At 72.6% G+C, this 55,546-nt stretch carries 51 protein-coding genes (1 of these 51 cut by a window edge); 18 read left to right on the top strand and 33 right to left on the bottom strand.

All coding sequences use genetic code 11. From position 1 onward, the window contains the following. Nucleotides 1-113 carry the 3' end of a LysR family transcriptional regulator gene (locus tag AB0I72_RS24175; protein ID WP_358572484.1) on the top strand. The gene continues 757 nt to the left of window position 1, outside the view, so 113 of the gene's 870 nt are visible here — the last part of the coding sequence; the start codon falls outside the window, past its left edge; its stop codon occupies nucleotides 111-113. Between the two features lie 15 nt (nucleotides 114-128). Here AB0I72_RS24175 and AB0I72_RS24170 read toward each other — a convergent pair whose 3' ends face one another. After that, on the bottom strand, nucleotides 129-1,475 hold the full coding sequence (locus AB0I72_RS24170; RefSeq protein ID WP_358572482.1) for a TIGR01777 family oxidoreductase: 1,347 nt from the start codon (nucleotides 1,473-1,475) through the stop codon (nucleotides 129-131). A gap of 68 nt (nucleotides 1,476-1,543) precedes the next feature. After that, nucleotides 1,544-1,999, bottom strand: coding sequence for a type II 3-dehydroquinate dehydratase (aroQ, locus tag AB0I72_RS24165; protein ID WP_358572480.1), 456 nt, complete (start codon nucleotides 1,997-1,999; stop codon nucleotides 1,544-1,546). A 146-nt stretch (nucleotides 2,000-2,145) separates the two neighbouring features. Between aroQ and AB0I72_RS24160 the strand changes: the two genes are divergently transcribed. Together AB0I72_RS24160 and AB0I72_RS24155 are read left to right on the top strand one after the other, a co-directional pair. After that, complete coding sequence (locus AB0I72_RS24160; protein ID WP_358572478.1) at nucleotides 2,146-3,942, top strand: acyl-CoA dehydrogenase; 1,797 nt, start codon at nucleotides 2,146-2,148, stop codon at nucleotides 3,940-3,942. A 124-nt stretch (nucleotides 3,943-4,066) separates the two neighbouring features. Beyond that, nucleotides 4,067-4,840, top strand: a complete 774-nt coding sequence (locus AB0I72_RS24155; protein ID WP_358572477.1) for a hypothetical protein — start codon at nucleotides 4,067-4,069, stop codon at nucleotides 4,838-4,840. A gap of 16 nt (nucleotides 4,841-4,856) precedes the next feature. On the opposite strand, the gene AB0I72_RS24150 is transcribed toward AB0I72_RS24155, so the two are convergent. From AB0I72_RS24150 to rpmG, 4 genes are all read right to left on the bottom strand, one after another. After that, a complete protein-coding gene (locus AB0I72_RS24150) occupies nucleotides 4,857-7,247 on the bottom strand; it encodes a lysylphosphatidylglycerol synthase transmembrane domain-containing protein (protein ID WP_358572475.1) in 2,391 nt (796 codons plus the stop codon). A gap of 170 nt (nucleotides 7,248-7,417) precedes the next feature. Further along, entirely contained in the window at nucleotides 7,418-7,588 is a 171-nt protein-coding gene (rpmF, locus tag AB0I72_RS24145; protein ID WP_358572472.1) for a 50S ribosomal protein L32, read from the bottom strand. Nucleotides 7,589-7,642: 54 nt separating this feature from the next. After that, the gene (locus AB0I72_RS24140; RefSeq protein WP_358572470.1) at nucleotides 7,643-7,885 is read right to left on the bottom strand and encodes a type B 50S ribosomal protein L31; all 243 of its coding nucleotides are present in this window, start codon (nucleotides 7,883-7,885) and stop codon (nucleotides 7,643-7,645) included. Nucleotides 7,886-7,905: 20 nt separating this feature from the next. After that, entirely contained in the window at nucleotides 7,906-8,070 is a 165-nt protein-coding gene (gene rpmG, locus AB0I72_RS24135) for a 50S ribosomal protein L33 (RefSeq protein WP_358572468.1), read from the bottom strand. A gap of 177 nt (nucleotides 8,071-8,247) precedes the next feature. Here rpmG and AB0I72_RS24130 point away from each other — a divergent pair, with 177 nt between their 5' ends. Then, nucleotides 8,248-10,017 (top strand): alkaline phosphatase PhoX, encoded by a 1,770-nt coding sequence (locus AB0I72_RS24130; RefSeq protein WP_358572467.1) that lies wholly within the window; start codon nucleotides 8,248-8,250, stop codon nucleotides 10,015-10,017. Nucleotides 10,018-10,070: 53 nt separating this feature from the next. Here AB0I72_RS24130 and AB0I72_RS24125 read toward each other — a convergent pair whose 3' ends face one another. Together AB0I72_RS24125 and AB0I72_RS24120 are read right to left on the bottom strand one after the other, a co-directional pair. After that, nucleotides 10,071-10,817 carry a hypothetical protein gene (locus AB0I72_RS24125; RefSeq protein ID WP_358572465.1) on the bottom strand — a complete coding sequence of 249 codons (747 nt, stop codon included), beginning with the start codon at nucleotides 10,815-10,817 and terminating at the stop codon, nucleotides 10,071-10,073. Between the two features lie 126 nt (nucleotides 10,818-10,943). Continuing rightward, the gene (locus tag AB0I72_RS24120) at nucleotides 10,944-11,618 is read right to left on the bottom strand and encodes a haloacid dehalogenase type II (RefSeq protein WP_358572463.1); all 675 of its coding nucleotides are present in this window, start codon (nucleotides 11,616-11,618) and stop codon (nucleotides 10,944-10,946) included. A gap of 399 nt (nucleotides 11,619-12,017) precedes the next feature. On the opposite strand from AB0I72_RS24120, the gene AB0I72_RS24115 reads away from it, so the two are divergent. Then, entirely contained in the window at nucleotides 12,018-14,258 is a 2,241-nt protein-coding gene (locus AB0I72_RS24115; protein WP_358572461.1) for a thiamine pyrophosphate-dependent enzyme, read from the top strand. 105 nt (nucleotides 14,259-14,363) lie between these two features. On the opposite strand, the gene AB0I72_RS24110 is transcribed toward AB0I72_RS24115, so the two are convergent. From AB0I72_RS24110 to AB0I72_RS24095, 4 genes are all read right to left on the bottom strand, one after another. After that, nucleotides 14,364-16,148, bottom strand: coding sequence for an ABC transporter ATP-binding protein (locus tag AB0I72_RS24110; RefSeq protein ID WP_358572459.1), 1,785 nt, complete (start codon nucleotides 16,146-16,148; stop codon nucleotides 14,364-14,366). 43 nt (nucleotides 16,149-16,191) lie between these two features. Further along, nucleotides 16,192-17,205: an ABC transporter permease gene (locus AB0I72_RS24105; protein WP_358572457.1), complete on the bottom strand. Its 1,014-nt coding sequence runs from the start codon at nucleotides 17,203-17,205 to the stop codon at nucleotides 16,192-16,194. Between the two features lie 91 nt (nucleotides 17,206-17,296). Further along, complete coding sequence (locus tag AB0I72_RS24100) at nucleotides 17,297-19,045, bottom strand: ABC transporter substrate-binding protein (RefSeq protein WP_358572455.1); 1,749 nt, start codon at nucleotides 19,043-19,045, stop codon at nucleotides 17,297-17,299. A gap of 102 nt (nucleotides 19,046-19,147) precedes the next feature. After that, nucleotides 19,148-20,200 (bottom strand): ABC transporter permease, encoded by a 1,053-nt coding sequence (locus tag AB0I72_RS24095; RefSeq protein ID WP_358572453.1) that lies wholly within the window; start codon nucleotides 20,198-20,200, stop codon nucleotides 19,148-19,150. Between the two features lie 848 nt (nucleotides 20,201-21,048). Between AB0I72_RS24095 and AB0I72_RS24090 the strand changes: the two genes are divergently transcribed. Beyond that, nucleotides 21,049-21,813: an antibiotic biosynthesis monooxygenase gene (locus AB0I72_RS24090; protein ID WP_358572451.1), complete on the top strand. Its 765-nt coding sequence runs from the start codon at nucleotides 21,049-21,051 to the stop codon at nucleotides 21,811-21,813. Between the two features lie 60 nt (nucleotides 21,814-21,873). Here AB0I72_RS24090 and AB0I72_RS24085 read toward each other — a convergent pair whose 3' ends face one another. The 3 genes from AB0I72_RS24085 to metH all read right to left on the bottom strand — a co-directional run bounded on the left by AB0I72_RS24085 (nucleotide 21,874) and on the right by metH (nucleotide 27,017). Continuing rightward, the gene (locus AB0I72_RS24085; RefSeq protein ID WP_358572449.1) at nucleotides 21,874-22,383 is read right to left on the bottom strand and encodes a cellulose synthase; all 510 of its coding nucleotides are present in this window, start codon (nucleotides 22,381-22,383) and stop codon (nucleotides 21,874-21,876) included. A gap of 177 nt (nucleotides 22,384-22,560) precedes the next feature. Further along, a complete protein-coding gene (locus tag AB0I72_RS24080) occupies nucleotides 22,561-23,256 on the bottom strand; it encodes an HAD family phosphatase (RefSeq protein WP_358572447.1) in 696 nt (231 codons plus the stop codon). 287 nt (nucleotides 23,257-23,543) lie between these two features. Beyond that, nucleotides 23,544-27,017: a methionine synthase gene (gene metH, locus AB0I72_RS24075; protein ID WP_358572542.1), complete on the bottom strand. Its 3,474-nt coding sequence runs from the start codon at nucleotides 27,015-27,017 to the stop codon at nucleotides 23,544-23,546. Nucleotides 27,018-27,388: 371 nt separating this feature from the next. Between metH and AB0I72_RS24070 the strand changes: the two genes are divergently transcribed. Further along, complete coding sequence (locus AB0I72_RS24070; protein ID WP_358572445.1) at nucleotides 27,389-28,228, top strand: PAC2 family protein; 840 nt, start codon at nucleotides 27,389-27,391, stop codon at nucleotides 28,226-28,228. 82 nt (nucleotides 28,229-28,310) lie between these two features. Here AB0I72_RS24070 and AB0I72_RS24065 read toward each other — a convergent pair whose 3' ends face one another. Beyond that, nucleotides 28,311-28,907 (bottom strand): TetR/AcrR family transcriptional regulator, encoded by a 597-nt coding sequence (locus AB0I72_RS24065; protein WP_358572443.1) that lies wholly within the window; start codon nucleotides 28,905-28,907, stop codon nucleotides 28,311-28,313. Nucleotides 28,908-29,088: 181 nt separating this feature from the next. Between AB0I72_RS24065 and AB0I72_RS24060 the strand changes: the two genes are divergently transcribed. Both AB0I72_RS24060 and AB0I72_RS24055 read left to right on the top strand, forming a co-directional pair. Further along, on the top strand, nucleotides 29,089-30,069 hold the full coding sequence (locus AB0I72_RS24060) for a chlorophyllase (protein WP_358572441.1): 981 nt from the start codon (nucleotides 29,089-29,091) through the stop codon (nucleotides 30,067-30,069). A gap of 30 nt (nucleotides 30,070-30,099) precedes the next feature. Further along, nucleotides 30,100-30,651: a hypothetical protein gene (locus AB0I72_RS24055; RefSeq protein WP_358572439.1), complete on the top strand. Its 552-nt coding sequence runs from the start codon at nucleotides 30,100-30,102 to the stop codon at nucleotides 30,649-30,651. Between the two features lie 149 nt (nucleotides 30,652-30,800). On the opposite strand, the gene AB0I72_RS24050 is transcribed toward AB0I72_RS24055, so the two are convergent. Together AB0I72_RS24050 and AB0I72_RS24045 are read right to left on the bottom strand one after the other, a co-directional pair. After that, nucleotides 30,801-31,448, bottom strand: a complete 648-nt coding sequence (locus AB0I72_RS24050) for a DNA alkylation repair protein (protein WP_358572438.1) — start codon at nucleotides 31,446-31,448, stop codon at nucleotides 30,801-30,803. A gap of 3 nt (nucleotides 31,449-31,451) precedes the next feature. Then, on the bottom strand, nucleotides 31,452-31,934 hold the full coding sequence (locus tag AB0I72_RS24045) for a GyrI-like domain-containing protein (protein ID WP_358572436.1): 483 nt from the start codon (nucleotides 31,932-31,934) through the stop codon (nucleotides 31,452-31,454). 84 nt (nucleotides 31,935-32,018) lie between these two features. On the opposite strand from AB0I72_RS24045, the gene AB0I72_RS24040 reads away from it, so the two are divergent. Next, entirely contained in the window at nucleotides 32,019-32,429 is a 411-nt protein-coding gene (locus AB0I72_RS24040) for a helix-turn-helix domain-containing protein (protein WP_358572434.1), read from the top strand. Nucleotides 32,430-32,478: 49 nt separating this feature from the next. Beyond that, nucleotides 32,479-32,880, top strand: coding sequence for a DCC1-like thiol-disulfide oxidoreductase family protein (locus tag AB0I72_RS24035; RefSeq protein WP_358572432.1), 402 nt, complete (start codon nucleotides 32,479-32,481; stop codon nucleotides 32,878-32,880). Between the two features lie 41 nt (nucleotides 32,881-32,921). On the opposite strand, the gene AB0I72_RS24030 is transcribed toward AB0I72_RS24035, so the two are convergent. Next, complete coding sequence (locus AB0I72_RS24030) at nucleotides 32,922-33,338, bottom strand: ABATE domain-containing protein (protein WP_358572430.1); 417 nt, start codon at nucleotides 33,336-33,338, stop codon at nucleotides 32,922-32,924. A gap of 107 nt (nucleotides 33,339-33,445) precedes the next feature. After that, nucleotides 33,446-34,387, bottom strand: coding sequence for a hypothetical protein (locus tag AB0I72_RS24025; protein WP_358572428.1), 942 nt, complete (start codon nucleotides 34,385-34,387; stop codon nucleotides 33,446-33,448). A gap of 119 nt (nucleotides 34,388-34,506) precedes the next feature. On the opposite strand from AB0I72_RS24025, the gene AB0I72_RS24020 reads away from it, so the two are divergent. Further along, nucleotides 34,507-35,028 carry a nitroreductase family deazaflavin-dependent oxidoreductase gene (locus tag AB0I72_RS24020; RefSeq protein WP_358572426.1) on the top strand — a complete coding sequence of 174 codons (522 nt, stop codon included), beginning with the start codon at nucleotides 34,507-34,509 and terminating at the stop codon, nucleotides 35,026-35,028. 86 nt (nucleotides 35,029-35,114) lie between these two features. On the opposite strand, the gene AB0I72_RS24015 is transcribed toward AB0I72_RS24020, so the two are convergent. The 5 genes from AB0I72_RS24015 to AB0I72_RS23995 all read right to left on the bottom strand — a co-directional run bounded on the left by AB0I72_RS24015 (nucleotide 35,115) and on the right by AB0I72_RS23995 (nucleotide 38,252). Further along, nucleotides 35,115-35,705 (bottom strand): hypothetical protein, encoded by a 591-nt coding sequence (locus AB0I72_RS24015; protein WP_358572424.1) that lies wholly within the window; start codon nucleotides 35,703-35,705, stop codon nucleotides 35,115-35,117. Nucleotides 35,706-35,749: 44 nt separating this feature from the next. Then, a complete protein-coding gene (gene mshC, locus AB0I72_RS24010; RefSeq protein ID WP_358572422.1) occupies nucleotides 35,750-36,973 on the bottom strand; it encodes a cysteine--1-D-myo-inosityl 2-amino-2-deoxy-alpha-D-glucopyranoside ligase in 1,224 nt (407 codons plus the stop codon). A 150-nt stretch (nucleotides 36,974-37,123) separates the two neighbouring features. Next, nucleotides 37,124-37,291, bottom strand: a complete 168-nt coding sequence (locus AB0I72_RS24005; RefSeq protein WP_358572420.1) for a DUF397 domain-containing protein — start codon at nucleotides 37,289-37,291, stop codon at nucleotides 37,124-37,126. Further along, complete coding sequence (locus AB0I72_RS24000) at nucleotides 37,288-37,467, bottom strand: DUF397 domain-containing protein (RefSeq protein WP_358572418.1); 180 nt, start codon at nucleotides 37,465-37,467, stop codon at nucleotides 37,288-37,290. Before AB0I72_RS24000 ends, AB0I72_RS24005 begins: the two co-directional genes overlap by 4 nt. Beyond that, nucleotides 37,467-38,252, bottom strand: a complete 786-nt coding sequence (locus AB0I72_RS23995; RefSeq protein WP_358572416.1) for a Scr1 family TA system antitoxin-like transcriptional regulator — start codon at nucleotides 38,250-38,252, stop codon at nucleotides 37,467-37,469. Before AB0I72_RS23995 ends, AB0I72_RS24000 begins: the two co-directional genes overlap by 1 nt. A gap of 98 nt (nucleotides 38,253-38,350) precedes the next feature. Between AB0I72_RS23995 and AB0I72_RS23990 the strand changes: the two genes are divergently transcribed. After that, nucleotides 38,351-38,737 carry a hypothetical protein gene (locus AB0I72_RS23990; protein ID WP_358572414.1) on the top strand — a complete coding sequence of 129 codons (387 nt, stop codon included), beginning with the start codon at nucleotides 38,351-38,353 and terminating at the stop codon, nucleotides 38,735-38,737. Nucleotides 38,738-38,749: 12 nt separating this feature from the next. Here AB0I72_RS23990 and AB0I72_RS23985 read toward each other — a convergent pair whose 3' ends face one another. From AB0I72_RS23985 to AB0I72_RS23975, 3 genes are all read right to left on the bottom strand, one after another. Then, nucleotides 38,750-38,941, bottom strand: coding sequence for a hypothetical protein (locus AB0I72_RS23985; protein ID WP_358572412.1), 192 nt, complete (start codon nucleotides 38,939-38,941; stop codon nucleotides 38,750-38,752). 188 nt (nucleotides 38,942-39,129) lie between these two features. Further along, the gene (locus AB0I72_RS23980; RefSeq protein WP_358572410.1) at nucleotides 39,130-39,513 is read right to left on the bottom strand and encodes a hypothetical protein; all 384 of its coding nucleotides are present in this window, start codon (nucleotides 39,511-39,513) and stop codon (nucleotides 39,130-39,132) included. A 227-nt stretch (nucleotides 39,514-39,740) separates the two neighbouring features. Then, nucleotides 39,741-40,526 (bottom strand): NRDE family protein, encoded by a 786-nt coding sequence (locus tag AB0I72_RS23975; RefSeq protein WP_358572408.1) that lies wholly within the window; start codon nucleotides 40,524-40,526, stop codon nucleotides 39,741-39,743. Between the two features lie 317 nt (nucleotides 40,527-40,843). Between AB0I72_RS23975 and AB0I72_RS23970 the strand changes: the two genes are divergently transcribed. Continuing rightward, entirely contained in the window at nucleotides 40,844-43,321 is a 2,478-nt protein-coding gene (locus AB0I72_RS23970) for an HAD-IC family P-type ATPase (RefSeq protein ID WP_358572540.1), read from the top strand. A 147-nt stretch (nucleotides 43,322-43,468) separates the two neighbouring features. Here the strand turns inward: AB0I72_RS23970 and AB0I72_RS23965 are convergent, their stop codons facing one another. Together AB0I72_RS23965 and AB0I72_RS23960 are read right to left on the bottom strand one after the other, a co-directional pair. Beyond that, on the bottom strand, nucleotides 43,469-44,113 hold the full coding sequence (locus AB0I72_RS23965) for a methyltransferase domain-containing protein (RefSeq protein ID WP_358572406.1): 645 nt from the start codon (nucleotides 44,111-44,113) through the stop codon (nucleotides 43,469-43,471). Nucleotides 44,114-44,172: 59 nt separating this feature from the next. Then, nucleotides 44,173-45,153, bottom strand: coding sequence for a helix-turn-helix domain-containing protein (locus tag AB0I72_RS23960; protein WP_358572404.1), 981 nt, complete (start codon nucleotides 45,151-45,153; stop codon nucleotides 44,173-44,175). 132 nt (nucleotides 45,154-45,285) lie between these two features. Between AB0I72_RS23960 and AB0I72_RS23955 the strand changes: the two genes are divergently transcribed. Continuing rightward, the gene (locus tag AB0I72_RS23955) at nucleotides 45,286-46,698 is read left to right on the top strand and encodes an amidase (RefSeq protein WP_358572402.1); all 1,413 of its coding nucleotides are present in this window, start codon (nucleotides 45,286-45,288) and stop codon (nucleotides 46,696-46,698) included. Between the two features lie 28 nt (nucleotides 46,699-46,726). Here AB0I72_RS23955 and AB0I72_RS23950 read toward each other — a convergent pair whose 3' ends face one another. Both AB0I72_RS23950 and lnt read right to left on the bottom strand, forming a co-directional pair. Next, nucleotides 46,727-47,299, bottom strand: coding sequence for an FxsA family protein (locus AB0I72_RS23950; protein WP_358572400.1), 573 nt, complete (start codon nucleotides 47,297-47,299; stop codon nucleotides 46,727-46,729). An 88-nt stretch (nucleotides 47,300-47,387) separates the two neighbouring features. Further along, the gene (lnt, locus tag AB0I72_RS23945; RefSeq protein WP_358572398.1) at nucleotides 47,388-49,109 is read right to left on the bottom strand and encodes an apolipoprotein N-acyltransferase; all 1,722 of its coding nucleotides are present in this window, start codon (nucleotides 49,107-49,109) and stop codon (nucleotides 47,388-47,390) included. A gap of 548 nt (nucleotides 49,110-49,657) precedes the next feature. On the opposite strand from lnt, the gene ugpC reads away from it, so the two are divergent. From ugpC to AB0I72_RS23930, 3 genes are all read left to right on the top strand, one after another. Continuing rightward, on the top strand, nucleotides 49,658-50,875 hold the full coding sequence (ugpC, locus tag AB0I72_RS23940; RefSeq protein ID WP_358572396.1) for a sn-glycerol-3-phosphate ABC transporter ATP-binding protein UgpC: 1,218 nt from the start codon (nucleotides 49,658-49,660) through the stop codon (nucleotides 50,873-50,875). 256 nt (nucleotides 50,876-51,131) lie between these two features. Next, nucleotides 51,132-53,237, top strand: coding sequence for a prolyl oligopeptidase family serine peptidase (locus AB0I72_RS23935; RefSeq protein WP_358572538.1), 2,106 nt, complete (start codon nucleotides 51,132-51,134; stop codon nucleotides 53,235-53,237). A 233-nt stretch (nucleotides 53,238-53,470) separates the two neighbouring features. Further along, nucleotides 53,471-54,673 (top strand): cupin domain-containing protein, encoded by a 1,203-nt coding sequence (locus tag AB0I72_RS23930; RefSeq protein WP_358572394.1) that lies wholly within the window; start codon nucleotides 53,471-53,473, stop codon nucleotides 54,671-54,673. Here AB0I72_RS23930 and AB0I72_RS23925 read toward each other — a convergent pair. Continuing rightward, on the bottom strand, nucleotides 54,670-55,443 hold the full coding sequence (locus AB0I72_RS23925) for a TetR/AcrR family transcriptional regulator C-terminal domain-containing protein (RefSeq protein ID WP_358572393.1): 774 nt from the start codon (nucleotides 55,441-55,443) through the stop codon (nucleotides 54,670-54,672). The genes AB0I72_RS23930 and AB0I72_RS23925 overlap by 4 nt on opposite strands. Nucleotides 55,444-55,546: the final 103 nt, after the last annotated feature.

Raw genomic sequence — 55,546 nt, 5'->3', positions numbered from 1 at the left:
TGCGCGACGCCGACCCGGTGGCGGTGCGCCTGATCTGGCGCCGCCACGACCCGCACCCCGCCACCCACGCGGCGGTCGCCCTCCTGGCCGACCTGTACCGCGAACGGCGGTGAGCGCGGGAGGGCTCCTCAGCCGCGTCGGTGGCGGCCGAACAGGTGGGCCAGCGCGCCCTCCAGGTCGGGGTACCGGAACTCGTGCCCGGCGGAGCGCAGCCGGTAGGGGACCACGCGTTGGTCGGCCAGGGCCACCTCGTGGGCGCCCTCGCGTCCCAGGAGCAGCGCGGGTCCCCAGCCGGGGACGGGCAGCACGGCCGGTCGGCGCAGCGTGGCCGCCAGAGCGCGCGCGTGGTCGGCGCCGCGCACCGGGTTCGGGGCCACCCCGTTGACCGGTCCGGCCAGGTTCGCGTCCAGGACGGCGCGGACGTAGACGTCGGCGAGGTCGTCCACCCCGATCCAGGACAGCCACTGGCGGCCGTCCCCGACCCGTCCGCCCAGCCCGGCGGCGAACAGGGGGTACTGCAGCCCCAGCACGCCGCCCGCCGGGGTCTGCACGATGCCGGTGCGCACCTGGACGCACCGCAGGCCCGCCTCGGCGGCCGGGCGGGCGGCCTCCTCCCAGTCCGCGACCAGCTCGGCGAGGAAGCCGTCGCCGCGCGGACTGTCCTCGGTGAGGACCTCGTCGCCGCGCGCGGGCCCGTAGTAGCCGATCGCCGAGGCGCTGACGAACACACGGGGACCGTCGGCGGCCTCGGCGGCGACCTCGGCCAGGGCGCGGGTCGGACCGACGCGGCTGTCGCGCAGGGCCGCCCGGTGGGCCTCGGTGAACCGCCCGAACAGCGGCTCCCCCGCCAGGTGCACGACCGCGTCCACGCCGTCGAGCACGTCGGCGGCAGGGGACTCGGGGTTCCAGCGGCGCTCGTCCGGGGACTCCGGGGCGCGTCGGACCAGGCGGACCACCCGGTGCCCGCCGGTGGTGAGCAGCGCGCACAGGGTGCGTCCCACGAGCCCGCTCGCCCCGGTGACGGCCACGGTGACCGGGGCGTCGTGCCAGGCGCGGGCGCGCGCGTGGGCGGCGAGGTCGTCGGCGAGTTGGGCGTGCCGGTAGACGAACACCGGCCGCAGCAGCGTGTCCGGCAGGGTGGTGGCGACCCGGTCGGTGACCAGGGTGCTGTGGTCGGTCTCGGCGGTGAACGAGTGGACGTGCGTCCAGCGCAGCAGCGGCGCCAGGGGGCGGGAGACCAGGCGGTCGGCGAACCGGCGCGGGGGGTCGTAGCGTTCGGGCAGGTGGGCGGCGACCCAGCGCACCCCGCCGGGGAGGGCGAGGACGGTGGTGCCGTCGCTCAGGGAGTCGGCCTCGGAGACCGGGCGCAGCGGCTGCCAGGGCGGCGCGAGCCGGGTGAACGCCCCCGGACGGGTGTGCCAGTCGAAGACCTCGTCCCGTGGCGCGGGCACCACGCTCGAATACCGGAAGACCATGACCCTCCTCGCTCTCGCCCTGGGGCCACGCTAACCCGCCGGGGCCTCGGGCGGTGGGACCCCCGCCCCTACCGCGACCGGCGTTCGGCGTCGCGCCGCAGGACCGCGCGCAGCCCCAGTTCGTAGCCGAACACCCCGCATCCGGCGACGTAGCCCGCGGCCACCGGGGCGGTCACGGAGGTGTGCCGGAACTCCTCGCGGGCGTAGACGTTGGAGATGTGCACCTCCACCACGGGCGCCTCGACGGCGTCGATCGCGTCGCGCAGCGCGATGCCGTAGTGCGCGTAGGCGCCCGGGTTGAGGACCACCCCCGCCCAGTGGCGCGCGGAGTGGAGGTGGTCGACCATCGCGCCCTCGCTGTTGCTCTGCGCGCACACGACCCGCACGCCCAGCTCCTCGCCCAGCTCGACCACGCGCCGCTCGACCTCCTCCAGGGTGGTGGTGCCGTACTGCCCGGGGTCGCGGGTGCCCAGAAGGTTGAGGTTGGGTCCGTTGAGCAGCAGGACGGTGCGCGCGTCGGTCATGGGCGGGTTCTCCTCCAGGGTCGTCGGATGCCCTCAGCCTAGGGTGCCTCGGGGCCGCCCCGGCGTCCGGCGACCCCGGTCGGGGCAGCGTTCCCCGGAGCGGATACCATACCGACCAGTCGGTTGACATCGTTGAGGAGGCGGCCGTGGCATCCACCCTGTTGTCCGCGCGCGACGTGCGGTTCCTGCTGTACGAGTGGCTGGACGCGGAGTCGCTCATCGAGCGACCCCGGTACGCCGAGCACTCCCGCGAGACCTTCGACGCCGCGCTCGACCTCGCCGAACGGGTGGCCACCGATCACTTCGCCCCGCACAACAAGGCCGGCGACGCCGACGAACCCCGGTTCGACGGAGAGCGCGTCCACGTGATCCCCGAGGTCCGCAAGGCGCTTCAGGTGTACGCGGAGACCGGCCTGATGTCGATGTCCATGGACGCCTCCGTCGGCGGCGCGCAGATCCCCCAGGTGGTCGCCAGCGCCTGCAACGCCTACTTCCAGGCCGCCAACCTGGCCACCTCCGCCTACCCGTTCCTGACCGCGGGCAACGCCCGCCTGCTGCTGGCGCACGGCACCCCGGAGCAGGTCGACACGTGGGTCCGGCCCATGGTCGAGGGTCGCTTCACCGGCACCATGTGCCTGTCGGAACCGCACGCGGGCAGCTCCCTCGCCGACATCACCACCCGCGCCGAGGACGCCGGGGACGGCACCCACCGGATCTTCGGCAACAAGATGTGGATCTCGGCGGGCGACCACGAGCTCGCGGAGAACATCGTCCACCTGGTGCTGGCCAAACTGCCCGGCGGCCCGCCCGGGGTCAAGGGCATCTCACTGTTCGTCGTGCCCAAGTACCTGGTCGGGGCGGACGGGTCGATCGGCGAGCGCAACGACGTCGTCCCGGCCGGGCTCAACCACAAGATGGGCTACCGGGGCACGGTCAACGCGCTGCTCAACTTCGGCGAGGGAGCGCACACCCCGGGCGGGTCCCCGGGCGCCGTGGGCTACCTGGTCGGCAGGCCGCACGAGGGCCTGAAGTGCATGTTCCACATGATGAACGGGGCCCGGATCGGCGTGGGCGCGGGCGCGACCGCCGTCGGCTACACCGGCTACCTCAAGTCCCTGGCCTACGCCCGCGAACGCCTCCAGGGGCGCCCGCTCGGCGAGAAGGACCCGACCCGACCGCAGGCGCCGATCATCGAGCACACCGACGTGCGCCGCATGCTGTTGGCCCAGAAGAGCTACGTGGAGGGCGCGCTCGCCCTGGTGCTGTACTGCGCGCGGCTGGTCGACGAGACCGCCAGCGCCGGGAGCGACGCCGAGCGCGACCGCGCCCGCCTGCTGCTCGACGTGCTGACCCCGATCGTCAAGAGCTGGCCGTCCCAGTGGTGCCTGGAGGCCAACAGCCTGGCCGTCCAGGTGCACGGCGGGTACGGGTACACGCGCGAGTACGACGTGGAGCAGCACTACCGCGACAACCGGCTCAACGCGATCCACGAGGGCACGCACGGCATCCAGGCGCTGGACCTGCTGGGCCGCAAGGCGGTCCAGGACGGCGGCGCGCGGCTCCGGGTGCTCCTGGAGACCGCCGGGGAGACCGTCGCCCGGGCGCGCGAGCTCGGCGGCGCCGAGGCCGCGTTCGCGGAGCGCCTGGCCGGGGCCCTGGACCGGGTCGCGGAGGCCGCCGCCAGCGCGTGGGCGGACGGCGACCCCGCCGTGGCCCTGGCCAACGCGACCCCCTACATGGAGGCCGTGGGGCACGTGGTGGTCGCGTGGCTGTGGTTGGAGCAGCTCGTCGCGGCGCACGGCCGCGAGGGCGCGTTCTACGAGGGCAAGCGCGCGGCGGCGGCCTACTTCCTCCGGCACGAGCTCCCGCGCACCGGGCCGTGGTTCGACCTGGTCGCCTCGCGGGACCGCACGGTGCTGGACGTGTCGCCGGACGTGCTCTGAGGGGTCAGGGCCGCCTCGGCAACCGGATTTCTCCTCCGATTCCCGACATGGCGAAACCTCGCGTGTCCACTCCGCGTCGGACCGTGACGAGCACTCCTCGTCACCTCCCCGCAGAGAGGCCGCCATGCCTTGCCGACACCGCGTGTTCCTCCCCCTGCTGCCCCTGACCGCCCTCGTCGCGGCGGTCGGCTGCGCGCCCCGGCCGGACCTGGACGCCAGCGACCGCCTCGACGCCCTGCTGCTCGACGCCGACGCCTACCCCATCGGGTACACCGTCCAGACCCTCGACATCGACGACCTCGACGGGACGGCGGCGTCCGCGACGCCCTTCGACCGGGTGGAGCCCGCGGGGTGCGCCGACGTGCTGGACGGTGGCGCCGTGGAGCTGCCGGAGGAGGCCGTCGAGGGCGCCGGGCAGGTCGCCACCACCTCCGCGCCCTCCGCCCTGTACACCTACGTCCTCGTCTCGGGTGACTTCCCGGAGGACGCCTCCGCGGCCTCGGCGTGGTCCGACCTGCTCGACCGGTGTGCGGAGATGACGGTGGTCGCGGACGGGGTGGAGGCGCGCGGCGGCCTGACCGCGGAGGAGTCGCCGTTGCTGCCCGACGGCGGTGGGATGTTCTCGATGAGCCTGACCGGGGACGGGGTGGAGATGTCCTCCCGGGCCGCCTGGGGACGGGTCGGCGACGTGCACTTCGCCCTGACGTCCCTGGACCTGGACCCCGCCCCGGAGGTCTCGACGCCGGAGCTGGTCGACGCCTGCGTCGAGGACCCGGCCGACACCGACTGCGTCGAGGAACAGCGCGAGGAGCTCGCCGACCGGGCCCGCGCGGAGGCGGCGCGGGAGTTCGCGTCGGTGCTCTCCCGGGCGGTCGAGACCCTGGAGGAGGGGGTCTGAGCCGTCCGCCGGGACCTCAGACGGCCTCGCGGCGCTGGAGGTAGGAGAAGGCGCCCCAGCCGGGCAGGACCGGGAACCAGAACGTGAGCACCCGGAACAGCAGCACCGCGGGCAGGGAGACCGCCGCGGGAACCCCGGCCACGGTGGTCAGGCCGCCGATCAACGCCGCCTCCACCGCGCCCAGACCGCCGGGGGTGGGCGCCGCCGACCCGATCGCGTTGCCCGCCAGGAAGACCACCGCGACCGCGACCAGGCTGACCCCCGTCTCCGGTCCCGCGAAGGCGAGCACCGAGAAGTACAGGCACAGCACGAACCCCACGGTCAGCAGGACCGTCCCGCCCAGGCCGAGCGCCAGGCTGACCGGGCGCTGGAGGGTGTCCAACAGCCGGGGCAGCACGCCGCGCAGGTAGGGCCCGACCCGATCGACCACCCCGCGCCGCAGTCCGGGCAGCAGCAGGACCGCGCCGACGGCGGCCGTGCCCGCGATGCTGACGCCGATGACGGTCGGCGAGGGGGTGAAGCCCGTCCAGTACGAGGTGCCGGTCAGGTAGGCGCACACCAGCAGGAGCGGCACGTGCACGAGGAACCCCACCAGCTGGCTCAGGCCGACCGCCGACAGCGCCAGCGACGTCGGCGCGCCCGCCCTGACCACGAACCGGCTGTTGACCGCGATCGACCCCAGTCCGGCGGGCGCGGCGATCCGCACGAACGAGCCCGCGTACTGCACCAGCACCGTGCGCCACCACGGCAGCCGGATCGGGACGAAGCCGATGAGGACCATCGCGCCGGCGACCATGCACAGGGTCGCCGTGGCGAACGCCGCGGCGGTCCACCCCGGGTCGGCGTCGCCGATGCCCCGCAGGTCGACCCCGGCGAGCTGGTAGGCCAGGACCAGCCCGACGACGGTCGCCACGATGACGCTGACGATCGTGCGCGGGCGCATCCGCTCCAGCCGCGCGGGGGCGGCGGGCGCCTCGGGGGCGATCGCGACGATGCGCACCCGTAGATCGCTGAGCAGGTCCGACCGCCCGCGCACGCGCTCACGCAGGGGGTAGGGCAGCCCGGCGGCCTGGAGCAGCGGCAGGACGGCGGCGGTCGCGGGGACGCCCAGGGAGCGCACGGCCGAGGCGACGGCGCGCTCGGGCCCGACCCGCAGCGCGAGCAGCGTCACCATGGCGGCCGTGTCCAGGGAGGTCTTGAGCTGGTGCGCGGCGACGGCGCCCCGGTCGACCCCGGTCAGGGCCACGGTCCCGTGCTCGTCGTCGAGGACCCCGACGGCGGCCGGGCTGAGGTTGCCGTGCGCGATGCGGCGGCGGTGCAGCGCGTCCAGCGCCGACCAGCAGCGGTCGAGCAGGTCGTCGGTGAGGTCGGCCTCGTCCAGGGTGTCGAGGGTGCGGACGGGGAGGAGTTCGCGGGCCAGCATGACCGTGCCGGGGCCCAGTTCGCCGACGGCGAGGACGCGGGGGACGGTGACGCCCGCCGCGCGGGCCGAGAAGCTCATGAGCGCGGCGTGCTCGGCGCGGCGCCGCACCCCGTAGAGCATCTGGGGGGCGACGGGGCCGCGCAGGAGCAGCAGGTCGCGCAGCCTCCGCCAGAACCCCGCGGTGTTCTCCGAGCTCATGAGGGCCAGTTCGACGCGGGTGCCGTCGGCCAGGTCGGCGACGTGGCGCGGGTTGCCCTCGTCGTCGGTGCCCGCCTGGCGGATGTCGGTGGTGGTCATGCCGAACCGGTGCATCTCGGCGTGGATGCGGCCCTCCGCGCGCGGTGCGGGGCCCGCGCCGACGGCGTAGCGGGCCAGTGCGGCGCACACGAGTCCGACCAGGACCGTCAGCACGAGCGCGAGGACGCTGGTGACCAGGGCGAGCAGGGCGCACCCGGCCACGAGGACGACGCCGGTCCACAGCAGGGCCCGGACCCGGGGCTGGCCGGTGGGCATCGTGCGGGTGAAGGCGATGGCGGCGGCGACGTAGCCGAGGGTGGCGTTGGTGAAGACGTCGTCGGGGGTGCCGGTGAGGGTGTCCAGCACCTCCCGGGAGCCCAGGAGCGCGGCGAGCGCGGCGTTGATCAGCGACGCCAGGGCGTAGGCGCTGACCGCCGCCGTCACCGCGCGGGCCAGGTCGCGCATGCGGCCGTGCAGCAGGGTGCGCAGGACGACGAAGCACACCAGGACGATGAGCAGGAGGTTGGCGCCCACGGCGACGAGGAGGAGCAGCCCCAGGGGCAGCAGCGCGCGCAGTTCGGCCGGTCCGGTGACCGGCTCACCGTCGGAGAGGACGCGCACGGCGAGCAGGATCGCGGCGACGGCGAGCAGCCCGGCCGTGCCGACGAGCAGGTCGACGGGGCGGCGCGGGGCGCGCGCCGTGTGGGGGCCCGGGCTGGGGGCCTGCGCTTGGGTCGGGATGGTCACGCCCCCAGGGTGCCCGACCGGTGGTGGTCCGCCGACCACGTGAGGGGGCGTTTCGCGGTCGGCGTGCCGTTTCGGGCACCCTGGGGGCGCCGGGCGGACCGGATTCCGGCGGCGGGGCCCGGTCCGCCCCGGGACGGACCGGCCGCCCCCGCCGGGGAGGCCGGACTCCCCTAGCCCGGAGCGGGCAGCAGGCCGCGGCGGTAGGCCCGCACGAGGTGGCGGGGGACGAGGTGGTCACGGCCGCCGATGGTCACGGGGACCAGCTCGGGCCTGGCGGCCTTCCACTGCGCGCGGCGCGTGCGGGTGTTGGAACGGGACGTCTTCCGCTTGGGTACGGCCATCGGACGGTCCTTCCTGTGGGGTGCGGTGCGGGGGCCGTGCCCCCGCCCGTGCGGTCAGCGCTGGTAGCGGCGGTTGAAGCGCTCCACGCGTCCGGCGGTGTCCACCACCCGGGCGGTGCCGGTGTAGAACGGGTGGCTCGCGCTGGAGATCTCGACGTCGATGAGCGGGTAGGTCCGCCCGTCGGTCCACTCGATCGTCTTCTCGCTGACGGCGGTCGACCGGGTGAGGAACGCGAAGTCGGCCGCGCGGTCGCGGAAGACCACGGGGTGGTAGTCGGGGTGGATTCCGGGTTTCATGTCGCCTCCTGGCGGTGGGGTCAGCGTTCCTCGCGGAACTCGACGTGTCGGCGGACGCGCGGGTCGAACTTGCGCAGGACCAGGCGGTCCGGGGTGTTGCGGCGGTTCTTGCGGGTGACGTAGGTGTAGCCGGTCCCGGCGGTCGACCGGAGCTTGACGATGGGTCGGACGTCGTTGCGTGCCATGGATGCCTCCTTCGGGGCCCGTCGTTGGAACACAATGATAACCGTTTTCATTCCTGCTTCGTACGACACGCAGATCGGACACGACGTGCGCGTGATTCGACGCCGAATGTGCTTGTCTCATCACGGAAAGTAGGGTTCGGGGTCGCAGTGATGGCGCTCCGGGACGAGGAGAGGGCCATGGCTCACCACACGAACGACCACGCGCACCCCAGCCGCAGGACCGCCCTGCGCGCCGGTGCCGGGCTGGGCGCATTCGCCGCCGCCACACTGGCCGGGATCCCGTTCTCCCCGGCCCACGCGGCGCCGGAGGGCGGCGCCCGCGTGACCTTCACCCCCGTGCCCATCGCCCGCACCGACCGGGTCACCGTCCCGCGCGGCTACACCGCGCAGGTCATCGCCCCCTGGGGCGCGCCGCTGCACTCGTTCGGCCCGAAGTGGCGATCGGACGCCTCCAACTCCTCCGCCGAGGCGAGGCTCCAGGTCGGAACCGGGCACTCCGGGCTGCACTACTTCCCCGTCAACCCCAGCGGCGACGGCGCCCGCAGCGGGCTGCTCGTGATCAACCACGCCGCCGCCGACCCGGTGCTGCTGCACGCCGACGGCGGTCGCGCCACCACCCCCGAGCGCACCGCCAAGGAGATGGTCTCCCTGGGCGCGACGGTGCTGCGCGTCCGGTTCTCCAACGGCCGCTGGCGGGTCGTGGGAGCGGACGTCAACCGGCGCGTCACCCCGTCCTCGCACGTCACCTACTCCGGTCCCCTGCACGGGCACGACACCCTGGAGGGCGGCGCCGGGGCCCGCGGGATCCTCGGCGGGGCCGCGCACGCGGTCACCCCCTGGGGGACCTACCTGACCGGTGAGAGCACCCTCGCCGACGCCTTCGGCACCGAGGACCGGGGCTGGCGCCCCTCCCGCATCCACCGCTGCTACGGACTGGCCGCCGACGGGTCCCCCTACGGCTGGCACCGGCACGAGCCCCGGTTCGACCTGGCCGCGTCGCCGGACGAGCACTACCGCTTCGGGTGGACGGTGGAGATCTCCCCCTGGGACCCGGTCACGCCCCCGGTCAAGCGCACCGCCCTGGGACGGCTCGCGCTCAACGGCGCCGCGGTCACCGAGTCACGCGGCCGCGCGGTGGTCTACATGACCGATGACGCGCGCGTGTACAAGTTCGTGGGCGAGCGCCCGTGGCGGGAGGTGCGCACCGCGACCACCAGCCCGCTGGACGAGGGGACGCTCTACGTCGCCCGCTTCGACAGGGACGGCACCGGCCGGTGGCTCCGGCTCGAACACGGCCGTGACGGGCTCACCGAGGGATTCCACGACCAGGCCGACGTGCTCCTGAGGGCGCGCGAGGCGGCTCTCGCCGTGGGCGCGGGTCAGCTCCGTTCGCCCGGGCGGCCGACCGTGCACCCGGAGACGGGTGACGTGTACGTGCCGGAGGCCCGCGCGGACGGCGGCGGTCGGATCCTGACCTGGGCCGAGGGGGCGGGCGACGCCGGGGCCACCGTGATGAGCTGGCGCGAGTTCGCCCGACCGACCGCCGACGACGCCGACCGGGCCGCGTTCGCCGCGCCCTCCGGCGTGCACACCGGCGGCGACGGGCGGCTGTGGATCACGACCGACGTCGCGCGCCTGGGCACCGACGACCAGCGCGCCGCCCTGGGCAACAGCGCCCTGCTCTGCGCGGACCCCGAGTCCGGGCGGATCCGCAGGTTCCTCACCGGGCCGCGCGGCAGCGGGATCTCCGGGGTCAGCACCGCGCCCGACCAGCGGAGCCTGTTCGTGACCGTGATGGGGCCGGGGTGGTCGGGGTCGCCGCTGGGCGACCCGACGGCGGCCGACCCCGCGGCGGTGAGCAACTGGCCGGGCCGCGACCGCGACGGTCGGCCCCGCTCGGCCGTCGTGGTGGTGCGGCGCGAGGACGGCGGAATCATCGGGACCTGACTCCCCCTCGACGCCCGCGAGTGCGAATCCCGGAGGGGCCCGTCTGGCGCTGGTCAATCGAACCAGGGTTCGGGCTGGTTCCATTCGACCACTCCCCGGGCGATCTCCGTCAGGTCCTCCGGCTCGGCGGCCCGCACCCCCAGGGCGTTCACCTGCTCGACGAGTTCCTCCGGTTCGGGAACGATGTCGCTATCCCGCGCCAAGGCGACCTCCACGAACAGGTCGGGCGTCACCTCCGTTCGAACCCGGTCCATCGGGAATGAACCCCGGGCGTGGGTCGCCGCCCCCGTCAGCGGAACCACGTACTCGCCGTCCGCCACCTCCGCGCAGAGCCCGTCGAGGTCGTTGCACCCCCACCTCAGGGGGTCGGGCCCACCGCCGAGGAAGGACGTCCTCGGCGCACTCGTCAGGACCAGGTGCAGTCCGCGCGGTCCGTAGTAGACGACGGTGAACTCGGCCTCGATTCGGGTCTCCTCCGCCTCGATCGGCCGCCAGGTCTCGGTGTCGTCGATCACGGCGATGTCGTGGGGGTAGCCCGCGTAGCCTGCCTCGTTCATACTCACGGCCCATGACTGGTCGCGCGGATTCACCGAGCGCACGGCGCCCGTCAGCGCCAGTACCACCGCGAGGGCCAGCGCCACCGCGTGCCACGGACGGCGTCCCCGTGTCGTGGCCAACACGACCGCCGCGCACCCCGAGACGAGCAGCGCTGACGGCAGAGCGCCGTTCAGCCAGTACGTGTGGGGAGTCGTGTCCGTCGACAGCGTCGCCAAGGGCAGGAACCGGACCATCACCCCCACCAGGGTGAGAATCGCGAGCGAGCCTCCGGGCCGGGGCGCGTTCCACCGGGTCAGCGCCCGAATCAGGAGGGTTACCGAAACACCAAGAACTCCGTCACGCCCGGAGCGGAACACGTTGAGTAGGACTCAGTTGGAGGACAGCTGCAGCAGGCGTTCGGCGACCTGGACAAGATCGGTGCCGCTCACGTCAGGTGCCGTGAAGACGTCGCCGTAACGGCCTTCCAATCGCTCACACCAACCGGCGAGGCAGCCGGCTCGTTTGGCTCCATGGCAGTCCCAGGCGTGCACGGCGACCAGCGCCATGTGGCCCGGTGAGGTTCCAAGTTCGCTGGCTGCCACGCGGTAGATGGACGGCGCGGGTTTCCAGGTACCGGCCCTCTCCGCGGTGGTCACCTGGTCCACGTGGCGTGCCAGGCCCGCTCGTTCCAGACAGAGCGCCGTATTCTCCGCGCCGCCGACGGTCAGGCAGCCGACCCGCAGTCCGGCTTCGGACAGCCGACGCAGTGCCGGTTCGGCATCGGGGTGTGCGGGCAGTTGTCGGAACCCCTCCAGAACGTAGTCGATGTCGTCCTCGGTGGCGGTGTGTCCGGTGTCGGTGCGCAACGCCTGCCGTGCCACCGACTCGAACGACCCGAAATCCCCGGCGAGGGTCAGCGCCATCGAGTCGCGCTGCACACGCATGAACCACGGCTCCAACAGCTGAGCCGGCTGGCCGATCTCCTCCAGCCGCGCGCGGAGCGGAGCCAGATTCACCAGGGTTTCGAGCACGTCGAAAGCAACGGCGCGTGGGCGAGTGGTCATGTGACCTCCCTCGGATCGCGATTCCCCTTGCACCCGACACCCTCGACTGCTTCGACCGCCCGGCGGAATCCTGATCAGTATGCGATCGACCAGCGTGTCCGCCTAAACACCCGCCCCGGTGTCGCGCGCCGATTTCGATGAGGCTGTGGTGCGTCGGGATCGCCTCCCGGTACCCCCGTGAGCCGGACGGTCGTCGCTCTCGACCATGGGGGCACATCTCGAACGTGCCGCGGGGTCGATCCGCGCTGTGCCGTCGGAGGTGGTACAGAACAGTTCACGGAGCCGAACCACGATCACGCCGGGGGGTCTTGGCACACGGGGCGGTGGGAACCATCGTGGACGAACACACACGCCGACCGCTGCGGCGTGACCCTCGATCGACACGGAGGACTCCACCCGATGAGCGACACAGGCGGCCCCGCCGCCGTCGACCGGCACTTCCGGGACACCGTCACCGCCCTGCCCCCGGCCGAGCCGCGCCCGACGGCGGCGCCGATCACACCCGACAGCCCGGTCACCGGCGACGACCTCCTGCGGATCTTCACCGCCCAGGCGGGCAGTCGGCAGCTCGACTTCGCCGCCCGCGAACTGGGAGCCAGGAAGCAGGGTTTCTACAGCATCGGATCCTCGGGACACGAGGGCAACGCCGCGGTCGCCGCCGCGCTGCGCCCCAGCGACCCCGCGCTCCTGCACTACCGCTCCGGCGCCTTCTTCCTGTACCGCGGCGGCCAACTCCCCGGCCAGCAGCCGCTGTGGGACGTCCTGCTCGGCGTCGTCGCCGCCGCGGAGGAACCGATCAGCGGCGGTCGGCACAAGGTGTTCGGCAGCAAACCCGCCGCCGTGATCCCCCAGACGTCGACCATCGCCTCACACCTGCCGCGGGCGGTGGGCCTGGCGTTCGCCATCGAACGCGCGGCGCGACTCGAAGTGGCGACCGACTGGCCGACCGACGCCGTGGTGGTGTGCAGCTTCGGCGACGCCTCGGCCAACCACTCCACGGCGGTGGGCGCGATCAACGCCGCCCTGCACTCGGCCCACCAGGGCATCCCCATGCCCATCCTGTTCGTCTGCGAGGACAACGGCATCGGGATCAGCGTGCGCACCCCCACGGAGTGGATCGACAGCGCCTACGGCCACCGGCCGGGCCTGCGGTACTTCTCCGCGGACGGAGGCGACCCGCTGGACGCGCTGTCGGCGGCCACGCACGCCGCGCGGTGGGTGCGCCAGAACCGGGCGCCCGCGTTCCTGCGTCTGCGGACCGTCCGGCTGATGGGGCACGCCGGGTCCGACGTGGAGACCGCCTACCGGAGCCGGACCGAGATCGCGGCGGGCCTGGAGCGCGACCCGCTCGTGGGCACCGCGCGCCGCCTCGTCTCCTCCGGCGTGCTCACCCCGCGGCAGGTCATCGACCGCTACGACCGCATCCGCGACGAGGTCGCCGAGCTCGCCGAGAAGGCGTGTTCCCGGCCCAGGCTCCGGTCGGCGGCCGAGGTCGCCGCGCCGCTCGCGCCGCACCGCCCCCGGGAGGTGCGCGCCGACGCCGCGCGCACCGCGCCCGAGGCGGACCGGCGGCGGGCGTTCAGGGGAGCGCCGCCCGAGGACGAGGGGCCGATGACCCTCGCCCAGGCCGTCAACGGCACCCTCGCCGACCTGCTGTGCCGCGACCGCGACGTCCTGGTGTTCGGCGAGGACGTGAGCCGCAAGGGCGGCGTGTACGGCGTGACCAAGGGGCTGCGCAAACGTTTCGGGGCGCGCCGCGTCTTCGACACGCTGCTCGACGAGCAGAGCGTCCTCGGCGCCGCCCTGGGGGCGGGGCTCGCGGGCTTCGTGCCGATCCCCGAGATCCAGTACCTCGCCTACGTGCACAACGCCGAGGACCAGATCCGCGGCGAGGCCGCCACGCTGTCCTTCTTCTCCCGGGGCCAGTACCGCAACCCGATGGTCGTGCGCATCGCGGGCTACGCGTACCAGAAGGGCTTCGGCGGGCACTTCCACAACGACAACTCGGTGGCCGCGCTGCGGGACATCCCGGGCGTCGTGATCGCCTCGCCCGCGCGGGCCGACGACGCCGCCCACATGCTCCGCACCTGTGTGGCGGCGGCGCGCGAGGACGGCCGGGTCTGTGTCTTCCTCGAACCGATCGCGCTGTACCACACGCGCGACCTGCACGAGCCCGGCGACGGCGGATGGCTGGCGCCCTATCCTCCGCCGGACGCCTGGGACGCGCGGCACGTCGGACTCGGCCGGGCCCGCACCCACGGCGACGGGGCCGACCTGACCCTGGTCACCTTCGCGAACGGGGTGCCCATGTGCCTGCGCGCGGCACGCCGCCTGGCCGGGCGCGGAATCCACGCCCGGGTGCTGGACCTGCGCTGGCTGGCCCCGCTGCCCGCCGCCGACCTGCGCAGGGAGGCCGAGGCCACGGGCCGTGTGCTGGTCGTCGACGAGACCCGCCGCACCGGGGGCGTGGCCGAGGCGGTGCTCGCCGAACTCGTCGACGCCGGTTTCGACGGCGCGTTGGGGAGGGTGAACAGCGGGGACAGTTTCGTCCCCCTGGGCCCGGCCGCCCACCAGGTGCTGTTGAGCGAGGAGATGATCGAGGAGGCCGCCGAGCGGCTGCTGTCCGCGGACCGGCGGTGAGAGCGAGGAGCCCGGCGGATCGGTGACCGGTCCCGAACATGACCGACGCCGGTGGTGACGTGGAGTCCACGTCACCACCGGCGTCGGTGCGGAATCGGCGTCTCCCTAGGCGGGCTGCTCCGCCGTGCGCCGTTCGACGCGCTCGGCGCGGTGGCGTCGGGCCTCGTCCGGATCCAACACCGGCGCCGCCGCGAGCAACTGACGCGTGTACTCCGAGGACGGCGACTCATACACACCGTCACTGTCACCCATCTCCACGACCTCGCCCTGACGCATCACCGCCACCCGGTCCGAGACCTGCCGCACCACCGCCAGATCATGCGCCACGAAGATATACGTCAACCCGAAGTCGTCCTGCAACTCCGACAACAACTTCAGCACCTGATCCTGCGTCGACACGTCCAACGCCGACACCGGCTCGTCACAGATGATCAACTTCGGCTTGAGAATCAACGCCCGCGCGATCGCGATCCGCTGCCGCTGACCACCCGAGAACGCGTGCGGGAACCGGTTGTAATGATCGGGCGAGAGCCCCACCCGCTCCAACAACTCCCGCACCCGCGCACGAATCTTCCCGGTGTCCCTCTCCCCCTGCACCCGCAGCGCCGTGCCGATCGCGTCCCCCACCGTCACCCGCGGGTTCAACGACGAGTACGGGTTCTGGAACACCATCTGCACATCCCGCCGCAACGGACGCAACTCCCGCTCGGACATGTGCGTGATGTCGCGGCCCTCGAACTCCACCCGGCCCCGGGTCGGCTCCAGCAACCGCATCACCATCCGCGACAGGGTCGACTTACCCGACCCCGACTCACCCACGATCCCCAGCGTCTCCCCCCGGTACAGATCGAAGGAGACCCCCTTGACCGCCCAGAAATCCGACGCCCGACCCCACAGACCACCACGCACCTTGAAACACTGCGCCACATCCTCCACCCGCAGCAGCGGGGTGTCGTCGGAGGAGGCGGTGGCGGGCGTGGAGGGCTCGACGTCCGTCGTCTGGGTGACGGCGCCCCGGCCCTGCTCGTGCTCGGCGCCCTGGCGCTGTTCGCGTTCGGCGCGGTCCTGGGCGCGGCGCTGGGCCCGTGAGACCTCCACCCGCGGCACCGCCGCCAACAAAGCCTGCGTGTACGGGTGCTCGGGCGCCGACAGCACCGTGCGCACATCACCCCGCTCCACCGCCACACCATGGCGCATCACCACCACCTGGTCCACCGACCCGGCCACCACCGCCAGGTCATGCGAGACCAGGATCAACCCCATGTCCAGATCACGGCGCAACTCGTCCAACAGGTCCAACACCTGGGCCTGCACCGTCACGTCCAACGCGGTGGTCGGCTCGTCGGCCAACAACACCCTGGGGTCGCACATCAACCCCATCGCGATCACCACGCGCTGACGCATACCCCCCGAGAACTCGTGCGGGTAGGAGTTCACCCGCCGGGACGGGTCCGGGATGCCCACCCGCTCCAGCGACTCGATCGCCCTGGCCCTGGCCTGCGCCCTGGACGCCTTGGGGTGGTGCACCCGGTACGCCTCGACCAGCTGGTTGCCGATCGTGTACTGCGGATGCAGCGACTGCATCGGGTCCTGGAACACCATCGCGATGTCGTTGCCGCGCATCCGCCGCAACTGCCGGTCCGAGGCCGCGACCACGTCCTGGCCCGCCACCTCGATCGCACCCGAGATCCGCGCCCGGCTCCCCCGGTGCAACCCCATCAACGCCAGCGAGGTCACGCTCTTGCCCGAGCCCGACTCGCCCACGATCCCCAACGCGCCACCACGCGGCACCTCGAAGGACAACCCGTTCACCGCGTGAACGTCACCGTCCATCGTCGGGAACGTCACCCGCAGGTCGTCCACCCGGACGACGGGCTCGGTCGAGGCCATGTCAGATTCCTTCGTTAGTTGGTCAGGTACAACGCCGGGCGTACTACTTCGCGATCCGCACCCGCGGGTCGACGACGGGGTACAGCAGGTCGACGATCAGGTTGCAGAGGACGATGAAGAACGCGCCCATCAGGGTGACGCCGAGGATCACGGGGAGGTCCTTGGCGATGATGGCGTCGATCGCGTACTTGCCGATGCCGTTGAGCGAGAACGTCGTCTCGGTCAGGATGGCGCCGCCGAGCACCAGGCCCAGGTCGAGGCCGAAGATGGTGACGATCGGGGTCAGCGTGGGCCGCAGCGCGTGCTTGAAGATGACGCGGCGCTCGCTCAGGCCCTTGGCGCGGGCGGTGCGGATGTAGTCCTCGCCGAGGGTCTCCAGCATGCCCGCGCGGGTCTGGCGCGCGTACTGGGCGGCGTGCAGGAACGCCAGCGTCACCCAGGGGAGGAACATCACCTGCACCCAGGCGACGGGGTCCTCGGTCAGGGGCACGTAGCGGGGAACCGGGAAGAGGTTCCAGCTGTGCACCAGGAACGACAGCGAGAGCAGACCGGTGAAGTAGATCGGCAGCGAGACGCCGACCAGGGCCAGCGACATGGCGATCCGGTCGAAGACGCTGCCCTTCTTGACGGCCGAGAGCACGCCCACGGCCACTCCGCCGACGACCCACATGACGGCCGCGCCCGCGGCCAGGGACATCGTGACCGGCAGACGGTCGATGATCTGCCCGAGGACCGGGGTGTTGGTCGTGAACGAGTAGCCCAGGCACGGCGCCGCGCACTCCACCGTCTGCCGGCCGAAGGTGTACTCGGTGCCGAAGAGCAGGGTCCGGATGAAGTCGTAGAACTGGACGGCGATCGGCTGGTCCAGCCCGAGCCGTTCGACCGTGGCCGCCAGGGCCTCAGGGGTGGGCGCCTTGCCCACGTACATGGCGGCCATGCCCTCCGGCGTCACGCCCGCCCACTTGGGCAGGACGAAGAAGATCCAGAAGGTGACCATCGTGACGATGGCGAGCAGCAACAGGCCCGCACCGAGTCGGCGGAGAATGTAGGTCAGCATCGCGGTCGGCGGCGGGGACACCCGCGGGGCCGCGGGGCCCCGCCGCCTTCACCTGCCTTGTCGTGGTAGTTCGGAACGTGGCGGGTGGTGACTAACCGCGGTCCACACCCAGGGCCATGAAGTCGTACATGGCGTAGCCGGGCTGGAAGTAGACGTTGGTCAGCTCGGTGGAGCGGTAGAACATCGCGCGGTCGAAGACCACGGGCATGATGGCGGCCTGCTCCATGACGAGCGTGTCGACCTGCTCGTAGATCGCGGCGCGCTCCTCCGGGTCCTCGGTCTGGACCGCCTGGTCCCACAGCTCGTTGATCTCGGGGTCGTCGAGCTCGGCCATGTTGTAGTTACCGGTCTCGGTGATGGCGCGGCCGTCGGTGATCGGCTGGGCGAACCCGTAGCCGGTGGGCCAGTCGGGGATCCAGCCGGAGACGCTCAGGCCGATGTTGTTCTCGCGGACGAAGTCCTGGGAACCGGCGTACTGGCCGTAGAAGTCACCGGCCGGGTAGGTCTCGACCTCGACGTCGATGCCGACGCGGCTCAGGGCCTCCTGGAGGGCCTGGGCGGTCTGGACGTCGTTCTCGCGGCCCTCGCGGACGGCGATGACGGTCTCGAAGCCGTCCGCCTCGCCGCACTCCTCCAGCTTCTCGCGGGCGGCGTCGAGGTCGCCCGTGTTGTCCTCGGAGGGGTACAGGTCGCTCTCCGGGTTGGAACCCGGGATCTGCGGCGGGATCAGGTTGGTGGCGATGTCGCCGCCCAGCTCGCCGCCCCAGGCGCGGTGCATGCTGTCGCGGTTGGCCGCGTACATGATCGCCTGGCGGCAGGCCACGTCCTCGATCACCGGGAGGTGGATGTTCACGTAGCGCGTGGCGCCCGAGTACAGGTTGTCGATGTTCGGGCGGGCGGACTCGTCCCCGGCCAGGCGGCTGTGCATGGCCGGACCCACACCGACGCCGGACAGGTCGACGTCGAGGTCACCGTTGACCAGGCGCTCGTCGATCTCGTCCTGGTTGACGCCGATCTCGACCTCGACGCGGTCCGGCAGGGCCGCGCGGATCGTGTCGGTCGCGGCGTCCCACTCCTCGTTGCGCACCAGGTTGAGCTGGACGCCGGGCTCGTAGTCCCCGTCGAACTTGTACGGGCCCGAGGAGACGACGCGCTGCTGGTAGAGCTCACCCGTGTCCGAGTCCACCGGGACCGGAGCGGTCTGCGGCAGGATCAGCAGGTTCGGGAACTCGGAGAAGCTCTCCTTGAGGCGGAAGACCAGGGTGTGGTCGTCCGGGGTCTCGATGGCGTCGAACTCGCCGAGCGGGTCGGAGGACTCGTAGACGTTGAAGTCCTCGTCGGCGTCGAGCTTCTGGGAGAAGTAGCTCGGGCCGTTGACCAGGGTGCCGCCGTTGAAGTCACCGCGGATGATGCCGTACTTGATGTCCTGGGCGGTGATCTCGGTGCCGTCCTCGTACCGGAGGCCCTCCTGGATCTGCACCGTCCACTCGGTGAAGTCCTCGTTCGGCTCGGGCATGCCCGCGGCCATGTCGGGGACCAGGTCGGTGGCGTTCTCGCCCGGCTCCGGGTTGTAGGCCAGCAGGGTGCGCGCGAAGTAGCGCGAGAAGTTCCAGCTGAAGCCGTAGTAGGTGTTGCCCGGGTCGACCGAGTCGAAGTCCGCCTGGATCGCGTAGCGCAGGGTGCCGCCGGTGGCGTCGGACGGGTTGACGATCTCGTTCTCGGCGGCGTTGAAGCCGGCGCCGGCGGCGTCGCCGCCGGAGCTGTCGCCGCCGCCGCACGCGGACAGGAAGATGGACGCCGCCGCGCCGAGCGCGACGAAGCCGAGGGTGCGTTTCCTCAAGGAACTACCTCTCTACCGAACCTGAAAGGGGATGGGTTGGCCCGCGGGTCGAACCGCGTCCGAGCGGGGAGGGGCGAACGCCTCGCCTCGCTCGGACACGGATCAGTCCGAGGTCTTGGGGTCGAAAGCGTCGCGGAGACCGTCACCGAACAGGTTGAACGCGAGGACGGTGATGAAGATGGCCAGGCCGGGGAAGACGATGAAGTAGGGGCCGCTCTGGTAGAACGGGATCGCCTCGGAGAGCATCTTGCCCCAGCTGGGGGTGGGCGGGTTGATGCCCACGCCCAGGAAGCTCAGCGCCGCCTCGAACAGGATGTTCGTGGGGATCAGCAGCGTCGAGTAGACGAGGATCGGCGTGACCAGGTTGGGCAGGATCTCCTTGACCAGGATGTGCCGGTTCCCGGCGCCCAGGCTGCGGGCGGCCTCGACGAACTCGCGCTCGCGCAGGGAGAGCGTCTGGCCGCGGACGATGCGGGCGATGTAGGGCCAGTTGAAGAACCCGATGATGAAGACGATGACGCCGATGCTGAGCCCGTTGCCGGTCAGGCCGAGGAAGCCGTCCGGGATGACGCCGACGAGGGCGATCGCGAAGAGCATCAGCGGGAAGGCCAGGAAGATGTCCATGGCGCGGCTGATCACGGTGTCGATCCAGCCGCCCTTGTACCCCGCGATGATGCCGAGGACGGTGCCGATCGCGACGCACACCAGGGTGGACAGGAAGGCGACGAGCAGGGAGATCTGCGCGCCGTAGAGCAGACGGCTGAGCATGTCGCGGCCCGTGGTGGGTTCGACGCCGAGCCAGTGGTCCGCGCTGATGCCGCCCCACGGGTCGGTGACCGCGAAGCCGCCGGAGTCGTAGGGGTTCTCCGGGTCCTTGTAGGGGAGCCGGGTGGAGGGGTCGATGAGGTCCTGGTGGTACTCGGTGGGCGGGTAACCGAACCACTTCGTCAGCAGCGGCGCCAGGATCGCGGCGAGGATGAGCAGGACGACGATCGCGCCGGAGACCATCGCGACCTTGTCGCGCCGCAGCCGCTGCCACGCGATCTGCCGGAGGGAGCGGTTGTCCGCTCCGCCGTGACCGGCCCCGGACTCCTTGGCGGCGTCCGCTTCGGTCGGCTGGTCCGCCGACTCGGGGGCTTGCGAGGGCGCGCTCATCGGGACACCACTCTCTCCACTCATACGCTTCTGGCCGAGCGGTGACTGACACCCGCGCGTGAGACCTGGGGTCGAACCTCGGGGGGTCCTCACGGTGGGGCCGGTCGGATCTCGACACTGGCTGGCGTGGGCGGGACCGGCGGCGACGAAGGGGGTGCCTCCGTCGCGCCGGACACGGCCGCTCGGGTGCGTCCGCACTCCGTGTGGAGTTGGACACTCCCGGAGCGATACCGCCCGGGCTGTTACACAGCGACCAACCTACTCGCCCGTCAGGCGCATACCGTCCAGTTCTGCATCATGTATCTGAATCGTGACAAATGATGACAAAGAACTCATTAATGGCCACTCTTCGACAAACTTCGCATTCATCGGATGACAGCGATGACCTGGGGATACCGACCAGTAGCGCGCCCCACGATACGCCCTGATTTCAGGGGGATCGGCCCGAAAGAGGGAACGCTATGGCAAGTGCTATGACTCCGAGAGTGTCCGCCCGCATTCACCAAGCGACGACGGCTCCGCCGGTGCGGAGCCGTCGTCCGGGTCGTCACCGTTCCGTTGCCGGTTCGTTCCCCGTCACCGGGGAGACCGGCCGCGTTCGCCGCGGGGGCGGCCGGGGCCGACGGCGGACACCCGGCGGGGAGCACGCGGTCCGACGCACGTGCCGGGAGTGGTAGGGGGTGGCGTGGGACCGCCTGTGCGCGGCGGCGCCCGGACCGGCCGTCCGCTCCGAGGACGGCCGGAGTGAGCACCGAGCGCGCGCGGGAGCCCGCATACTCTGGGACCGCGCGTGCGCGCCGTCCCACCCGGGATTCCCGGCGGGGCGCCCCCCTTCGGCTGGAGCAGCGATGACCCTGGAGTACGTCCGGTACCGCATCAGCGCCCCCGAGCGCCGAGCCGCGTTCGAGCGGGCCTACGCGGACGCGGCGGCCTGGTTGGACGCCTCGCCCTACTGTCTGGGCTACGACCTGTCCCACGGCGTCGAGGATCCCGCGCGCTACGTGCTGCGCATCGAGTGGACCTCACGGGAGGACCACGAGAAGGGCTTCCGCGGCGGCCCGCACTTCCCCCCGTTCCTGGAGTCGGTCCGACCCTTCATCGGGGACATCGAGGAGATGAGCCACTACGCGTCGACCCCCGTCCACGGCAGCGCCGGGACCCCGCGCCCCGGGACACTGTTCGAGGCGGTGGGCGGGGAGGAGGCCCTGCGGCGGCTCTCCGGGGCCTTCTACACGCTGGTCCTGGCGGATCCCCTGCTGGCCCCGGTCTTCGCCGACTTCACCCCCGAGCACCGCGAGCACGTGGCGGTGTGGCTGGCCGAGGTGTTCGGCGGACCGGCGGACTTCACCGAGCGGCTCGGCGGACACCAGGCACTGCTCCGCAGCCACCTGGGCCTGTCCATCACCGAGGAGCAGCGGGCCCGGTGGATGGAGCTGATGGACCAGGCCGTGCGGCGCGAACTGCCCGAGGACGCCCGTCTCCGACGGACGGTGCTGGAGTACTTCGACTGGGGGACGCGGATCGCCCGCGACGTGTCCCGGTCCCCCGCCGGAACGGATCTGGGCGATCCGGGCCCCACTCCCCGCTGGGGCTGGGATGGGGAGCAGGCCTAGGCACGGTCTCCGCGGACGAGGAGCGCGGGTCCGCGGGGTGACCGCACCGGGCGACGGAACCTAGTCGATCCCGCGCTTGCGCAGCAGCTCCTCGATGTCGCCGAAGTCGGACAGGTCGTCGGCGGGGGCGGTCTTGCCGCCCGACGAGGAGCCCACCTGGGGCGCGGCGGCGCCGCGACCGGCGGCCGCCTTGCCGCCCTCGCCGCCCTCCGCGGCCTTGTCCTTGGCCTTCCCCGAGCGCGGCGCGGTGCCCACGCCCCGCGAGCGCATGACCCCGGAAGCGATGTAGAGCACCACGGCCAGGCCGGACAGGACCACCCCGGCCCACACCAGCGGGCTGAACAGCAGCCCCGTCAGGACGCCCGCGACCCCGCGGACGAACGCCCAGACCACGCTCATCAGCCCGAGCAGGGCCACGGCCAGGGGCACCAGCGACCAGGCCAGGCCGCGCACGCCCGAGGCGGCGCCCCTCCAGCGCCAGAGGAGGAAGGAGACGATCAGCCCCAGCCCGGTGAGCACCGCGCCCACGGTCAGATCGGGGACTGGCAGGTTCTCAGGAAGCTCGAACATGTCGCCAGTCTCCCATCCGGCGCCGTCGCGCACATCAGGCCGATCCCTTAGGGAGTCCCCCGGTCCGGCGCCCGCCCGGGGCCCTCGCCTCCACGGTACACACGCCCTCGGAGCCGTCGCCGGAGCGACGACGCGGGGCCGCGACGCCCGGCGTCACGGCCCCGTCGGGGAGGGAGGTCAGCGGTCGGCGACCAGCGACTCCAGCCACTCCAGGTCCACACCCACCAGCGACTCCCGGAACACCACGCCCTCGCGCGGGGCGATCTCCACGTGGTTGGGCACGGCGACCGTCGCACAGCCCGCCGACGCCGCGGAGGCCACACCCACCACGGAGTCCTCGAAGGCCACGCAGCGGCGGGGGTCCACGCCGAGCCGCCGGGCGGCGATGAGGTAGGGGTCGGGGTCGGGCTTGTTCGCGCCGACCTCGTCGCCGGCCACGGAGTCGTCGAAGCTCTCCAGCCCGATCCCGCCGATCGCCGCGCTGATCAGCGCGCGTTCGGTGGAGGTCACCAGCGACACGGGGATCCCCGCGTCCGCCACCATCGAGACCAGCTGCTTGGCCCCCGGACGCAGCTCGGCGCCGTCCTCCAGCTTGGCGCGGAACTTCTCGTAGAGGCGGTCGGCGACCTGGCGCGGCGTCAGGTCCACCCCGGTCAGCCCGATGATGTACCGGCCCACGGGCTCGGCCGCGTTGCCGACGTTGCGCTCGTGGTCCTCCTCGGTCCACACGCCGCCCAGCTCCGCGACGAGTTCTGCCTCGGACTCCCCCCACAGGTGCTCGCTCTCGATGAGCGTCCCGTCCATGTCCACCAGCACCGCCTGGAGGCGACGCTCTCCGGCCGTCCGGCCGCCCGTCGTACTCGGTTCAGTCATGCTCTCGGTGGCACCGTCCCGCCCTCGGCGGACCGCCGCCACGCTCTCCCCTCTCGTGTCGTTCGGACGCCCCCGAAACCGTGCGCCCACGGACCGCCCAGGGTCCCACGGCCGTGGCCGCCCGCGGGCGCCCGCGGCGTGAAGTGTGACCGTCCACACCGCGAACACTCGGATCCGCCCGCCGCACGGCGCGGCCCCGCCCCCGGGGCGGGTCGGCGGACGCACACCCTGGTCACGGGGACGGGGCCGGGCACGGAACGCCGATGGTACCGGGCGGCCGGAACAGGTCAGACGTTGAAGTAGGTCGCCTCCGGGTGGTGGATGACGATCGCGTCGGTGGCCTGCTCGGGGACGAGCTGGAACTCCTCCGACAGCGTGACCCCCACCCGCTCCGGCTCCAGCAGCCGCATGATCTTGGCCCGGTCCTCCAGGTTGGGGCAGGCCCCGTACCCGAGGGAGAACCGCGCGCCGCGGTAGCCGAGCTTGAAGAAGGCCTCCAGCTCGGCCGGGTCCTCGCCCGCGAAGCCCAGCTCGGCGCGGACCCGCGTGTGCCAGTACTCGGCCAGCGCCTCGGTCAGCTGGACCGACAGCCCGTGCAGTTCGAGGTAGTCGCGGTAGGCGTTCTTCTCGAACAGCGCGGCGGTGGCCCGGCTGATCGCCGAACCCACGGTCACGACCTGGAAGGACACCACGTCCAGCTCCCCCGACTCCTTGGGCCGGAAGAAGTCGGCCAGGCACAGGTGGCGGTCGCGGCGCTGGCGCGGGAACGTGAAACGCGTGCGCTCGGCCCGGCCGTCCTCGTCCAGCACCACGAGGTCGTCGCCCTCGCTGTAGCAGGGGAAGTGCCCGTGCACGACGGCCGCCTCCAGCAGGCCGTCGGTCTGGATGCGGTCCAGCCACATCCGCATCCGCGGACGGCCCTCCGTCTCGACCAGCTCCTCGTAGGTGGGGCCGTCGCCGCCCCGGGAGGCCTTGAGCCCCCACTGGCCCATGAACGTGGCGCGCTCGTCGAGGAAGGCGGCGTAGTCGGCCAGCGGGATGCCCTTGCTGATCCGGTCGCCCCAGAACGGCGGCGTCGGCACGCGGTTGTCGGTGGCCACGTCGCTGCGCGCGGGCATGTCCTCGGGCTCGGTCACCTTCAGCGTGGCGCCCCGGCGCACCCTGCGCTGGCGCAGGGCGGGCAGTTCGGCGCCCGCCTCGCCGCGCTTGACGGCCATGAAGCTGTCCATCAGGCGCAGCCCCTCGAAGGCGTCCTTGGCGTAGCGGACCTCTCCCCGGTACATCTCCGCCAGGTCCTGCTCCACGTAGGAACGGGTGAGCGCCGCGCCGCCCAGGAGCACCGGGAAGCGCTCGGACAGACCCCGGGAGTTCATCTCCTCCAGGTTCTCCTTCATGATCACCGTGGACTTGACCAGCAGCCCGGACATGCCGATGACGTCGGCGCGCTCGCGCTCGGCGGCCTCCAGGATCGCCGACACCGGCTGCTTGATCCCGATGTTGACGACGTCGTAGCCGTTGTTGGACAGGATGATGTCGACGAGGTTCTTGCCGATGTCGTGGACGTCGCCCTTGACGGTGGCCAGGACGATGCGCCCCTTGCCGTCGTCGTCGGTCCTGTCCATGTGCGGTTCGAGGTAGGCGACCGCGCCCTTCATGACCTCGGCGGACTTGAGCACGAACGGCAACTGCATCTGGCCGGAGCCGAACAGCTCACCGACGGTCTTCATCCCCTCCAGGAGGGTGTCGTTGACGATCGCCAGCGCGGGCTTCTCCGCCAGCGCCGCGTCCAGGTCGGCCTCGATCCCGGTGAGCTCGCCGTCGACGATCCGCCGCTCCAGGCGCTCCCACAGCGGCAGGGCGGCCAGCTCCTGGGCGCGGGAGGCCCTCATGGACTTGGCGTCCACGCCCTCGAACAGCTCGATGAACCGCGCCAGCGGGTCGTAGTCTCCGGCGCGCCGGTCGTAGACCAGGTCGAGGGCGACCTCGCGCTGCTCGTCGGGGATCTGGTTGATCGGCACGATCTTGGAGGCGTGCACGATCGCCGAGTCCAGGCCCGCCTCGACCGCCTCGTGCAGGAACACCGAGTTCAGCACGATGCGCGCGGCCGGGTTGACGCCGAACGACAGGTTGGACAGGCCGAGCGTGGTCTGCACGTCGGGGTAGCGGCGCTTGAGCTCGCGGATGGCGTCGAGGGTCTCGATGCCGTCGCGGCGCGTCTCCTCCTGCCCGGTGGTGACGGGGAAGGTGAGGCAGTCGATGACGATGTCGCCGGTCCTCAGGCCCCACTCGCCGGTGATCTGCTCGATCAGGCGGCTGGCCACGCGCAGCTTCCACTCGGCGGTACGGGCCTGGCCCTCCTCGTCGATGCACAGCCCGACCACGGCCGCGCCGTGCTCCTTCACCAACTCCATGATCCGGGTGAAGCGCGAGTCGGGGCCGTCGCCGTCCTCGTAGTTGACCGAGTTGATCACCGCGCGGCCGCCCAGCGCCTCCAGCCCGGCCTCCAGGACGGCGGGCTCGGTGGAGTCGAGCATGATCGGCAGGGTCGAGGAGGTCGCGAAGCGCGAGGCCAGCTCGCGCATGTCGCGCACGCCGTCCCGGCCCACGTAGTCGATGTTGAGGTCGAGCAGGTGGGCGCCGTCGCGGATCTGGTCGCGCGCCATCTCCACGCAGTCGTCCCAGCGCTCCTCCAGCATGGCGGTGCGGAACTTCTTGGAGCCGTTGGCGTTGGTGCGCTCGCCGACCGCGAGGTAGCTGGCGTCCTGGCGGAAGGGAACGCTCTGGTAGATCGAGGACGCGGCGGCCTCGACCACGGGCTTGCGGTCCCTGATCCCGCGTCCCTGGACGCGCTCGACCACCTGGCGCAGGTGCTCGGGCGTGGTGCCGCAGCAGCCGCCGACCATGCTCAGGCCGAACTCGGAGGTGAAGGCGTCGTGGGCGTCGGCCAGCTCGGCCGGGGTGAGGGGGTAGACCGCGCCGTTCGCGCCGAGCTGGGGCAGGCCCGCGTTGGGCATGCAGGAGATCGGGATGGGCGAGTGGTGCGACAGGTAGCGCAGGTGCTCGCTCATCTCGGCGGGGCCGGTGGCGCAGTTCAGGCCGATGACGTCGATGCCGAGCGGCGCCAGCGAGGTCAGCGCGGCGCCGATCTCCGACCCGACGAGCATGGTGCCGGTGGTCTCGATGGTGACCTGGGCGATGATCGGGATGTCGCTGCCCAGGGCCTTGCGGGCACGCTGGGCGGCGACCACGGCGGCCTTGACCTGGAGCAGGTCCTGGCAGGTCTCGATGAGGATGGCGTCGGCGCCGCCGTCGATGAGACCGCGGTGGCACTGCTCGTAGTGGTCGCGCAGGAGGGCGTAGGGCGCGTGGCCCAGGGTGGGCAGCTTGGTGCCGGGGCCGACCGACCCGAGGACGTAGCGGGGGTGGTCGGGGGTCGAGTAGGCGTCGGCGGCCTGGCGGGCGACGCGGGCGCCCGCCTCCGCGATCTCGTAGGCGCGGTCCTCGATGCCGTACTCGGCCAGGCCGCCGTAGTTCGCGGAGAAGGTGTTGGTCTCGACGCAGTCCGAACCCACCGCGAGGAAGGCGGCGTGGGTGTCGTGGACGATGTCGGGGCGGGTGACGTTGAGGATGTCGTTGCAGCCCTCGTGGCCCTCGAACTGGTCGAGGTCGAGATCGTGCGCCTGGAGCATGGTGCCCATCGCTCCGTCCGCGACGATGACACGCTGGGACAGTGCTTCACGGAAGGTCAGGCGAGCTCTCATCAATCCGCAACTCTAGTCTTGGGCGCGCTGGACGGGCCCAGGCCGACCGGCGCGGAGCGCGGTGCTGGGCCGACCCTCGGCGCGGTCGGGTCGGGCGCCTGGGGACGGCTCTGTCCACGGCAGTCGCTGGCTGCGAGGCTACCCCATCAGGCGTTTCGGCATATGAGACGTGCGTTCCACGATATGCGCGTCGGGCCCGCTCCGCACGGGTTCAATCAGACGGATTTCCGTGCGTTTCCAGGCCGTTCGCACCACGGAAGCACCGGCCGAGCCGGAGCTCGGGCGGTCCGCACCCACCCGGAATACCGGTTTCCAGGCCGGGGCGGCACCCCATAGGGTGGAGTTCGTCCGCGCGCAGGAAGGGGCCGCCAATGATCAAGCTCACCCGGGAGCTTGTCGATCCGATCATGGTGGCGGCGTTCGAGGGCTGGAACGACGCCGGGGAGGCCGCCACCCTCGCCGTCGAGCACCTGTCGAGGGTGTGGGACGCCGATGAGCTGTGCGCGCTCACCCCGGACGACTACTACGACTTCCAGGTCACCCGGCCGCGCATGTCCGTGGTCAACGGTCTGGTCGGCAAGGTCGAGTGGCCCACCACACGTGTGGCGCTGGCCACCCCGCCCGGCGCCGAGCGCGACGTGCTCCTGGTGACCGGCCCCGAGCCGAACATGCGGTGGCGTTCGTACACGGCCGACCTGCTGGCGATCGCGCGGCAGCTGGGCGTGGAGCGCGCGGTGATGCTGGGGTCGTTGCTGGCCGACGCGCCGCACACCCGGCCGATCCCGGTGACCGGCATCGCCTCGCCGGTGGAGCTGGGCGACGGACACGGTCTGGAGCCGACCACCTACTCGGGCCCGACCGGCATCGTGGGCGTGGCGCACGAGACGTTCAGCGAGGTCGGGATCGAGACGGTGTCGCTGTGGGCGGCCATCCCGCACTACGTGGCGCAGCCGCCGTGCCCGAAGGCGACGCTGGCGCTGCTGGGCTGGGTGGAGGAGTTCCTCGGGGTGACGGTGCCGCTGGGCGACCTGCCCGAGGAGGCGGTGTCGTGGGAGTCCAACGTCAACGAGCTCACCGCCGAGGACGAGGACATCTCCGCCTACGTGCGCGGCCTGGAGGAGGCCAAGGACACCGCCGAACTGCCGGAGGCGTCCGGCGACGCGATCGCGCGCGAGTTCGAGCGCTACCTGCGCCGCCGCGACGACGGCTGATCCGGGGCGATCGGGCGCCGGAGGCGGCCCGCGCGGCCGCGGACTGCCCGCGTGCCCGCCGTGCGGGAGCGGTGCGCCGACCTCAGGACGACACCGGTCGCCGCAGCCCCCGCAGCAGCAGTTCGACCATGCGTCGTGGGTCGTAGTCGGGGTCGCTGTCGCTCCCGATGCAGAGGTTGCCGATGCCGCGCATCAGTTCGTAGGCCCGCGTGCCCGGTCTGATCTCGCCCGCGTCGACCGCCGCGTCGAGCAACCGCTCGCAGACGGGTACCAGGCGGTCGAGGAAGTAGGCGTGCAGCGTGTCGAATCCGCTGCTGTCCGATCCCATCGCGTGGGCGAGTCCGTGTTTCGTCACGAGGAAGTCGACGAAGAGGTCCACCCACTCCCGTAGTGCCGTGAACGGGGACTCGGCGCCGTCCTGCAGGGCCGGGCCCGCTTCGGCGCAGGCCTCGACCTGGTGGCGGTAGACGGCGACGACCAGGTCCGCCCGCGTCGGGAAGTGGCGGTAGATCGTCCCCATCCCGACGCCCGCGCTGGCCGCGATCTCCCGGATGGGCGCGTCGACGCCGGAGTCCACGAACACCGAGGCGGCGGCGTCCAGCAGCTTGCGCTCGTTGCGCCGCGCGTCGGCCCGCTTGGCTCTGACCGGCGCCTCGCCGGACCGATCCGCACTGGTCACCACGCTCTCCCTCCGACGGTCGCCGACACAACGGAACACTACTCCCTTGACAAACGGAGCGTCGTTCCGCATAGTAAACGGAACAGCGCTCCGCTTCCCGTGGAGCCGGTGCTCCTCACCGCCGCACCCGACGCCAGTCCCCCGTGACCTGCGTCGGAGGCCCTCGAAGGGATGACGCGTCATGCGTGAATCGACCCACACCGCCGACGTCCTCGGCTCGCCCACTCCCGTCCTCTCGGTCAGCCCGGTGACGCTGTCGTCTCCCGGCCGGCCCGTGGACCTTCAGCTGCGGGTCTCCGCACCCCTGACCGGGGACGGCCTGCCGGTCATCCTCCTCTCACACGGTCAGGGCCACTCGAACCACCTCTCCTCCCTCAACGGCTACGGCCCCCTCGCCGACTACTGGGCGGCGCACGGATTCGTGGTCGTCCAGCCCACCCACCTGAGTTCCACGACGCTGAACCACGTCCTGGACCCCAACCACCCCGAGGCTCCGCTGTACTGGCGGTCCCGGGCGCGGGACATGACGCGCGTCCTCGACCGGCTCGACGCCGTCGAGGCCGCCGTCCCCCAGCTGCGCGGGCGCCTGGACCACGACAAGGTCGCCGTCGCCGGGCACTCGATGGGCGGGCACACCGCGAGCCTGCTCCTGGGCGCGCGGCTCACCGACCCCCACGACGGCACGGAGGTGAACCTGGCCGAGCCGCGGATCAAGGCCGGTGTGCTGCTCGCCGCGCCCGGCAGAGGCGGCGACGCCGTCACCCCGTTCGGGGCCGAGAACTATTCCTTCCTCCTGACCACGGACTTCTCCGAGATGACGACGCCCGCGCTGGTGGTGGCGGGCGACAAGGACGGCTCCGCCCACCTGACGGTTCGGGGCCCGGAGTGGCACACCGATCCGTACCTCCTCTCACCGGGCCGTAAGTCCCTGCTCACCCTGTTCGGCGGGGAACACGGGCTCGGCGGGGTCTCCGGGTACGACGTCGCCGAGACCACGGACGAGAGCCCCGAACGTGTGGCCGCCGTCCAGCGGCTCACCTCGGCCTACCTCCGCAGCGAGCTCTTCCCCGGGGACTCCGCCTGGCAGGCGGCGCGCGACGCGCTGGCGGCCGACCCCCACGCGCAGGGACGCGTCGAGTCCAAGGAGGCCGATTCCGAGTAGGCGCCCTGACACGGGGCTAGCATCGGCGGCATGGAGTTCAGCGACGTACCCCGCCAGCCGAGCACGCCCGGACCGATCTCCGTGGAACGCGTGATGGCGGACCTTCCGCTGTTCGCCCCGGTCGGGCGGGCGGGCTCGGGGCGCCTGGGAGACGTGGGGTTCACCCCCCTCCAGGACCACGTGCTGGAGTGCACCGCCCACTACTCCGCCGCCGAGGCCGGAGAGAGCGGCCTGGAGGTGACGACGCGGCGGTGGCCGGACATGGACTGGCCGCCGCTGCGCGACCACGTACGGCGCTTCGGCGCGGAACACGACTTCCTCCAGCGACGGGCCGAGGGGGACACGGACGCCGAGCCCCGCGTCCACCCCCTGGGCGCGTCGTGGTCGCGGGCGCGGATCGGGATCGACGGAGCACCCTACGAGTGCGACGTCCTCCACTCGCCCTACGCGTGGGCCGCCGTCGCCATGGTCGAGCCCCACTACGTCGTCCGGGTGGCCGCGCTGCGGGCCCTGGACGCGCCCCCGTCCCTGGAGCGGGTGCGCCACGCGGGCGAGATCGCGCCCCTGCCGCGCGGCGGGTAGCGCGGGGGGATCTCAGGCGGGAGGCTCCGATTCCTCCTCCCGAAGACCGGGTGGCGCCTCATGGTGCAGGTGTTCCCCGAGGTCAGGCCGCCAGGACAGCCGAACGTCGCTCGCCCTGCTCCGGTCTCGTACGCCGAGGACTCGCGGGATCAGCGGGTGCCGACTCTGGCGGCGCGGCGCGCGGCGCTGGACAGCGGGTACGCGCGCTCGAAGTCCGCGGCGGCGTCGGGGTGCGCCCGGCGAAGTTCCCGGACCGCCGTGCCGAGCGCGGTCTGCACGAAGGTCTCGGGGTCGTCCGCGAGCACCGCGAGTATCGCCACCGGGTCGGTCGGCTCGCCGTGCCGGATGATCCAGAAGCAGGCGACGATCGCGGTTCTCCGCTCCCACGGGTTGGTCGAGCGGGCCAGGCGGTGCAGGCGTTCGCGGGAACGGTCCAGCAGGTATTCGCCGACGACGCGGGGCGCCGCGCGGTCGACCAGGTCCCAGGTATCGATGTGCGCGTGCTCGTCCAGGTAGAGCTCGTACAACGCCGTCCGCTCGGGCGCCGACGCGGCGAAGCGGCGGGCACGGGCGTCGAGGATGCTCACCGCGACCATGCGCATCTCGTACCAGCGCGACCGGAGCAACGCGCGCACGACGTCAAGATCGAGGTCGCGGTGCGATCGCGCGATGTCGAACGTGTGCTTCATCCGCACGCCGATGATCTGGTCGCGCGGCACACGTTTGGCGATGAGGTCGACCTGTTCAGGGCTGGCCGCGCGCCGAAGCTCCTCCTCGATCCCCCATACCGCGTCCATGGCTCACTCTCCAGTCGTCGGTTCGAGCGGCTGGACGAGCAGGGTCGACCACGCGTCCGCCGCAGGCCAGGAGGCCGGATCCGGCGCGGTGTGCAACGGTATCCATTCGTACACTTCCCACGCTGGCCCGGCAACCGCGCGGTTGGCCGCGGTCTCGTTCAGTGTCCGATAGGCGTCTTTGAGGGTGGCGTGCTCGCCGAGGTGGCGATGCGTGGCGTGGGAACCACCGGGCAGGGAGCCCTCGGCGAGCGGCTCGGTGGGGGCGACCCCCTCGACGGGCACCCCGATCTCGACGTCGGCTTCGGCGTCGGACACGTCCCAGTAGCGCACGTACACGTGGCCGACCTGACGGCCCGGCGACTGCTCGACCCCACGCCACAGCAGTTCCAAGGCTTCGCCCTGGAACTGCGTGAGCTGCTCCATCGGGATTCGTCGTCGCAGGTGGATGGTCGTCTGTTCAGCTTTCCCCGTCGTGATCTCGCCCATCGCGCCCTCCAAGTAGTAAAGTAAACGTACTACATCACCCTAGGTGGAAGCGATACGCTTACGCAACTACTCGTTCGGAGGTGCATGGTGGTCGGTCGTTCCGATTGCCCGATCAATCGGGGTGTCGAGCTGCTCGGCGACCGTTGGAGCCTGGTGATCATGCGGGACATCGTGTTCTCCGGCAGGAGGGGCTTTCGAGAGATCCTCACGAACTCGCGCGAGCGCATCACCGCCCCGACGCTCTCGCGCCACCTCGCCGCCCTCGTGGAGATGGGATTCCTGAGCCACGAGCCGGCCCCCCGGGGCAAGGCCGGACGGTACACACTGACGGAGGCCGGCATCCGCCTCGTACCGCTCCTCTTCGAGCTCGCCGCGATCGGGCATCTGCTCGACCCGACGACCTTCAGCACCGAGCCGCGATTCGACGGCTGGTACGGCGATGCCACGAAGATCGCCCAGTATCAGGACGAACTCCGCGACCTTCACCTGGCCTGATGGCCTTCGTGGAGGGGAGCCCGGCCGGAACGGGGGCATCATGGAAGACATGACGTACCACCGGGAGGGACCCGACATCCGCGGCGCCGGAACGTTCCTCTACGACCGGGACTGCGGCTTCTGCCAGCGCGCGGTGGCCTTCGGCCGCGACCGCGTGCGCACCCGCACCGCGTTCGTGGCCTGGCAGGAGTTCGACCTGGCCGCCGTCGGCCTCACTCCGGAGCAGGCCGACCGGGAGGCGTGGATCGTCTACCCCGACGGGCGTCACTTCGCGGGCGGGGACGCGGTCGCCGAGGCCTTGGTCCACGGCCGGTTCCTCGCGCGTCCCCTGGGCCGGTTGCTCCGGCTGCCGCTCGTGCGGGCACTCAACCGCGCCGCCTACCGGTGGGTGGCCGCCAACCGCTACCGGCTGCCCGGCGGGACCGCCGCCTGCTCGATCGACGAGGGCTGAGCGCGGGCGGGAGCCGAGGGCGCCGGAGGTCCCACGACGCGTCAAACCCGGAGGTCGCGCCACTCCCCCGTCGCCAGGACGGCCGCCCAGGCGCCCGCGATCCGCGCCAGCCCACGACGCACCTCGTCGACCACGGCGGGGGCCAGGGGTGCGGCGGTGTCCGCCTCGGGCAGCAGCCGCACGGTGACCCGCAGGCCGTCGAGCACCCGCTGACCGCGCGCCATCACGTCGGGGTCGGCCCCGCCGTCCCCCTCGCCCCGGGTGAGGACGGCGCGGATGGCGGCGCGCAGCGTCAGGGCCTCGTCCAGGTCGCTGAGGGTGATCGGGATGGCCCCGTCGGTGGCCAGTCGGTGCTCCCGGAGGAAGCGCGCGAGGTCGGCGCGGTCGGACAGCGCCTCGCCGGAGGTGACGAAGTCGGTGACGAGTCGTGCGGCGGTGCTGAGCGTGGGGGTGGTCATGGTGACCATTGCATCACGCTCCGCCGGGAGAATCCGGTGAACGCCGCAGATTCCGGTCCCGATACGGCAACTCGACCGGACATCCCGTTCTGTTCCGGACAGACCGCTCATCCCTCGGCCAGAGCCCGAAGCTCCTCGCGATCCTCCGGCCCGGCGCGCTCGTCCAGTTCCCGCGCCAGGGTCGACCGGACGGAGCCGTCGAAGGCCCCGGGACGCACGGAGAACCACGACTCGACCTCCTCCCCCCGCAGGAGCGCCGAGACCAGCTCCCGGGTCGCGGCCGCGTCGCCGCGCACGGCCGGGGCCAGCGCGGCACAGGTCCGAATGGCCGGGTCGGCGTGGGTGAGATAGGCCGTGGTGTCGTGGCCGTTCCTCCCCAGAGCGAGGACGATGGCGGCCCCCTCGTCCCGCGTCCCGGCCAGGTCCACCGCCCCGGACAGGTCCGGTTCCAGACCGGCCAGGAACGCGAACTCGCCCGCGGCCTCCACCGCGCGCTGGCGGACGTGCCGGTCGGCATCGGTCAGATAGGGGCGCACCGCCTCGTACAGCACGGGCGCGGCCGCACGCAAGTCGAGCACCGCCCGCCACCCCACCGCCGTGTACGCCGCCTCCCGTCGGTCGGCGTCCACGGCCGCGTCCTCGTCGGCGACCGCACGCACGAGGCCATCGACGACGTCCTCGTCGGCCTCGGCCGCAGCCCCGATTTCGTCGTCGGACAGGTCGGCGGACGCGGCACGCGCGCCGGCGCCCAGGAACTCCAACAGCACCCCTCGCAACGTCCTCGGCCAGGGCCCCTCCCAGGGCGGAACCGTGTCCGCGACCGGGTGGTCGAGCAGACCGGCGACGAACAGGACGGCGGGCACCGTCGCGGGGTGCACCCCGCCCCCGCCGAGGAGGGCCTCGTACAGGTAGTCGAGCGCACGACACCATCCCGCCTCGTCCCAGTCGAGCAGCGGAGCGAGCGCCTCGGGCGCGTCCGCAGCGATTCCACGGGCGTGGAGGAGCCGGGACCAGTCGGTGCTGTGGAGTACGTCAGTTCCTGTACGCATGCCGGGATTGTGGCACCCGGTGCCGACGGTCCACGGGCGTGGCGACCCCGGACGGGCCGTGCCGACTGCGTACACTCGTGCCGCCCGACCCGCGCCGTACGTAGGAAGGCCCGACGTCCATGACGATCTCCGAGCCGCCGAAGTCACCGCTCCAGCGCGCCGCCTTCCGTGCGCCGATCTGGCTGTACCGGATCGGCCTCGGGCCGCTGCTGGGCCGCCGGTTCGTCCTGCTCACGCACAGGGGGCGCACCAGCGGCGAGCCGCGGCAGGCGGTGCTGGAGGTCGTGGGGCGCAACGACAGCACCGGGGCGGTCCTGGTCGCCGCCGCCTACGGCCGTCGCGCCCAGTGGTTCCGCAACATCCAGGCCGAACCCCGGGTGCTGTTCCAGGTGGGCGGCCAGAGGTTCCGGGCCACGGCCGTGCCCCTGCCGCCCGAGGATTCCGGTCGGGCGCTGGCCCACTACGCCGAGCGCCACCCGGGGACCGCGAGGGCCCTCATGCGGGCGCTCGGCCGTGAGGTCGGCGAGGAGCCGGAGGACTACGCGCGGGTGGGGTCGGATCCGGTGAACGGCATCCCGATCGTCCGACTCCTGCCCGAGCGGGCTCCGGGTTCCCAGTACCCCGACTTCAGCGCCCCCTGAGGGTCCGGGGCTCAGTCTTCGGCGAGGGCGTTCACCAGGGTGGACCGCACGTGCCCGGGGAAGGCGGCGGCCCCGGACAGATCCACCTACAGACGGCCCAGACGCGCGATCGCCGAGGCGGCGTCCTCCGCGTGCAGGCGGGTGGCCGGGTCGTCGTGGGTGAGGAGGGGACGCACCGCCTCCAGCAGGGTGGGCGCGGCCGCGCGCAGGTCGACGAGCGCCTGCCACGTCAGGGCCTCCAGGGCGTGTTCCTCCCAGACCTCCTCGTCGGCGCGGACGGCGTCCAGGAACTCCCGGTGCTCGGCCTCGGACAGTCGGGAGAGGTCGGCCAGTTCGGCGTCGGTCTCGTCGACGGCCGCCGCGTCGGCCACCTCCCGGAGGGTGTCGAGCAGCGCGATCCGCCACCTTTCGGCGTCGTCGTGCCCGGCGGGGACCCACCGCCCACGTGCGAGGTCGTCCAGCAGCGCGGCCACGAACAGGGTGGCGGGCGGGGTCGCCGTGTAGACGGTGCCCTGATGGAGGATCGCGCTGTTGAAGTAGTACAGCCCCTTCGAGAGCGCGTCCGGATCGTCCCGGAGCAGGGTCGACAGCCCCTCGGGGGCGTCGGCGGCGGATCCGTAGGCGTGGAAGGTCTGGGCCCAGTCCGTGGTGCGGAGGATGTCCGTTGCTGTCGGCATGACCGAAGGATGCCAGGGACGACCGACGGTCCTCTCGACCGGGACTACAGCGCCACGCCCAGCAGGGTGTCGACCGTGGCTCGCGCCAGCCCCGGGGCGGAGGTGTCGGCGCCGCCCTCGTTCAGGGCGCTCTCGGCCCAGGCGTCCACGGCGGCCAGGGCCTTCGGCGAGTCCAGGTCCTCGGCCAGGGCGGCGCGCACGGCGGCCAGCATCGGGGCGGCGTCGGGCGCCGACCCCAGGGCGGTGGCCGCGCGCCAGCGCTTCACCCGCTCGCAGGCGACCGGGAGTTCGGCGTCGGTCCACTCCCAGGGGGAGCGGTAGTGGTGGGCGAGCATGGCCACGCGGATGACGGCCGGTTCGACGGCCTGCTCGCGCAGCTTGGACACGAACACCAGGTTGCCCAGGGACTTGGACATCTTCTCGCCGTCCAGGCCGACCATGCCGACGTGCAGGTGGTTGTGGGCGTTGGGGCCGCCGGTGGCGCACCGCGTCTCGGCGGCGCCCATCTCGTGGTGCGGGAAGATCAGGTCGCTGCCGCCGCCGTTGAGGTCGAAGGCCGGGCCGAGCCGGTCGAGGGCGATGGCGCTGCACTCGATGTGCCAGCCGGGACGGCCGCGGCCGAGCGGGCTGTCCCAGGCGGGCTCGCCGGGGCGCTCGGCGCGCCACAGGAGCCAGTCCAGCGGGTTCTTCTTGCCCTCGCGCCGGGGGTCGCCGCCGCGCTGCCCGAACAGGTCGAGCATCTCCTCGCGGCTCAGGTGGCTGATCGCGCCGAACCCCTGGGCCTCGTCGACGGAGAAGTACAGGTCGCCGTCCAGCTCGTAGGCGGCACCGGTGTCGCGGATGCGCGCGGCCAGGTCGCTGATCAGGTCGACCGACTCCACGACGCCCACGTAGGAGGTCGGGGGGATGATCCGCAGGGCGGCCATGTCGTCGCGGAACACGTCGATCTCGCGGTGGGCGAGGTCGCGCCAGTCGACGCCGATCGCCTCGGCCCGCTCCAGGAGGGGGTCGTCGATGTCGGTGGTGTTCTGCACGTAGTTGACGTCGTGGCCGGCGTCCCGCCAGACCCGGTTGACCAGGTCGAAGGTCAGGTAGGTGAAGGCGTGGCCGAGGTGCGCGGCGTCGTAGGGGGTGATGCCGCAGGCGTACATCCCGGCGCGCGGCCCCGGTGTCGTCGTCCGCAGCTGGCCGGTGGCGGTGTCGTGGACACGCAGCGGGCCGCCGGTACCCGGCAGGGAGACGATGTCAGGCGCAGACCATGAACGCATACCCGGAAGACTATCCGGACACCCGTGTGCCAAACGCCCCCGGATGGGTGGGTTCGTCGGGTGATGATCCCCCCAGGGAGGGTGGGAATAGGGGGACGCGGATCGGGGTTCGAGGCCCCCGACCGGCCATGGCCGGGGGCTCCGGGGGTCCTAGCGCAGGGTCTCCAGGAGCGCCCGCCACTCCGACGCTGGGAAGGCCAACGTTCCCTTGTCCCGATTCTGCGTGTCCCTGACCAGGGTGTCTAGACCTTCGCTGACCTCGACACAGTTCGCCCCCGACGTGCTGTAGCTCGACTTGTGGAAGCCCCTGTCGCTCACCGTCGTTCCTCCACGGAGACGGCGAGAAGCGCGCGCCACTCCGACGCGGGGAAGGTCAGGGTCGCCCTGTCACGGTTCTGGGTGTCTCGCACGTCCGCGCCGTTGCCGTGCTCACGAACCTCAACACAGTGACCACCGTCATTACTGTACGAACTCTTTCGGAAACCATCCGTCATCAAAGCGTTCCTTCCAACAACGACACCGACTCACCCCGGGGGGACGCGAGTCCAATCAGGTCACGCACCAGGCACTCTATCGCTTCGGTGTCGCCCGGCTTCTCGAGGACCACGTTCCCCCGGACGTGGTCCGAAGAGGCCACGGTCATACCGTCTGGGAGGTGGTAGAGCTGCGCAGATGACGACACCGCGAGGATCGGAGTCGTCTCCGGGATCAGGTAGGCAATCAGCCTCCCCCGTTCCAGGTGGCGCAAAAGGTGCTTGACCTGGTCTTCCTTCAAATCCTGGGGCAGGTGACGCAGGGGGCCGAGGGGGAACACCGCTGTCACAAGCGGGTCGTTTCGGCTGGTCAACGATTCATACCGAGAAACCCGAAGTTGTGCGAGTCGTTCTATCTCGGAGTCGTCAGCCCTCGGATGGAACGCCCGGAAAACCGCGCGCGCATACATGGGGGACTGGATCAAGCCCGGAACTAGGTTCACCGACACCGTGTCGATCGCAACCGCGCGCTCTTCCCGAGCTCCGGGCGAACGCATCCATGGAGGGAAGCCGGTACCGGTCGCTGATTCCCACTCGGAAACCAGACGCCTATTCGCCCCCAAAGCTTCGTCCAGCTTGACCACATCCGCACGTACCGGGGTGGTTTTGTCGTTCTCCCACCTCGATAGCGTCGAGACCGCGAAGTGGGAAGCCGATGCGAGCCTACGCAGGGTGAAACCCGCGTTCCTGCGCTCGGCTCGCAGAGCCGCACCGAAGGAGGGAAGTTCCAAGGGGTGTTCTGCCATGATCCAGACCGTATCGAAACTGATCCCTCACACACTCTGTCTTTAGCGATACAGGTCACTAACTCGGGATCATCTGTACTGCACCTCAGTGTGGAACCATGAACGACACCGAAGGCGGCGAGAGCCGAAACGCGAATAACCCAGCAATCCACAGCATTCCGGACACCCGAATCACGCCCCCGGAAAGGCCCGACCCCTTCCTCGAAGCGCGGGACGCCTTCCTGACCCAACGCGGACTCGCCTTCACCCTGGAATGGCGGCGCTTCCCCTGGACGAGGGGATGGGACGTCGACCGCGCGCTGATCGGACCCTCCTACCTCGGCAACGTCTCCCTCGGCCTGAAGGACGGCTGGTCCTGGGGATGGCAGGACCGCGACGGCACCTGGAGGTACGTGCAGCGCGAGCGACTGGGGATCCTCGTGGAACAGGTGATCGACACGCGCGCGGGCTTCGTCCCTCCGCTCCCCCGCAGGGGCGACGGGTAGCGAGGGGACCGCTCAGCGGTCGGGGGCCAGGTCCTCCTGGTACGTGCGGGCGATCAGCACGGCGCTCAGCACCGCCAAACCCGCGCAGGCACCGGCCAACAGCACCCCGCCCAGCCGCCAGTGCAGCAGCGCGCCGCTCACCGAGACCACGTAGAGCAGCCAGTACGCGATGCTCTCCAACCGCCCGCCCCGTCCGCCCCGCATCGCCGCTCCCTGAACCCGACCGCGCGCTCGTGCGCGTGGGACGGCTACCGCGCCGTCTCCCAGAGAGACGCTTCGGTCACGCAGAGGGTTTACCGGGGGCGACGCGTCGCGGCGCGGTGTGCGTCACAGGGGTGGCGCGCCCCGCCGGGAGCGGTGGCGGGGCACGGGCGCCGGTGCGAGCCCGGGGATCAGGCGTGGGCCGCCAACTCCAGCTCCAGCAGCTCCAGGTCGGCGGTCACCTCGTCCAGGGCGGGATCACCGGCGTCCGCGAACTCGGCGAGGTCGGCGCGCGCCGCCCGGAGTCTGCGGCGGGCCGAGCGCGCCGCGCGGTCGTCGTGTCCGCCGAGCGGCGTGGCGCGCAGGTCGCCCGTGCCGGTGACGACGCCGGTCGGCGTGCGCAGGGCCCACTCCCAGCCCCGGGCGGCCACCGACCGGGTGGCGTGCAGGAGGACCCCGACCTGGTCGTCGCGGTCGCCGCGCACACGCGTCCACCGGCCCACGAGCGCGGCGGGGTCGTGGTACGGGGTCAGGGTGCGGGGGCGGGGGAGGTCGTGGGCGGAGCTGGCGTTCATCAGTGGTCCTTCCGGGTCTGGATCGCGATCAGGGCCGCCAGGGCACGCCCGACGCGTCCCTCGACCCCGTTCACCGAGAACACGGTCCTGCACACCGCTTATGACGCGGTTTCGGAGTGTTTTTCCTACCCCGATCGCGGGGATCGCCCACCGACTCGGCCAATCCGTGACGACACGGAGGCCCGCACCGCCCCGCGCCACCCGTCCCGGCCGGGTGACGCGGCGGGTCAGAGGTCGATCGACCGCCACGCGTCCGCGTCGGCCGGGGTGTCGGTGAAGGCGTAGCGGACGGTCTCGCGGTCGGCGGCCAGCAGGGTCACCGACCCGGTGGCCCACACCTGCCCGCCGCCGAGCTCGGCGTGCGCGATCAGGCCCGAGGGGTCCCCGGACTCGTCGGTGCCCGCCGAGCGCGGCGCGTCGTGGGCGGCCGCAGTGATCAGGTCGGGCCAACGTCCCCAGATCCCGGCCAGGTCGGCCAGGTCGGCCAGCCGCCCGGCGTCGGGGCGGGTGCGCGCGAACTCGGGGGTGTGGCGGAGCGCGCGGGGGTCGACCGGGTCGAGGCCGGTGTTGACGACGACGCTCACTCCGACGGGGAGGGGCCGGGCGTCCAGCCGCGCGCCGTCCCAGCTGTGCAGCATGGCCCGGTGGGCGTCGGCGTCCAGGAGGTGGAAGGGGGCGTACCGGGTCAGGTCCAGGCCGTCGAGCGGGTCACGGTCGGGCGTCGCGAGGGCGTGCAGGGGAAGGTCGCCCCGGCTGGCCGGGTACGCGGTCTCCCACGGCATCCGGCCGTCCCACGGCCACCCGTTGAGCAGCGCCGCCACACGCGGCCGTGCCGGATCCACGGCCAGCCACGTGCCGCCCGCCAACCGGTCGCGGCCCCCGACCAACGCGGGATGGTCCGGCCAGTGGCGACCGGGCCAGTCCCACGGGCGGTCCCTCATCTCGTCGCGGATCGCTGCGACGACCAAGGGGGTGTCCGCTCCGGGGTCGAATCCGACGATGACCGTGCACATGGCGACCTTCCCGACTTGTCCCTCGACGGTGTCCCCCGTCCATACAACAGCACGTCCGAATCGGCTATTGCGACCGGGGGTGGTGGTGGCCCCACCACGACGTCGGGCGCTCGCCTGAGTGAGCACGCGCCCCGATTCTTCTAGTCTTGGTCTGGCTCCAACCGTGACGCGCCCCACCCCGGACCAGCGCCGGACACGCGACACGGCGACGCCCCCGTCACACCCGTGCCCGACAGGAGTAACGCGTGCCCGACCAGCCCGACCGTCCCGACGACGGAGCGGACGCCAGCGGCGCCCCACCCGGTACGGCCTCGGCCGTGGCCTCCCCCGGCCCGACCGGACCGGCCCGGCCCCCGGCCGAACCGGGGCTGAGCCGGGAGCAGGTCGCCGAACGCGTGGCCGCGGGACGCACCAACGACGTCCCCGTGCGCGCCAGCCGCGGCGTCGGCCAGATCATCCGGGGCAACGTGTTCACGCGGATCAACGCGATGATCGCCGTGCTCTTCACCATCATCGCCGTCATCGGCCCCGTCCAGGACGGGCTGTTCGCGATGGTCATCGTGATCAACACGCTCATCGGCATCGTCCAGGAGCTGCGCGCCAAGCGGACGCTGGACCGGCTCGCGATCGTCAACGCCGCCCGGCCGCGCGTGGTCCGCGAGGGGGCGACGGTGCGCGTGGCCACCCAGGAGATCGTCCTGGACGAGGTCCTGGAGGTGGGCACGGGCGACCAGGTCGTGGTGGACGGCGTGGTGACCTGGTCGGCGGGGATGGAGGTCGACGAGTCGCTGCTGACCGGCGAGGCCGACCCCGTGGCCAAGCGGCCGGGCGACACCGTCATGTCCGGGAGTTTCGTGGTGTCCGGGAACGGTCGGTTCCGGGCCACGAAGGTGGGGCGGCACGCCTACGCCGCACGCCTCGCGGAGGAGGCGAGCCGGTTCTCGCTGGTCCGGTCGGAGCTGCGGTCGGGGATCAACCGGATCCTGACCTGGATCACCTACGCGCTCTTCCCGATCGGCGCCCTGCTGGTCTACAGCCAGCTGGTCCTGGGCGGCCACGTCACCCTGGACGAGCCGGTGGCGGGCGGTCAGATCTCCGGTCCGCTCGCGGACGCGCTGCGCGGCATGGTGGCGGCGCTGGTGTCGATGATCCCCGAGGGGCTCATCCTGCTCACCAGTATCGCGTTCGCCGTGGGGGTGATCCGGCTGGGCCGCCACCGGTGCCTGGTCCAGGAGCTGCCCGCGATCGAGGGGTTGGCCCGGGTCGACGTGGTGTGCACCGACAAGACGGGGACGCTGACCGAGGCGGGGATGCGCCTGGCGCGGATCCGCGATCTGGGCGGCGGGGACGGGACCGACTCCGCCACCCGGATCCTGGCGGCGCTGGCGGCCGGCGACCCGGATCCCAACCCGAGCATGGCCGCCATCGCCCAGGGGTGCGCCGCGGGCGGGCACGAGGCGCCCGACTGGCCGGTGACCGCGGTCGCGCCGTTCTCCTCGGCCCGCAAGTGGAGCGGCGCGAGCCTGCTCACCCCGGGCGGCGAGGAGCACTGGGTGCTGGGGGCCGCCGACGTGCTGGTCGCCCCGGACGACCCGGCGGCGGCCGAGGCGGCGCGGCTGGGCGCGCGGGGGCACCGGGTGCTGCTGCTGGCGCGCGCCGGGGAGCGGGTCGACGCCGAGGGCGCGCCGGGGCGGGTACGGCCGACGGCGCTGGTGGTCCTGGACCAGAGGGTGCGGGAGGACGCGGCGCCGACGCTGGACTACTTCGCCGAGCAGGGCGTGGGCGTCAAGATCGTCTCCGGCGACCACGCGGCGTCGGTGGGCGCGGTCGGCCGCGAGCTGGACCTGGCCGGGGCGGAGCACCCGGTCGACGCCCGGGACCTGCCCGAGACGGCGGGAGGCATGGCCGAGGAGGTCGAGCGGCGCTCGGTGTTCGGCCGGGTGACGCCCGAGCGCAAGCGCGACATGGTGCGCGGGCTACGTCAGCGCGGGCACACGGTGGCGATGACCGGCGACGGGGTCAACGACGTGCTCGCGCTCAAGGAGGCGGACATCGGCGTGGCGATGGGGTCGGGCAGCCCGGCGTCGCGTTCGGTCGCCCAGCTGGTGCTCCTGGATGACCGGTTCGCGGCACTGCCGCGCGTGGTGGCCGAGGGTCGCCGGGTGATCGGCAACATCGAACGCGTCGCTGGCCTGTTCCTCACCAAGACCGTGTACACGATGACGCTGGCCACCATCGTGGGGCTGCTGGCGGTGGCCTACCCGTTCTTCCCCCGGCACGCCACCCTGATCAACGCGGTGACGTTCGGCATCCCGTCGTTCTTCCTGGCACTGGCGCCCAACACCGACATCGCCCGCCCGGGGTTCGTCCTGCGCACGCTGCGCCTGGCGGTCCCGGCGGGTCTGGTGTCCGGTCTGGCGGCGGTGACGACCTACCTGCTGGTGCTGGGCGGGCGGACGGTGCCCGAACCGGCCGACCGCACGGCGGTGGTGATCACGCTGTGCGCGACCACGCTGTGGGTGCTGCTGCTGGTCGCCAGGCCGTACGTGTGGTGGAAGGTCGTGCTGGTGGGGTCCATGGTGGGGCTGCTGACCCTGGCCATGGTGACGCCGCTGGGACAGTGGTTCTTCGACCTGGACGTGAGCGAGCCGGGCAAGCTGCTCACCGGGCTGGCGGTGGCGGGCGTCGCGATCGCGGCGATCACCGTCATCCGCGTGGTGGACGACCGGTTGACCGCCCGTTCGCGGGCGGCCGAGGGCGAGCCGGAGGAGGCACGGGTCCCCACGCCCCTCTGACCCCGGTCGCGGCGTTCCCCGAGCCGGACCCCCGCCACGGCGTCGGGTCCACGGCGTTCGGCGGGCGGGACCCCGGTGGCGGCCCTCCCCGGAGGGGACCCCGCGAGGTCGTCCCGGAGGCGGTCGCTCAGACCCGCGTGGTCACGCTCAGGCCGGGCGGCGGGCGATCAGGAAGGCGTGCGGGGTGCGCTCGTCCTCGTTCGGGGCCCGCCACGTCCGGATGTGGACCTCCAGCCCGGCCTCCTCCAGCAGGTCGGCGATCGCCTCCGGGGCGCGCCGGTGGAAGTCGAGCGAGACCTCGTGCCCGAACGCCTCGTCGAAGTGCAGGACCCCCTCACCGGACTGGAACGCGACCAGGCACTCGCCGCCGGGGGCCAGTGCCCGGCGGAACCCGGCGAACACGCCCGGGAGCTCGGCCAGCGGGACGTGGATGGTCGAGTACATCGCCACGATCCCGGCGAGGGAGCCGTCCGGCACGTCGAGATCGGTCATGGAACCCTCGCGGAACTCCAGTCCGGGGTGCTCCCGCCGGGCGACCGCCAGCATCCCCGGGGACAGGTCCAGGCCCGACGCGTCCAGCCCGAGGTCGCGCAGGCGTGCGGTGACCTGACCGCCGCCGCATCCCACGTCCAGGACGGGCCCGCCCCGGGCGCGCACGAGTTCGGCGAACAGGACGAGCAGCGCCCGTTCCAGCGGCTTCGCCGCGATCTCCTCGTGGAAGCGGAGGGCGTAGTCGTCGGCGATGGCGTCGTAGGAGGAACGGGTGGCGGTGAGGAAGGAGGGTTCGGTCATGCCGCGACTCTAGACCCGGGAGCCAGGAGGGCGCCGTCGGGGCCGCCCACCCGCCCGGGTCAGCTCTCCGGCCGACGGACCCGTTCGCGGAAGCGGCGCGGCGACACCCCGAACTCGGCCCGGAAGAGCCGGCTGAGGTGGGTCGCGTCCCGGATGCCCCACCGGGCGGCCACGGCGTAGGCGGGCAGGTGCGCCAGGCCGGGGTCGGCCAGGTCACGTCGGATACACCCCAGCCTGCGGCGGCGAACGTAGCCGTTGACCGTCTCCCCCTGCCGTTGGAAGAGCGCGTGCAGCGAGCGGACCGAGACGTGGTGGGCCGCCGCGATGGACTCCGGTGACAGGTCCTCCCCGAGGTGACGCTCGATGTGGTCCTGGACCCGGTCGAGCAGCGCGCGGCGGTGGTCGGGCACGGTCTCGCCCCGGCCCGACTCGCGGATCAGGGTCCGCAGCATGGCGATGACGTGGTCGCCCATGTCCCGACGTGCCATCGGTCCCAGCCGTTCGGCCGCACGCGCGGTCTCGACCAGTGTCGCGGCGAGGATGCGGCCGCTCGGCAGGCGCGACAGCTCCGGCTCGGCGGTGACGTCGGCGGCGCGCGGTGACGGAACCGCGTGCTCCGGCAGGCCCAGCAGGACGTACCGGTGGGGTCCGCCCAGGTCGAGGCGGAAGGGGCGCGCGCCGCTGTAGAGCACGAAGTCCCCCGGTGAGAGTGCCGCCCGGCGCCCGTCCTGCTCCAGGGCGCCCCGGCCGGACAACAGCAGGCCCAGGGCGTACCCGCGGTGGTGGGCCCCCGGGGAGACCCGGGAGACGACGTTCAGTCCCTGGTCACCGCTGATGTCACAGGCGCTGACCTCCCCGAAGCGGTACGGCCGCGCCCGGGCCCGCTCCGAGGTGCCGGACCGCACGAGGACGGTGTCGGAGGCCCGCCCTCGAACGGTGGCGACGGTGTCCAGGTAGCCGTAGACCAGAGCCCCGTCGGCGCCGTGCTCGACCCGCACGGCACCTCCCTCGTGGGCGCCGTGTTCCGTGGATGGCGACAAGTGTGCGCTCCTGTACCAGTCGGTCCGCCGATGTCCGCCCATACTTCCTGAGCACGGCCGGGCGCGTCGAGGCGGGTGCCCGACAGCGGTCCCGGTCGTCCGCCGCCGTCACCGCCACAGCTGGGAGCACACATGGACCCGTTCGCCTCCGCCGTCGACCTCGCCGCGGCCGTCCGCGCGAGGGAACTGAGCCCCGTCGAGATCGTCGAGGCCTACCTGGACCGGATCGACTGGCACGACGAGGGCGTCAACGCGTTCGTCTGGCGCGACGACGACGCCCTGCGATCCGCGGCCCGTGACGCCGAACGCGCCGTGATGGAGGAGGACGGCCTTCCGCCGCTGCACGGCGTTCCGATCCCCGTCAAGGATCTGGCCCGGGTGGCGGGGCAGCCCGCGACCTACGGCTCCCTGGGGAGCGCCGACGCCGCCGTCGGCTTCACCGACCCGGCGCTGTCCCGCCTCCGGGAGGCGGGCATGCTGTTCATGGGACGGACCAACACCCCGGAGATGGGGCTGCTGCCCGACACCGACAACCGGCGCTTCGGCCCCACCCTCAACCCGTGGAACACCGCCCACTCCCCCGGCGGTTCCAGCGGAGGGGCGGCGGCGGCCGTCGCGGCGGGCATGGCGCCCGTGGCGCACGCGAGCGACGGCGGCGGGTCGATCCGGATGCCCGCCTCGGCCTGCGGCCTGGTCGGGCTCAAGCCGAGTCGCGGCCGCGTCCCGCAGCCGCTGATGATGTGGGAACACGCGACGACCGAGGGCGCCGTCACCCGGTACACGCGCGACACGGCCGCCCTGCTCGACGCCATGTCCGTCCCCGACCGGCTGGCCATGTACCAGGCGCCGCCGCCCGAACGGCCCTTCTCCGACGAGGTCGGACGGGACGCCGGGCGCCTGCGGATCGGTCTGCTGACCACGCCCCCGACCGGGGTCCCGGTCGACCCGGAGTGCGTGGCCGCCGCCGAGCACACCGCGCGGCTGCTGGAGTCGCTCGGCCACTCCGTGTTCCCGGTCTCCCCGCGTTTCTTCAGCCCGCAGACGTTCCTGGGGTTCGCGCAGACCGTCCTGGACGCGGCTCTGTGGGCCGTGCCCTTCGACCGGCCCGACCTCCTGCAGCCCCACACGCGTCATCGCATGGAGCGGGCCACCACGCGTCACTCCGGGCACTACACGGGCGCCGCGGCACTGCTCCAACTGGAGTCGAGGGAGATCGTCGCCCAGTGGGGCCGGGACTTCGACGTCCTGCTCACCCCGACCCTGGCCTGCGCCCCGCCGCTCTCCGGGCAGGTGTTGGCCGCGGCGGACACCGCCCCCGAGGAGCCGAACCCGCAGGAGATCCAGATGGTCTCGTTCACCGCGTTCTGCAACATCACCGGGCTTCCCGCGATCAGTGTGCCGACGTACCGGTCGGGGGACGGCCTGCCGATCGGCAGCCAACTGGTGGGCGGCCCGTGGGACGAGGGCGTGCTCATCCGGCTGGCCTCCGCTCTGGAGGAGGCCGAGGACTGGAGCGGCCACCGCCCTGAGGCGTTCGCCGTCTGAACCGCGGGCGGGGGCGGGATCCGGCCGGTCAGCTGCGGGGGTCGTCGGAGTCGACCGGCTCGAAGTGCCCCTGGATGACGCGGCCGTGCGAGGAGCCGGACCGGTCGGCGCCGCCCCCGGAACCGCCGGGACCTCCGGCGCCGCCGGGGCGGCGGCCGAACGGGGCGCCGGGACCGCCCTGGCCGGGGACGCCGCCGCCCTGGACGACGAACCCCTCCTCCATCCGCTCCCGCATCCCGCGCACGCGCCGCCGCGCCCACCCGGCGAACGCCCACCGCAGCGCGGGTCGGGTGAAGGGCAGCACCAGGAGCAGACCCACGACGGCGGTGATGAACCCGGGGACGATGAGCAGGACACCGCCCGCCATGACCATGAGCGGGTCGAGCAGGCCTCCGCGCGGCGGCTCACCCGAGCGCATGGCCTGGTCGGCGTCCCGGAAGGCCCTGGTCCCGGCGCGGCGCAGCACCGCCACGCCCAGCACCAGCAGGGCGACCAGGGCGGCCAGGGTCCAGGGCACGCCGATCCACCCGCCGACGGCGATCATCAGCCACACTTCCAGGAACGGCAGCGCCATGAGCGCCAGCACGGTCAGCAGCGGCATCGAACACCATCCCATCGTCGGCCCGCACGGGGCGTCTCTGTGAGGGAGAACGCGCCCGCGCCGCTCAGGGTTCCCCGCGGGAGTGCGTTCACGCCCCGCCCCGCGCACGGCGGCCCACGATCACGGCCGCGACCACCGCGCCCAGTCCCAGCGCGCTCAGGACCGCCTCGGGGACCACTCCGAGCTTCGTGGCGACGGTGGTGCCCGAGACCGCCGTCAGCTCGGCGACGTGGATGTCCGGCTCGGCCTCGGGCGAGGTGTAGGAGGTGGTGCCGTCGGGGTTGACCACGGCGCTGATGCCGCTGGTGGAGACGACCACGGCGGGCCGCCCGTGCTCGACCGCGCGCAGCTGGGTGATGGCCAGCTGCTGGTTGGACTGCCCGGTGAAGTTGTAGTTGGCGTTGTTGGTGGGGATCACGATGATCTGGCCGCCCTCGGCGACGGCCTCGCGCACCGGCTGGTCGAAGGCCACGTCGAAGCAGATGCCCACGGCCAGGGTGGTGCCCGCCACATCGAGCGCGCCGGGCTCGGTGCCGGGGATGGCGTCCGAGGAGACCTGTTCGAGCCGTGCGACGAAGCGCACGAAGAAGTCGCGGTAGGGGACGTACTCGCCGAAGGGCACGAGGAAGCGTTTGACGTACCGCTCCCCGGGGCCGGTCTCGGGGTCCCACACCACGCTCTGGACGTAGCGGGTGCCGTCGTCGTTGAACCGGCTCATCCCCCACAGCAGCGGGACGCCGACGTCGGCGGCGGCCTCGGAGATGAGCCGCTCGGCCTCGGGGTCGCGGTAGGGGTCGATGTCGGTGGCGTTCTCCGGCAGCAGCACCATGTCGGGCTGGGGGTACTCGCCCGCCTCGACCGCGTCGGCCAGGTCGTGGACGCCGTCGGCGTGGTTGCGCAGCACCTGCATGCGCTCCCCGGTCACCGTCATCTCGCCGACGTTGGGGACGTCGCCCTGCACCAGGCCCACGGTGACGGTCTCCGCCTCGGCGGGACGGCCGATCGCGGGTGCCAGCGTGCCGCCCGCGACGATCGCCGCGCTCGCGGCCAGCCCGACGGCCGCCGCCGCGAGCGCACGGGCCCGGCCGGGTCCGCCGTCGCGCGGGGCCGCGGCCGCGCGCAGGACGCTCCACAGCAGCAGCGCGCCGGTGAGGGCGACCGCGAAGGTCACCAGCGGGGAGGAGCCCAGGGCCGCGTAGCCGACGAACGGGGTGTCCGGCTGGGCGAAGGCCAGCTTGCCCCAGGGGAAGCCGCCCAGCGGCCAGCGGGCCCGCACCGCCTCCTGGGCCACCCACAGCGCGGCCGTCCACACCGGCCACAGCGGCAGGCGGGCGACCAGGGTCAGGCCCATGGCCATGGGCAGGAAGTACACCGACTCGGCGGCGGCGATGGCCAGCCACACGTCGACGCCGAAGACGTCCTGCCAGCTCACCAGCGGCACCATGAGCGTCGCGGCGGCGAGCAGGCCCAGCCAGGCGGCGCGGCGCGGCCGGGTCCCGACGACGGCGAAGGCGAAGAGCGCGGCGCTGACCGGCCCCAGCCACCACCACCCGTACGGGGGCAGGGCGAGGAGTTGGGCCAGACCGGAACCCACGGCGGCGGCGAGGCGCCAGAGGAGGTCGTAGCGGCCCCAGCGGTGACCGGCCGGGATCGTCGTGGGCCATCTCCAGCGGCCGGGGCGCGCCCGATCGGGGTCGTCCGCGCGCGGCGCGGGACCGCCGGACGCCGGGGCGATGTCCTTCTCGGTGTTCTCGGCGACCACGTGGGCTGCTCGCTTTCCGCTGGGGACGGGAGTGCTCGTGGTCAGCATATGGGGGGACGCGGAAAAGGCCCGAGCCACCCTTCGGACCGGCTCCGTCCCGTCGGCGGCGAGCTCGGAAGACCGTTGTCTACTGGATGTTCGGGCCTTTTCCGGGTCCAACCCCCCGCCCGGCTGCGGCGATCCGCCCCTCACCCGATCCCAGCTACACCTGGCGCGTGATGCAGCGTCCGATCGGACGAGTGGGGGACACACAACCGGTCCGTCCAGTGCTGGACTGGTCGTTAGGTTACCCAGACTCCCCGACCCGATGCCTCAACCCGGATGCCGTGTCGTGGGGACCGCACCGAGGCCGCGTGGGGAGAGCGTGATGAACCGTCGGACAGGCTAACGCACCTGAGGCCGCCACGCCAGCTGGACTGGACGGGTTTGTGACTGACCGCAATCTGATCGTTCCACGGCGCGCTCTGGACATTTCAATCAGAATCGTGTCTCATGTGATCAGTAAGTCTTCCTGTTTCGATCAACTTCGAAAGCACACAGGGTGTCGCGGATCTCCCGGAAGATCCCCCCACCACGACCCAGCGCGGGAGCTGACCATGGCCGAGATCGTCCTCGAGGGCGTCGACAAGATCTACGGCGGCGGTGTGAAGGCCGTCGACGACCTGAACCTGCGGATCGAGGACGGCGAGTTCATGGTGCTCGTCGGCCCCTCCGGCTGCGGCAAGTCCACCGCGCTGCGGATGATCGCCGGTCTGGAGGAGATCTCGGGCGGGACGCTGGTGATCGGCGACGAGATCGTCAACGACCGGCCGCCCAAGGACCGCGACATCGCGATGGTCTTCCAGAACTACGCGCTCTACCCCCACATGACGGTCGAGCAGAACCTCGCCTTCGGCCTCAAGCTGCGCAAGGTCGCCAAGTCCGAGATCGCCCGCCGCGTCAAGGAGGCGGCCGAGATGCTCGGGCTGGAGCCCTACCTCAAGCGCAAGCCGGGCATGCTCTCCGGCGGTCAGCGCCAGCGCGTGGCCATGGGCCGCGCGATCGTGCGCGAGCCCCGCGCCTTCCTCATGGACGAGCCGCTGTCCAACCTCGACGCCAAGCTCCGCGTCCAGATGCGCGCCTCCCTCAACCAGCTCCACGAGCGGCTGGGCGTCACCACCGTCTACGTCACCCACGACCAGGTCGAGGCGATGACCCTCGGCAGCCGCGTCGCGGTCCTGCGCGAGGGCCGCCTCCAGCAGGTCGACACCCCCAAGCGGCTCTTCGACGCCCCCGTCAACCTGTTCGTGGCCGGGTTCATCGGCTCGCCCGCGATGAACTTCGTCGACGCCGAGATCAGCGCCGACGGCGACGGCGCCGTGCTCGCCTTCGCCGACCACGAGCTTCCGGTCTCCGCCGCCCTGCTGGAGTCGCGCCCGGCCCTGCGCGAGTACCTCGGCAAGCGGATCATCCTGGGCATCCGCCCCTCCGACTTCAACGACGCCGAGTTCGACGGCAACGGCGACCCGACCATCCGGGTCACCGTGAACGTCACCGAGGAGCTCGGCACCGAGATCAACGTGATCTTCGCCGTGGACGCCCCGCCGGTCCGCCACGAGGACGCCGCCGCGCTGGCCAGGGACGCCGCAGGCGACGGCGACGAGGTCGGCGACTCGCTGCCGCTGAGCCAGAACCGCACCCAGTTCACCGCGCGCGTCAGCCCCCGCAGCCAGGTGCGCCCCGGCAGCGAGATCAGCCTGTCGGTGGACGTCAGCCAGCTGCACTTCTTCGACCACGAGAGCGGCCTGGCGATCGGCCACCCCGACAACGCCTGAGGCTGTGCTTGATTTGGGCCTCCGCTTCGCTTCGGCCCGTGTTCGGGCGCCCCAAGGCCAGGGATGCTTCCTCCTCGGCTTCGCCTGACGCTCGTTCCTCGCTAGCGGCTCGCCTCGTCGTGCAGCACCCTGGCGGCGCCCGAACCTCAAAGCTCGCTCTGGGCCTCCGCCAAACCTGACCGGCGGGCCACACTCACGTGCCCGTCGGTCAGGGAGGTGTTCCTTGACCGTCGCCTCGGAGCGCACCAACGATGTGATGGTGCGTCACCGAGCCCCCGGATTCGCCTTCGCGCACGACCCCCCCAAGGTCGTGGACACCCTGCACGGCCGCCCCGTGCCCGACCCCTACCGCTGGCTGGAGGACCCCGACTCCCCCGCCACCCGGCACTGGCTGGCCGAGCGGTCCCGCGAGTTCGAGCGCGAGGCCGCCACGTGGCCGCTGCGCGGGCCCCTGGCCGAGCGCATCCGCGCGCTCGTGCGCACCGAGCTGTGGACGCCGCCCCGGCACCGGCCCGGGACGCTGTTCGCCACCGTGCGCGACCCCGACGCCGAACACCCGCGCCTGGTGGCCGTGCCCGAGCACGGCGGGCCCGCGCGGACGGTGTTCGACCCGGCCGCCGAGGACCCCACCGGGCGCACCACCCTGGACGCCTGGGAGCCCAGCCCCGACGGGGCCCTGGTCGCCGTCCAGACCTCCTCCGGGGGCGTGGAGCGCGGCGGGCTGCGCGTGCTGGACACCGCCTCCGGAGCCGCGGTCGGACCACCGGTGACCGGGGTGCGCTACTCGCACGTGGCGTGGGTCCCGGACGGGGAGCCCGCCTTCTGCTACGTCCGCCGCGACGGGGCCCGGGGCGTGCGCGGCGTCTGGCTGCGCCGCGTCGCCGACGGCGCGGAGGCGCTCGTACACGCCTGCACCGCGCCCGCCACCGTCCCGGGCGTCCGCGTCCTGGGCGACCGCTGGCTCCTGGTCACCGAGAGCCACGGCACCGGCCACCGCACCGACCTGTGGCTCGCCGACCTGGCCGCGCGCCCCGCCGGCCGGGGCCCGGACCCGCACGGCGTCGCGCTCCACCCGGTGCAGGTCGGCCCCGAGGCCGAGACCGAGGCGCGCCTGGGTCCGGACGGCGTCCTCTACCTGCGCACCACGCTCGGCGCGCCGCGACGCCGTCTGTGCGCGGTCGCCCCCGAGGACCCCGGGGTCGAGCACTGGCGCGAGGTCGTGCCGGAGGACGACGGCGCCACCCTGGACGCCTTCACCCCCTACGCGGGCCCGGACGGCCCGGCGCTGCTGGTCGTGCGCACCCGGCTGGGGATCAGCGAGGCGACCCTGCACGACGCCCGCTCCGGCGCGCGCGTGGGCACCGTCGACCTGCCCGGCGAGGGGATGGTCTCCGCCCCCGAGCCCTGCCCCGACGGCACCGTCCACCTGGCCTACGCCGACGTCGCCACCCAGCAGCGCGTGCTGCGGCTCGCCCCGGGCGACCCGCGGCCCCGCCCCTGGCCGGACCAGGCCGCCGAGCCCCCGGACCCGCCCGAGATCGCGCGCGCCGTCCTGTGGTGCCGCTCGCCGGACGGCACGCGGGTCCCGATCACCGTCTTCTCCCGCGCCGGGGACACGCGCGTCCCCGCGCCCGGTCCGACGCTCCTGCACGCCTACGGCGGGTTCGGCCGCCCCCGCCAGTTCGGGTTCAGCGCGACCGTCCTGGCCTGGCTGCTGGCGGGCGGGCGCTACGCCGTGGCGCACGTGCGCGGCGGCGGCGACGCCGGACGCGACTGGCACCTGCGGGGATCGGGCCGCGACAAGCCGCGCGCGGTGGACGACCTGGTCGCGGCCGCCGACGCCCTCGTGGACGCGGGACTGTGCGCCCGCCGCCACCTGTGCCTGTCGGGCGGTTCGGCGGGCGGGCTGCTCGTCCTGGCCGCCGCCACGGCCCGCCCGGACCTGTGCGCCGCGGTCATCGCCTCCGCGCCGCTGGCCGACATGGCCCGCTTCGAGCGGCTGGGCCTGGGCCGGATGTGGACCCGGGAGTTCGGCACCGCCGCCGACCCCGACGACTTCGCGGCGCTGATGTCCTACTCCCCCTACCACCGGGCCCTGGACCACGCCGTCCGCGCGCCCGGCCAGACCCTCCCCAGCGTCCTGCTCACCGGCTTCCACGGTGACACCCGCACCGACGCCGCCCACCCGCGCAAGATGTGCGCGGCGCTGCGCGCGGCCGGGCGGGACCAGGGACGCGCATCGGTCCTGCTGCGGTACGAGCGCGACGTGGGGCACGGCCCGCGCGCGGTCAGCCGGGCGGTGGGGCTGGCCGCCGACGCGCACGCGTTCGCGGCCCACCGGACGGGGCTGACCGCGCCCTGAGGCGCGGGACGGCCCCCGCACGGAAGAAAGTGGACAACGGCACACGGAAAGCGAGGTGCGAGATGGATCCGATCGAGGTCGAGGTCGAGGACCTGGCGGAGGTGACCTCCCGCGACACCACCGCGGGCGGCGACAGTGACGGTACCGACTCCAGCTCCGACTTCATCTGACCCCCGTCCCGCCCGGTCCCGCGCCCGTGCGCGGGGCCGGGCGGCCCCATGGAAGGGACACCCGTGACCGATCCCGGCCACCTGTTCACGCGCACCCTGTGCGACGCCCTCGGCGACGCCCCCCTCCTGCCCCGCCTGTCGGAGGAGTTCGTCCACGCCGACCTGGGCGCGGACACCGTGCGCTCCCTGCTGACCTTCGACGACCTCAACCACATGCTCGCGACGTGCGCGCCCGAGCCGCCGCGCCTGCGCCTGCACCGGGACGGCGCCCCCGTTCCGGTCGACCGTTACACCGACCATGCGACCTCGTCCCGCTCCGCGCGCCGGGTGGTGCGGCCCGAGGCGCTCTACTCCGAACTGCGGGGCGGGGCGAGTCTGGTCCTGGACAGCATCGACCGCATGCACCCGCCGATCGCCGCGGCCGCCGACGACCTCATGCGCCTGGTGCGGGAGAAGGTGCAGGCCAACCTGTACCTGATCTGGGGCGAGTCGCGCGGTTTCGACACCCACTGGGACGACCACGACACGCTGATCGTGCAGATCGAGGGCACCAAGCACTGGCGGGTGCACGGGCCCGGGTCGCGCCCGCACCCCATGAAGAACGACACCGACCACGCCCACACGCCGCCGCGCGACGCCGACGGGGAGCCGCACGTGGTGTGGGAGGGCGTGCTCTCCCCCGGCCAGGTCATCCACGTGCCCCGCGGCTGGTGGCACACGGTCACCGGCACGGGCGGGGTGAGCATGCACCTGACCTTCGGGTTCACCCGCGCCACGGGGGTGGACTGGGCCGAGGCGCTGGTGCGGCGGCTGTTCGACGAGGACCTGTTCCGGCGGGACCTGCCGCGGTTCGCCGACGCCGACACCCGGCGCAAGCACCGGCACGAGCTGGTCGCCCGGCTGGTGGAGGTGGCCGAGGAGGGCGACCTGGACGCCTTCCTGGCCGGACGCGACGCCCGGTTCCCCCGGCGCACGTCGTTCTCGCTGCCGTGGCCGGTCGAGGACGAGCCGCCCGGGCCCGACGCGCGCGTGGAGTTCGTGCCGATCCTGCCGCCGCCGCTGACCCGTGAGGGCGACCGGGTGTCGGTCACCGTGTCCGGCCGCCGCTACCGTCTCCCGGCCTCCGTCGAGCCGCTGCTGGCGGCGCTGGCCGAGCACCGGGCGCTGACGGTGTCCGAGCTGGCCGAGCGGGCGGGTGTGGACGCCGCCGAGGCGGCCCGGACGGTCGCCGCGCTGACCCGGCACCAGCTGGTGCTCGTGCGTTAGGGCGTGTCGCCACCGGCGACGGCGGTCGTCCGGTGGCGCTCGACGTACAGCTCGACGCCGTCCAGGATCCGCTCCAGGGAGAAGGCCATGTCCTCGGTCGGGGTCGTGGCCTCCCCCGTGTCGGGGGCCGCCATGACCCCCTCCTCCAGCATCGCCGCGATGGTGGGGAAGCGCTCCGGCGCGACCACCCGGCTCAGGCTGAGGGCGTGGGCGCGCTCGCGCTCGGCGAGGGTGCTGCCCGCGGCCTCGGCCGCCCGCCGCATGTCGAACTCGATGCGGCAGGTGTCGCGGACCACGCTGGAGATCGTCATGAGGACCTGGACGGCGTCCGCCGTGCCCAGCCCCGACCGCACCAGCTCGCGCAGTCCGGCCTCCATCCACCGGAGTCCGTTCGGGCCGAGCGGCGGCCCGAACACGGCCGCGAAGACCACCCAGGGGTGGCGGCCGTAGACCTCGCGGCACCCGGCCACCCACTCCCCGATTCCCGCGCGCCAGTCCCCGTCGGCGCGGGGTTCGGGCGGGTCCTGCGCCATGGCGGCGTCGACCATGAGGACGAGCAGGTCCTCCTTGCTGTCCACGTGGCGGTACAGCGACATGGTGGTGAAGCCCAGCTCTCCGGCCACCCGCTGCATGGACACGCCCTCCAGGCCCTCGGCGTCGGCCACGGCCACGGCGGCCCGGATGACCGCCTCCCGGCTGAGCTTGGGTTTGGGGCCGCGTCTGGCGGTCCCGCGCAGCCCCCACAAGAGCTCGATCTCCCGTGTCGTCATGCCGGTCTCCGGCCGTCGCTCGCCCATGTCCCACCAGTCGTCGTGTGTGCGCTCGACCCCATCCTAAATACGTGTATGCTCTACACTAATTCGTGTATGTGAT

This window comes from Nocardiopsis sp. NPDC049922, assembly GCF_040660275.1.
Lineage (GTDB): Bacteria > Actinomycetota > Actinomycetes > Streptosporangiales > Streptosporangiaceae > Nocardiopsis.
Note: the sequence above shows the minus strand (reverse complement) of the source record. Positions and strands in the feature narration are given on the sequence as shown.

Excerpts from the sequence above, each read along its gene's own strand:
- AB0I72_RS24155 (WP_358572477.1), top strand. The coding sequence starts at position 4,067 with ATGCCTTGCCGACACCGCGTGTTCCTCCCCCTGCTGCCCCTGACCGCC.
- AB0I72_RS24000 (WP_358572418.1), bottom strand. The coding sequence starts at position 37,467 with ATGACGGATGGTTTCCGAAAGAGTTCGTACAGTAATGACGGTGGTCAC.
- AB0I72_RS24090 (WP_358572451.1), top strand. The coding sequence starts at position 21,049 with ATGACCCTGGAGTACGTCCGGTACCGCATCAGCGCCCCCGAGCGCCGA.
- lnt (WP_358572398.1), bottom strand. The coding sequence starts at position 49,109 with ATGCTGACCACGAGCACTCCCGTCCCCAGCGGAAAGCGAGCAGCCCAC.
- AB0I72_RS23990 (WP_358572414.1), top strand. The coding sequence starts at position 38,351 with ATGAACGACACCGAAGGCGGCGAGAGCCGAAACGCGAATAACCCAGCA.
- AB0I72_RS23950 (WP_358572400.1), bottom strand. The coding sequence starts at position 47,299 with ATGCCGCTGCTGACCGTGCTGGCGCTCATGGCGCTGCCGTTCCTGGAA.
- AB0I72_RS23980 (WP_358572410.1), bottom strand. The coding sequence starts at position 39,513 with ATGAACGCCAGCTCCGCCCACGACCTCCCCCGCCCCCGCACCCTGACC.
- AB0I72_RS23985 (WP_358572412.1), bottom strand. The coding sequence starts at position 38,941 with ATGCGGGGCGGACGGGGCGGGCGGTTGGAGAGCATCGCGTACTGGCTG.
- AB0I72_RS24140 (WP_358572470.1), bottom strand. The coding sequence starts at position 7,885 with ATGAAACCCGGAATCCACCCCGACTACCACCCCGTGGTCTTCCGCGAC.
- AB0I72_RS24055 (WP_358572439.1), top strand. The coding sequence starts at position 30,100 with ATGGAGTTCAGCGACGTACCCCGCCAGCCGAGCACGCCCGGACCGATC.
- rpmF (WP_358572472.1), bottom strand. The coding sequence starts at position 7,588 with ATGGCCGTACCCAAGCGGAAGACGTCCCGTTCCAACACCCGCACGCGC.
- AB0I72_RS24025 (WP_358572428.1), bottom strand. The coding sequence starts at position 34,387 with ATGCGTACAGGAACTGACGTACTCCACAGCACCGACTGGTCCCGGCTC.
- AB0I72_RS24040 (WP_358572434.1), top strand. The coding sequence starts at position 32,019 with ATGGTGGTCGGTCGTTCCGATTGCCCGATCAATCGGGGTGTCGAGCTG.
- AB0I72_RS24080 (WP_358572447.1), bottom strand. The coding sequence starts at position 23,256 with ATGACTGAACCGAGTACGACGGGCGGCCGGACGGCCGGAGAGCGTCGC.
- AB0I72_RS24020 (WP_358572426.1), top strand. The coding sequence starts at position 34,507 with ATGACGATCTCCGAGCCGCCGAAGTCACCGCTCCAGCGCGCCGCCTTC.
- AB0I72_RS24085 (WP_358572449.1), bottom strand. The coding sequence starts at position 22,383 with ATGTTCGAGCTTCCTGAGAACCTGCCAGTCCCCGATCTGACCGTGGGC.
- AB0I72_RS24130 (WP_358572467.1), top strand. The coding sequence starts at position 8,248 with ATGGCTCACCACACGAACGACCACGCGCACCCCAGCCGCAGGACCGCC.
- AB0I72_RS23995 (WP_358572416.1), bottom strand. The coding sequence starts at position 38,252 with ATGGCAGAACACCCCTTGGAACTTCCCTCCTTCGGTGCGGCTCTGCGA.
- mshC (WP_358572422.1), bottom strand. The coding sequence starts at position 36,973 with ATGCGTTCATGGTCTGCGCCTGACATCGTCTCCCTGCCGGGTACCGGC.
- AB0I72_RS24050 (WP_358572438.1), bottom strand. The coding sequence starts at position 31,448 with ATGGACGCGGTATGGGGGATCGAGGAGGAGCTTCGGCGCGCGGCCAGC.
- AB0I72_RS23935 (WP_358572538.1), top strand. The coding sequence starts at position 51,132 with ATGGTGCGTCACCGAGCCCCCGGATTCGCCTTCGCGCACGACCCCCCC.
- AB0I72_RS24035 (WP_358572432.1), top strand. The coding sequence starts at position 32,479 with ATGACGTACCACCGGGAGGGACCCGACATCCGCGGCGCCGGAACGTTC.
- AB0I72_RS23955 (WP_358572402.1), top strand. The coding sequence starts at position 45,286 with ATGGACCCGTTCGCCTCCGCCGTCGACCTCGCCGCGGCCGTCCGCGCG.
- AB0I72_RS24095 (WP_358572453.1), bottom strand. The coding sequence starts at position 20,200 with ATGAGCGCGCCCTCGCAAGCCCCCGAGTCGGCGGACCAGCCGACCGAA.
- AB0I72_RS23965 (WP_358572406.1), bottom strand. The coding sequence starts at position 44,113 with ATGACCGAACCCTCCTTCCTCACCGCCACCCGTTCCTCCTACGACGCC.
- AB0I72_RS24060 (WP_358572441.1), top strand. The coding sequence starts at position 29,089 with ATGCGTGAATCGACCCACACCGCCGACGTCCTCGGCTCGCCCACTCCC.
- AB0I72_RS24105 (WP_358572457.1), bottom strand. The coding sequence starts at position 17,205 with ATGCTGACCTACATTCTCCGCCGACTCGGTGCGGGCCTGTTGCTGCTC.
- AB0I72_RS24045 (WP_358572436.1), bottom strand. The coding sequence starts at position 31,934 with ATGGGCGAGATCACGACGGGGAAAGCTGAACAGACGACCATCCACCTG.
- AB0I72_RS24110 (WP_358572459.1), bottom strand. The coding sequence starts at position 16,148 with ATGGCCTCGACCGAGCCCGTCGTCCGGGTGGACGACCTGCGGGTGACG.
- metH (WP_358572542.1), bottom strand. The coding sequence starts at position 27,017 with ATGAGAGCTCGCCTGACCTTCCGTGAAGCACTGTCCCAGCGTGTCATC.
- AB0I72_RS24015 (WP_358572424.1), bottom strand. The coding sequence starts at position 35,705 with ATGCCGACAGCAACGGACATCCTCCGCACCACGGACTGGGCCCAGACC.
- rpmG (WP_358572468.1), bottom strand. The coding sequence starts at position 8,070 with ATGGCACGCAACGACGTCCGACCCATCGTCAAGCTCCGGTCGACCGCC.
- AB0I72_RS23975 (WP_358572408.1), bottom strand. The coding sequence starts at position 40,526 with ATGTGCACGGTCATCGTCGGATTCGACCCCGGAGCGGACACCCCCTTG.
- aroQ (WP_358572480.1), bottom strand. The coding sequence starts at position 1,999 with ATGACCGACGCGCGCACCGTCCTGCTGCTCAACGGACCCAACCTCAAC.
- AB0I72_RS24170 (WP_358572482.1), bottom strand. The coding sequence starts at position 1,475 with ATGGTCTTCCGGTATTCGAGCGTGGTGCCCGCGCCACGGGACGAGGTC.
- AB0I72_RS24120 (WP_358572463.1), bottom strand. The coding sequence starts at position 11,618 with ATGACCACTCGCCCACGCGCCGTTGCTTTCGACGTGCTCGAAACCCTG.
- AB0I72_RS24115 (WP_358572461.1), top strand. The coding sequence starts at position 12,018 with ATGAGCGACACAGGCGGCCCCGCCGCCGTCGACCGGCACTTCCGGGAC.
- AB0I72_RS24070 (WP_358572445.1), top strand. The coding sequence starts at position 27,389 with ATGATCAAGCTCACCCGGGAGCTTGTCGATCCGATCATGGTGGCGGCG.
- AB0I72_RS24030 (WP_358572430.1), bottom strand. The coding sequence starts at position 33,338 with ATGACCACCCCCACGCTCAGCACCGCCGCACGACTCGTCACCGACTTC.
- AB0I72_RS23925 (WP_358572393.1), bottom strand. The coding sequence starts at position 55,443 with ATGACGACACGGGAGATCGAGCTCTTGTGGGGGCTGCGCGGGACCGCC.
- ugpC (WP_358572396.1), top strand. The coding sequence starts at position 49,658 with ATGGCCGAGATCGTCCTCGAGGGCGTCGACAAGATCTACGGCGGCGGT.